Origin of the sequence: Janthinobacterium breve (assembly GCF_051380895.1) — a bacterium.
In the GTDB taxonomy this organism is placed as follows: domain Bacteria; phylum Pseudomonadota; class Gammaproteobacteria; order Burkholderiales; family Burkholderiaceae_D; genus Janthinobacterium.
In genome coordinates this window covers 1-55,844 of record NZ_JBNYXY010000006.1, presented here as the reverse complement: position 1 = coordinate 55,844, position 55,844 = coordinate 1, and the positions used below count along the sequence as shown (strand labels likewise).

General features: G+C 63.7%; 50 protein-coding genes and 1 pseudogene. 35 read left to right on the top strand and 16 right to left on the bottom strand.

The window, feature by feature from the left end:
- Nucleotides 1-115: 115 nt before the first annotated feature.
- Nucleotides 116-295, bottom strand: coding sequence for a hypothetical protein (locus ACQ4W0_RS12725; RefSeq protein WP_436577045.1), 180 nt, complete (start codon nucleotides 293-295; stop codon nucleotides 116-118).
- 165 nt (nucleotides 296-460) lie between these two features.
- Between ACQ4W0_RS12725 and ACQ4W0_RS12720 the strand changes: the two genes are divergently transcribed.
- Complete coding sequence (locus ACQ4W0_RS12720; protein ID WP_436577044.1) at nucleotides 461-1,189, top strand: hypothetical protein; 729 nt, start codon at nucleotides 461-463, stop codon at nucleotides 1,187-1,189.
- A 15-nt stretch (nucleotides 1,190-1,204) separates the two neighbouring features.
- Here ACQ4W0_RS12720 and ACQ4W0_RS12715 read toward each other — a convergent pair whose 3' ends face one another.
- Together ACQ4W0_RS12715 and ACQ4W0_RS12710 are read right to left on the bottom strand one after the other, a co-directional pair.
- Nucleotides 1,205-1,579, bottom strand: a complete 375-nt coding sequence (locus ACQ4W0_RS12715) for a DUF1294 domain-containing protein (protein WP_436577043.1) — start codon at nucleotides 1,577-1,579, stop codon at nucleotides 1,205-1,207.
- A gap of 59 nt (nucleotides 1,580-1,638) precedes the next feature.
- On the bottom strand, nucleotides 1,639-2,205 hold the full coding sequence (locus tag ACQ4W0_RS12710) for a methylated-DNA--[protein]-cysteine S-methyltransferase (RefSeq protein WP_436577042.1): 567 nt from the start codon (nucleotides 2,203-2,205) through the stop codon (nucleotides 1,639-1,641).
- A 106-nt stretch (nucleotides 2,206-2,311) separates the two neighbouring features.
- Between ACQ4W0_RS12710 and ACQ4W0_RS12705 the strand changes: the two genes are divergently transcribed.
- Nucleotides 2,312-3,061: a nucleotidyltransferase domain-containing protein gene (locus tag ACQ4W0_RS12705; RefSeq protein ID WP_436577041.1), complete on the top strand. Its 750-nt coding sequence runs from the start codon at nucleotides 2,312-2,314 to the stop codon at nucleotides 3,059-3,061.
- Nucleotides 3,062-3,219: 158 nt separating this feature from the next.
- Here ACQ4W0_RS12705 and ACQ4W0_RS12700 read toward each other — a convergent pair whose 3' ends face one another.
- The gene (locus ACQ4W0_RS12700) at nucleotides 3,220-5,454 is read right to left on the bottom strand and encodes a TonB-dependent siderophore receptor (RefSeq protein WP_436577040.1); all 2,235 of its coding nucleotides are present in this window, start codon (nucleotides 5,452-5,454) and stop codon (nucleotides 3,220-3,222) included.
- 325 nt (nucleotides 5,455-5,779) lie between these two features.
- Between ACQ4W0_RS12700 and ACQ4W0_RS12695 the strand changes: the two genes are divergently transcribed.
- Complete coding sequence (locus tag ACQ4W0_RS12695; protein WP_436577039.1) at nucleotides 5,780-6,634, top strand: hypothetical protein; 855 nt, start codon at nucleotides 5,780-5,782, stop codon at nucleotides 6,632-6,634.
- Between the two features lie 2 nt (nucleotides 6,635-6,636).
- On the opposite strand, the gene ACQ4W0_RS12690 is transcribed toward ACQ4W0_RS12695, so the two are convergent.
- The 4 genes from ACQ4W0_RS12690 to ACQ4W0_RS12675 all read right to left on the bottom strand — a co-directional run bounded on the left by ACQ4W0_RS12690 (nucleotide 6,637) and on the right by ACQ4W0_RS12675 (nucleotide 10,489).
- Entirely contained in the window at nucleotides 6,637-7,035 is a 399-nt protein-coding gene (locus tag ACQ4W0_RS12690; RefSeq protein WP_436577038.1) for a bacteriohemerythrin, read from the bottom strand.
- A 299-nt stretch (nucleotides 7,036-7,334) separates the two neighbouring features.
- Nucleotides 7,335-7,490, bottom strand: coding sequence for a hypothetical protein (locus ACQ4W0_RS12685; RefSeq protein WP_436577037.1), 156 nt, complete (start codon nucleotides 7,488-7,490; stop codon nucleotides 7,335-7,337).
- A 151-nt stretch (nucleotides 7,491-7,641) separates the two neighbouring features.
- The gene (locus ACQ4W0_RS12680) at nucleotides 7,642-7,827 is read right to left on the bottom strand and encodes a hypothetical protein (RefSeq protein WP_436509283.1); all 186 of its coding nucleotides are present in this window, start codon (nucleotides 7,825-7,827) and stop codon (nucleotides 7,642-7,644) included.
- A gap of 127 nt (nucleotides 7,828-7,954) precedes the next feature.
- A complete protein-coding gene (locus ACQ4W0_RS12675) occupies nucleotides 7,955-10,489 on the bottom strand; it encodes a PepSY domain-containing protein (protein WP_436577036.1) in 2,535 nt (844 codons plus the stop codon).
- 183 nt (nucleotides 10,490-10,672) lie between these two features.
- Here ACQ4W0_RS12675 and ACQ4W0_RS12670 point away from each other — a divergent pair, with 183 nt between their 5' ends.
- The 8 genes from ACQ4W0_RS12670 to ACQ4W0_RS12635 all read left to right on the top strand — a co-directional run bounded on the left by ACQ4W0_RS12670 (nucleotide 10,673) and on the right by ACQ4W0_RS12635 (nucleotide 21,386).
- Nucleotides 10,673-11,269: a sigma-70 family RNA polymerase sigma factor gene (locus tag ACQ4W0_RS12670; RefSeq protein ID WP_436577035.1), complete on the top strand. Its 597-nt coding sequence runs from the start codon at nucleotides 10,673-10,675 to the stop codon at nucleotides 11,267-11,269.
- Nucleotides 11,259-12,275 (top strand): FecR domain-containing protein, encoded by a 1,017-nt coding sequence (locus ACQ4W0_RS12665; protein ID WP_436577034.1) that lies wholly within the window; start codon nucleotides 11,259-11,261, stop codon nucleotides 12,273-12,275. The genes ACQ4W0_RS12670 and ACQ4W0_RS12665 overlap by 11 nt, the downstream gene beginning before the upstream one ends.
- A gap of 87 nt (nucleotides 12,276-12,362) precedes the next feature.
- Entirely contained in the window at nucleotides 12,363-14,780 is a 2,418-nt protein-coding gene (locus ACQ4W0_RS12660) for a TonB-dependent siderophore receptor (RefSeq protein ID WP_436577033.1), read from the top strand.
- A gap of 103 nt (nucleotides 14,781-14,883) precedes the next feature.
- Nucleotides 14,884-17,232: a TonB-dependent receptor gene (locus ACQ4W0_RS12655; RefSeq protein WP_436577032.1), complete on the top strand. Its 2,349-nt coding sequence runs from the start codon at nucleotides 14,884-14,886 to the stop codon at nucleotides 17,230-17,232.
- 130 nt (nucleotides 17,233-17,362) lie between these two features.
- The gene (locus tag ACQ4W0_RS12650; RefSeq protein WP_436577031.1) at nucleotides 17,363-17,860 is read left to right on the top strand and encodes a Fur family transcriptional regulator; all 498 of its coding nucleotides are present in this window, start codon (nucleotides 17,363-17,365) and stop codon (nucleotides 17,858-17,860) included.
- A 122-nt stretch (nucleotides 17,861-17,982) separates the two neighbouring features.
- A complete protein-coding gene (locus ACQ4W0_RS12645) occupies nucleotides 17,983-19,083 on the top strand; it encodes a branched-chain amino acid aminotransferase (RefSeq protein ID WP_436577030.1) in 1,101 nt (366 codons plus the stop codon).
- A 68-nt stretch (nucleotides 19,084-19,151) separates the two neighbouring features.
- Entirely contained in the window at nucleotides 19,152-19,868 is a 717-nt protein-coding gene (locus tag ACQ4W0_RS12640) for a ribonuclease T2 family protein (RefSeq protein ID WP_436577029.1), read from the top strand.
- 93 nt (nucleotides 19,869-19,961) lie between these two features.
- Nucleotides 19,962-21,386 carry an MFS transporter gene (locus ACQ4W0_RS12635; protein WP_436577028.1) on the top strand — a complete coding sequence of 475 codons (1,425 nt, stop codon included), beginning with the start codon at nucleotides 19,962-19,964 and terminating at the stop codon, nucleotides 21,384-21,386.
- Nucleotides 21,387-21,396: 10 nt separating this feature from the next.
- Here the strand turns inward: ACQ4W0_RS12635 and ACQ4W0_RS12630 are convergent, their stop codons facing one another.
- Nucleotides 21,397-23,031 carry an acyl-CoA synthetase gene (locus ACQ4W0_RS12630; protein WP_436577027.1) on the bottom strand — a complete coding sequence of 545 codons (1,635 nt, stop codon included), beginning with the start codon at nucleotides 23,029-23,031 and terminating at the stop codon, nucleotides 21,397-21,399.
- A gap of 127 nt (nucleotides 23,032-23,158) precedes the next feature.
- On the opposite strand from ACQ4W0_RS12630, the gene ACQ4W0_RS12625 reads away from it, so the two are divergent.
- The 12 genes from ACQ4W0_RS12625 (at nucleotide 23,159) to bla (ending at nucleotide 34,415) form a co-directional block, all read left to right on the top strand.
- Entirely contained in the window at nucleotides 23,159-23,860 is a 702-nt protein-coding gene (locus ACQ4W0_RS12625) for a Crp/Fnr family transcriptional regulator (RefSeq protein WP_436577026.1), read from the top strand.
- A 62-nt stretch (nucleotides 23,861-23,922) separates the two neighbouring features.
- Complete coding sequence (locus ACQ4W0_RS12620; protein ID WP_436577025.1) at nucleotides 23,923-24,546, top strand: helix-turn-helix domain-containing protein; 624 nt, start codon at nucleotides 23,923-23,925, stop codon at nucleotides 24,544-24,546.
- 41 nt (nucleotides 24,547-24,587) lie between these two features.
- Nucleotides 24,588-24,953 carry a DUF2946 domain-containing protein gene (locus ACQ4W0_RS12615; protein WP_436577024.1) on the top strand — a complete coding sequence of 122 codons (366 nt, stop codon included), beginning with the start codon at nucleotides 24,588-24,590 and terminating at the stop codon, nucleotides 24,951-24,953.
- 64 nt (nucleotides 24,954-25,017) lie between these two features.
- Nucleotides 25,018-25,614 carry an SCO family protein gene (locus ACQ4W0_RS12610; protein ID WP_101480747.1) on the top strand — a complete coding sequence of 199 codons (597 nt, stop codon included), beginning with the start codon at nucleotides 25,018-25,020 and terminating at the stop codon, nucleotides 25,612-25,614.
- A gap of 19 nt (nucleotides 25,615-25,633) precedes the next feature.
- The gene (locus ACQ4W0_RS12605; RefSeq protein ID WP_436577023.1) at nucleotides 25,634-26,110 is read left to right on the top strand and encodes a copper chaperone PCu(A)C; all 477 of its coding nucleotides are present in this window, start codon (nucleotides 25,634-25,636) and stop codon (nucleotides 26,108-26,110) included.
- Between the two features lie 122 nt (nucleotides 26,111-26,232).
- Nucleotides 26,233-26,904: a TetR/AcrR family transcriptional regulator gene (locus ACQ4W0_RS12600; RefSeq protein ID WP_436577022.1), complete on the top strand. Its 672-nt coding sequence runs from the start codon at nucleotides 26,233-26,235 to the stop codon at nucleotides 26,902-26,904.
- Entirely contained in the window at nucleotides 26,901-28,109 is a 1,209-nt protein-coding gene (locus tag ACQ4W0_RS12595; RefSeq protein WP_436577021.1) for a multidrug effflux MFS transporter, read from the top strand. Before ACQ4W0_RS12600 ends, ACQ4W0_RS12595 begins: the two co-directional genes overlap by 4 nt.
- 122 nt (nucleotides 28,110-28,231) lie before the next feature.
- Entirely contained in the window at nucleotides 28,232-29,578 is a 1,347-nt protein-coding gene (locus ACQ4W0_RS12590; RefSeq protein ID WP_436577020.1) for a DUF3422 family protein, read from the top strand.
- A gap of 103 nt (nucleotides 29,579-29,681) precedes the next feature.
- On the top strand, nucleotides 29,682-31,181 hold the full coding sequence (locus tag ACQ4W0_RS12585; RefSeq protein WP_436577019.1) for a hypothetical protein: 1,500 nt from the start codon (nucleotides 29,682-29,684) through the stop codon (nucleotides 31,179-31,181).
- A gap of 63 nt (nucleotides 31,182-31,244) precedes the next feature.
- On the top strand, nucleotides 31,245-31,637 hold the full coding sequence (locus tag ACQ4W0_RS12580; protein WP_436577018.1) for a BlaI/MecI/CopY family transcriptional regulator: 393 nt from the start codon (nucleotides 31,245-31,247) through the stop codon (nucleotides 31,635-31,637).
- Nucleotides 31,634-33,397, top strand: a complete 1,764-nt coding sequence (locus ACQ4W0_RS12575; protein WP_436577017.1) for a M56 family metallopeptidase — start codon at nucleotides 31,634-31,636, stop codon at nucleotides 33,395-33,397. Before ACQ4W0_RS12580 ends, ACQ4W0_RS12575 begins: the two co-directional genes overlap by 4 nt.
- 55 nt (nucleotides 33,398-33,452) lie before the next feature.
- Entirely contained in the window at nucleotides 33,453-34,415 is a 963-nt protein-coding gene (gene bla, locus ACQ4W0_RS12570; protein ID WP_436577016.1) for a subclass B3 metallo-beta-lactamase, read from the top strand.
- Between the two features lie 6 nt (nucleotides 34,416-34,421).
- Here bla and ACQ4W0_RS12565 read toward each other — a convergent pair whose 3' ends face one another.
- Both ACQ4W0_RS12565 and ACQ4W0_RS12560 read right to left on the bottom strand, forming a co-directional pair.
- Nucleotides 34,422-34,745: a tetratricopeptide repeat protein gene (locus ACQ4W0_RS12565; protein ID WP_436577015.1), complete on the bottom strand. Its 324-nt coding sequence runs from the start codon at nucleotides 34,743-34,745 to the stop codon at nucleotides 34,422-34,424.
- 73 nt (nucleotides 34,746-34,818) lie between these two features.
- Nucleotides 34,819-35,805: a zinc-dependent alcohol dehydrogenase family protein gene (locus tag ACQ4W0_RS12560; protein ID WP_436577014.1), complete on the bottom strand. Its 987-nt coding sequence runs from the start codon at nucleotides 35,803-35,805 to the stop codon at nucleotides 34,819-34,821.
- Between the two features lie 69 nt (nucleotides 35,806-35,874).
- On the opposite strand from ACQ4W0_RS12560, the pseudogene ACQ4W0_RS12555 reads away from it, so the two are divergent.
- From ACQ4W0_RS12555 to ACQ4W0_RS12545, 3 genes and pseudogenes are all read left to right on the top strand, one after another.
- Nucleotides 35,875-36,846 (top strand): annotated as a pseudogene (locus ACQ4W0_RS12555) (LysR family transcriptional regulator).
- A 55-nt stretch (nucleotides 36,847-36,901) separates the two neighbouring features.
- Nucleotides 36,902-38,992: a TonB-dependent siderophore receptor gene (locus ACQ4W0_RS12550; RefSeq protein ID WP_436577013.1), complete on the top strand. Its 2,091-nt coding sequence runs from the start codon at nucleotides 36,902-36,904 to the stop codon at nucleotides 38,990-38,992.
- A gap of 154 nt (nucleotides 38,993-39,146) precedes the next feature.
- A complete protein-coding gene (locus ACQ4W0_RS12545; RefSeq protein WP_436577012.1) occupies nucleotides 39,147-40,316 on the top strand; it encodes an acetyltransferase domain-containing protein in 1,170 nt (389 codons plus the stop codon).
- 23 nt (nucleotides 40,317-40,339) lie between these two features.
- Here the strand turns inward: ACQ4W0_RS12545 and ACQ4W0_RS12540 are convergent, their stop codons facing one another.
- Both ACQ4W0_RS12540 and ACQ4W0_RS12535 read right to left on the bottom strand, forming a co-directional pair.
- Nucleotides 40,340-40,870, bottom strand: coding sequence for an isochorismatase family protein (locus ACQ4W0_RS12540; protein ID WP_436577011.1), 531 nt, complete (start codon nucleotides 40,868-40,870; stop codon nucleotides 40,340-40,342).
- 51 nt (nucleotides 40,871-40,921) lie between these two features.
- Complete coding sequence (locus tag ACQ4W0_RS12535; protein ID WP_436577010.1) at nucleotides 40,922-41,839, bottom strand: LysR family transcriptional regulator; 918 nt, start codon at nucleotides 41,837-41,839, stop codon at nucleotides 40,922-40,924.
- Nucleotides 41,840-41,960: 121 nt separating this feature from the next.
- Between ACQ4W0_RS12535 and ACQ4W0_RS12530 the strand changes: the two genes are divergently transcribed.
- The 3 genes from ACQ4W0_RS12530 (at nucleotide 41,961) to mmsB (ending at nucleotide 45,709) form a co-directional block, all read left to right on the top strand.
- Entirely contained in the window at nucleotides 41,961-43,178 is a 1,218-nt protein-coding gene (locus ACQ4W0_RS12530; RefSeq protein ID WP_436577009.1) for an ABC transporter substrate-binding protein, read from the top strand.
- Nucleotides 43,179-43,285: 107 nt separating this feature from the next.
- Complete coding sequence (locus ACQ4W0_RS12525; RefSeq protein WP_436577008.1) at nucleotides 43,286-44,800, top strand: CoA-acylating methylmalonate-semialdehyde dehydrogenase; 1,515 nt, start codon at nucleotides 43,286-43,288, stop codon at nucleotides 44,798-44,800.
- 9 nt (nucleotides 44,801-44,809) lie between these two features.
- Nucleotides 44,810-45,709: a 3-hydroxyisobutyrate dehydrogenase gene (gene mmsB, locus ACQ4W0_RS12520; protein ID WP_436577007.1), complete on the top strand. Its 900-nt coding sequence runs from the start codon at nucleotides 44,810-44,812 to the stop codon at nucleotides 45,707-45,709.
- Here the strand turns inward: mmsB and ACQ4W0_RS12515 are convergent.
- Nucleotides 45,706-46,104: a DUF1090 family protein gene (locus ACQ4W0_RS12515; protein ID WP_436577006.1), complete on the bottom strand. Its 399-nt coding sequence runs from the start codon at nucleotides 46,102-46,104 to the stop codon at nucleotides 45,706-45,708. The genes mmsB and ACQ4W0_RS12515 overlap by 4 nt on opposite strands.
- 154 nt (nucleotides 46,105-46,258) lie before the next feature.
- Here ACQ4W0_RS12515 and ACQ4W0_RS12510 point away from each other — a divergent pair, with 154 nt between their 5' ends.
- From ACQ4W0_RS12510 to ACQ4W0_RS12490, 5 genes are all read left to right on the top strand, one after another.
- Nucleotides 46,259-47,083 carry a tetratricopeptide repeat protein gene (locus tag ACQ4W0_RS12510; RefSeq protein WP_436577005.1) on the top strand — a complete coding sequence of 275 codons (825 nt, stop codon included), beginning with the start codon at nucleotides 46,259-46,261 and terminating at the stop codon, nucleotides 47,081-47,083.
- Entirely contained in the window at nucleotides 47,080-48,072 is a 993-nt protein-coding gene (locus ACQ4W0_RS12505) for a tetratricopeptide repeat protein (protein WP_436577004.1), read from the top strand. The genes ACQ4W0_RS12510 and ACQ4W0_RS12505 overlap by 4 nt, the downstream gene beginning before the upstream one ends.
- A 77-nt stretch (nucleotides 48,073-48,149) precedes the next feature.
- On the top strand, nucleotides 48,150-49,364 hold the full coding sequence (locus tag ACQ4W0_RS12500) for an AGE family epimerase/isomerase (protein ID WP_436577003.1): 1,215 nt from the start codon (nucleotides 48,150-48,152) through the stop codon (nucleotides 49,362-49,364).
- Entirely contained in the window at nucleotides 49,361-50,284 is a 924-nt protein-coding gene (locus ACQ4W0_RS12495; RefSeq protein ID WP_436577002.1) for a carbohydrate kinase family protein, read from the top strand. The genes ACQ4W0_RS12500 and ACQ4W0_RS12495 overlap by 4 nt, the downstream gene beginning before the upstream one ends.
- Before the next feature lie 230 nt (nucleotides 50,285-50,514).
- Complete coding sequence (locus ACQ4W0_RS12490; RefSeq protein WP_436577001.1) at nucleotides 50,515-52,155, top strand: diguanylate cyclase domain-containing protein; 1,641 nt, start codon at nucleotides 50,515-50,517, stop codon at nucleotides 52,153-52,155.
- Between the two features lie 51 nt (nucleotides 52,156-52,206).
- On the opposite strand, the gene ACQ4W0_RS12485 is transcribed toward ACQ4W0_RS12490, so the two are convergent.
- Nucleotides 52,207-53,295, bottom strand: coding sequence for a LacI family DNA-binding transcriptional regulator (locus ACQ4W0_RS12485; protein ID WP_436577000.1), 1,089 nt, complete (start codon nucleotides 53,293-53,295; stop codon nucleotides 52,207-52,209).
- Nucleotides 53,279-55,192 carry a glucokinase gene (locus ACQ4W0_RS12480; RefSeq protein WP_436576999.1) on the bottom strand — a complete coding sequence of 638 codons (1,914 nt, stop codon included), beginning with the start codon at nucleotides 55,190-55,192 and terminating at the stop codon, nucleotides 53,279-53,281. Before ACQ4W0_RS12480 ends, ACQ4W0_RS12485 begins: the two co-directional genes overlap by 17 nt.
- Nucleotides 55,193-55,538: 346 nt before the next feature.
- Here ACQ4W0_RS12480 and ACQ4W0_RS12475 point away from each other — a divergent pair.
- The coding region (locus tag ACQ4W0_RS12475) for a carbohydrate porin (protein ID WP_436576998.1) at nucleotides 55,539-55,844 on the top strand (306 nt) is incomplete at its 3' end.

Genomic DNA, 55,844 nt, shown 5'->3' with positions numbered 1-55,844 from the left:
CTTTCCGCGTGGTAACTTCGTTTGCTCATGGCATAGCCATGTACGCGGGGGCGGGGCGTCTGGATTCAGGTCAGGCAAAAAAAGCCACCGCAAGGGTGGCTGGTGGGGCGTACCCTCAGGGGGAAGGCTTGGTGGCAGGTTTTGGAGTGGCAATGGCGATCGGGTCGCTGGCCGGAAAGCTTTCCTTCAGTGCTTCATCGAGCGCTTGTTCGGCATGGCTTTCATTGGCCGGCGTGGGCGAATCGCGCTCCGGTGGCGGGGTGGGCGTGGTGGCAGCGTTGGTGCTCGAATGCATGGTCATCCCCTTGCGGTGGTGCGCCAGGCGGCCGGAATGGCCGTAGCGCTTACTGATGCTTCCAGCCTAGCACATCGCGCAAAAAAAGCGCGCCCGCTGCGCCTGCCCACAGGGATGAGGGCGGCGTCTGCTACACTGCGCTCCACTTTTATCGACGGAACTGCCATGACTTCCCATCCTTTGCCGTACCGCGCCACCGCCACCCAAGCCTGCGCCTGGCTGGCGCAACAGACAGGCACGCCGTGGACCCTGGCGCGCCTGCTGGAGCAGGGCGGCTTGCCGTACGTCTGGCTCGATTACAGCGACGCCTGGGCCGAGCTCTTCCATGACGGCGTGACGCGCTATGCGGCGCCCGTCGTGTTCATCGGCGACAAGCAGCACCTGGCTACCGGCGCCGAAGATGTCTGGCTGCGTTTTACGCGCGATTCCAGTAATATTTCCATCGAACTCAAGGCACCGGGCTTGCGCGTGCCGGTGGACGGCTTGCACTTCCAGGAGCGCGATCTGTTGCGCTTGCTCAAGGAGTTGCAGCATCCGCAGCCGGCCGAGCCGGAAGCGGGCGCTGACAACGCAGCGCCGTTTGTCCTGCCCAGCGCCTTGAAGGGCTTGGGGCGCGAACAGATTTTGATTGCCTTTGCGGGTGTGGGCAAGGTCGATCTGGACAAAGGCATGGCCAGTGGCGTGGGCATCTTTGGCGACGATGGCGCGCGCGTGCGCAAGAATTCGCGGGGCGGCAAGAACAGCCACCTGTGGCATCCCGTCACACTGGCGTTCGGCTTGCACGATGTGCACCGCGTGCCGATGGCGCACTTGAAGAAGGCGTTCGCCACGCAGCCCTTGCTGCGCGAATGGAAGGCGGACTGGCTGGAGTCGCTGCGCCTGCTGGGCGAGTAAAGGGCAGGGACCGTCCTACAACTCGATGGGGGCCACTTCGGTGCCGATATCGGGCGCCGCGTAATGCATGCTGAAATACACGAAAGCGCCAATATTGAGGGCGACGGTGATCCAGAACAGCACGCGGAACGAACGCTTGCTGGACTTGTGGCGCAGCCATTGCTGGGCCAGCACGGCGCCCGGCCAGCCGCACAGCAATCCCAACAGCAGCAGGGTGCGTTCCGAGGTGCGCCAGCGGCCCCCTTTGGCGGCCGACTTGTCGATCGCATAGGCGACGAAACAGCTGAGGCTCAGCACGCCATACACGAGGGCGACCAGGGCGGGAATGTGGAAAAAGAACGTGGCCAGTAAATACAGGACGACAAAGAACAGGATGACAAGGTAGGGCATATGATGTGTAGACTTGAGTGGAGGGCGTGAGTATCCCACAAGGGGAGCGATACCGCCGCCTAAAACAAACAGCCTTGTGCCATATCGATTTGCACGGCGCGGCGGCGGGCGTGGCCCGTCTTCAGTGCTTCGCGGTCGCTGGACAGGGTGATGCCTTCCAGGGCCAATAACGTTACCTTGGCATGCAGGCCGCCCGCAAAACCCGTCAATTCGCCCGTGGCGCCGATGACGCGGTGGCAGGGGGCGATGATGGAGACGGGATTCTTGCCGTTGGCGGCACCCACGGCGCGCACGGCGGCGGGACGGCCGATCTGGCGCGCGATCTCGCCATAGCTGCGCGTCTGGCCGTACGGTATCGTCAGCAGCGCGCGCCAGACTTCCTGCTGGAATGGCGTGCCGGCAAAATCGAGCGGGACGTCGAATTGCTGGCGCGTGCCAGCGAAATACTCGCCCAGCTGGCGCGCCGTTTCCTGCAGCACGGCGCAATTGTCAGCGACGCGCATCTCGCCCAGGCGCACGCGGTTCGGCTTGTCGTTTTCCCACAGGATGGCGGCCAGCGCCGCCCCGCGTGCCACCAGGGTCAGCTCACCCACGGGCGAGGGCACCACGATGCAATCGTATTCCATGTTTCTTCCTTGATCAGATAGCGCCAGTTTAGCAGGATGGCGGCAGCGTGCATGTCGTGTGCAGGATCCCGTGTAGGATAGGGTTTTTCGGCACGGAGAACTGGCTTTGACGACGATCCCCACCTATGACGCCATCCGCGCGATTGCCGTGCGGCTGGTGCAGGAACACTATCCCACGGCCGTGGCGGCCATCATTGGCGGCTCGTTTGCCACGGGCCGGCAGACGCCCAGTTCCGATATCGACTTGCTGCTGCTGTTCGACCACGTCGATTGCGCTTGGCGCTCGACCATCGTGGCCGAAGGGCGTACGGTGGAACTGTTCGCGCACGACCTGGCCACGTTCACGTATTTTTGCAAGGAAATGGATGCACCGGGCGGCACGGTGCCGCTGGCGCGCATGGTGCTGGAAGGCAAAAATATCGCTGCCTCCGGCGAACATTACCCGCAATTGCTTGCGCTGGCGCAAGCCATCGCTGCAGCCGGGCCGCCCGTGCTCGACGTGGACAATCTGCAGCGGCGCCGTTACGCCATCACCACCGCGCTGGAAGACCTGGTCGACAGCCGGCACCCGGGCGAGGCGCTGGCCGTCGCTTGCCAGCTGTATCAAGCGCTGGCCGACCTGCACTTGCGCGCGGCTGGTGTATGGAGCGGCGGCGGCAAGCATCTGTTCCGCCGTCTGCAGGCATTTGACGCGGCCATCGCCAGCGAGCTGGACGGTGCCCTGCGCCTGGTCGCCAGCGACCTGGCGGCGGGCCAGCGCGCGTTCGAACACGTCACCGCCGCCGTGCTGGCGCCCGTGGGCGGGCCCTTGCTGCATGGCTTCTGCCTGCCGGCGCCCGCACACTGGCGCGCCTAGAGCCCTATCCCATTAGATGAATACATCCCCTGCTGGCGCCCCTCGGAAGTGGGGACTGCGTTGATCGTCGTCGCGTGGCTCGCCACGCGTCCTCCTCAGGCCTTGTCCGCGCTCCTGAGGAACTGCCAGCAGAAGACGCTCACTACCGCGATAGGCTCCTAAAACGCCGTGCGCACGGCCAGGCTGATGTTGCGCGGTTCGCCCCAGAACACGCCGTCGAAGAAGCCCACGTTGCGGTAGTACTTTTTATCGAGCAAGTTATTCACGTTCAACTGTACGCTGGCATGGCGGTTGATGGCATAGCTGGCCATGGCGTTGACCAGCGCATAGCCCGCTTGCGGGATGTTCGTCATCTTCCCCGATGGCGGGCGGCCGTACCACGATTCGCTGTAGGTGGCGCTTTGCGCCGTCATGCTGGCGCCCGCTTTCAACCCTGCCAGGCGGCCGTCGAAGCGGTAGCTGGTGGCCAGGCGCAGCAAATGGCGCGGCTGCGTGGTGGCGGCGCGGCGGCCATCGGCCTCGGCCGCGTGCAGATAGGTATAGCCGCCGCTCGCTTCCCAGGCTGGCGTGAGTTGACCGGAGACGTCGAACTCGATGCCCTTGGCCGTCACGCCGGCGCCATTGGCCACCATGGCCTGGCCGCCGTCGGGCAGCAAAAAGCCGGGCGGTACCGTGCGGTCCAGTTCCGCCAGATTCTTTTTCTTCGTGTGGAACAGGGCGGCCGACGCGTTCAGCTTGCCTTCATAAAATTCGCCCTTGATGCCCAGCTCGGCATTGTCGCCCGTTTCCGGCGCCAGGAACTGGTTGTTGCGGTCCTTGCTCGATTGCGGGTTGAACAGCTGCGTGAAGCTGGCGTAGGCCGAATACTGCTTGTTGATGTCGAACACGGCGCCCACGTACGGCGTGACTTCATTGCGCGTTTCCACGAAGTCGCCGCTGCCCGTGTACACGCCTTGCTTGTTGTAGTTGCGCGTGTCCGTGCGGTAAGTGCTGCTGCGCGCGCCGATGATCAGGTGCAGCGGGTCGGCCAGGCTCAAACGCGTGGCCACATAGCCGCCCCCCAGGCGCGTCACGGTTTCCGTGTGCGAGCCGTCCGGGGTGAACACGGGGCGGGGGATGTTGCCCGTCCAGCTGCGGTAATCGGAGATAAAATCCGGGTAATTGATTTCCGCTTTGCCGCCCAGTGAGCGGGAGCGCTGGTTGCCGCCATTCCAGCCGACGATGGCCGTATGCTTGCGTCCTAGCAAGGTGAACGGGCCGCTGGCGTAGAGGTCGAAGTTGTCGCTCGAGTTCTTGCCTGCGCCCCAGGCGCCCGTCCATAGGCGCATGCCTTCGCCGGTAGCCGGGTCGGGATGGCCCGCGCCCGCGTAGGCGACAGTGGTGCGGTTCGTGCTTTCCGTGCGCGCATAGCCCAGGTGCAGATTCCAGTTGCCGGGCAGGCGCTGGTCCAGCGAGGTGAACATCGTGTGCTGCTTGTTGGCCCAGGTGCTCCATGGCGTCGTCCAGCTGGTGTTGCGCGGCAAATTGGCCAGGCTGCCGTCCGCATTCCAATAGGGCACGGCGCCCCAGGTGGCGCCCGTGGGCTGGTTGTCCTGGAAGTCGACGCCGGCCGTCAGCAGGGTGCCGGGACGCAGGTCCGCCTCGACGATGAGCATGCCGACCGTCTTGCGTTCGTGATACATGTCCAGGTAGGAATCGCGTTTTTGCCACGCCAGGGCCGTGCGTGCGCGCACGCTGCCTTCCGCGTTCAGCGGCGTGGAAAGGTCGGCCTCGAAGCGCTGGTCATCCCAGCGGCCCATGATGAGACCTGCGCTGGCCTGGAAGGTTTTCGTCGGCCGCTTGCGTATCATGTTGATGGTGGCCGAGGGGTCGCCCGTGCCGCCCATCAAGCCGGTGGCGCCGCGCACCACTTCGATGCGGTCGTACAGGATGGTGTCTTGCAATGGCGCATTGCCGCCACGCGCCATGCCGTCGATCTGGATATTGTCGATGCCGAAGCCGCGCGCATAAAACCGCGTGCGTTCCGTGTCGTTCTGGCCCACCTGGATGCCCGTCGTCTGCGCCAGCGCCTGGTCCAGGCGCACGGCGCCCAGGTCGTCGAGCAGCTGGCGCGTGATGACGCTGACCGATTGCGGCGTCTCGCGCAGGGACAGGTCCATGCGCGTGGCACTGCGCGTTTCGCCTGCCGTGTACGATTGCGTGCCTTCCGTCGTCGCCGTCGACTGGCCTGTCACGGTCACGGCCGGTATGGTGACCTCGGCCGCAGCGGCATCGGCGGCCTGTGCCGGCAGGGCCACGCCGGCGGCAAGGCTGAGCAGGCTGATGTGTAATAAACGGGGGAGGGGGCGCAAGGCGGGCCGGCGCGAAGAGGGGAATACGGTAGTCGATTGCATCATTTTCCTGGAATATTTTTAGTCGTGTGTTTTCCTATCTCGTCTGGCGAGGTGCACAGTAGCTGGGGGGATGGCATGACGCTGGCCCGTGGTCTGGCTTGGATAGCAGTTCCACCGCAAGGCCCGGCGCGGTCGGGTAGTGGAAAAGAAGGGCGCGCGATTCCCATCACTTTAGTGAATAAGAATCATTATCAATATAGGTGAAATTTGCCAAATAATCAAGCGTGCGCACCAAAAAAGTGCGGCAGGCCCGGAGCGGCGTACCGGCTGGCCTTCTGCGATAATGCAGGGGCTGACAAAATATTTTCCTCATTGAAAGAACTGCATGCGTACATGGATCGCTTGTGCCGGATGGTTGTGTGTCGTGTCGCTGGGCCAGGCCCAGGAACACGCGCCGCCGCCGGCTGTTCCCGCGCCGCTGCAAAGCGCCAGCGTGCCACCCGCCGCCGCCGTCGTGTCGCCACCCCTTGTGCCGCCGCACGTTGCGCCTGCCATACCTGCTGCGCCAGCGGAGGACGCCTCGCCCTCGCAAACGGTGACGATCACGGCCAACAGCGACGCCAAGGCGCCGCGCATACGTTTCACGGCTTACCGCGAGAGTTATCTGACGGCCAGGAAAGTGTGGCAAGTGTCGAGCGGTAGCGTGGTCATGGCCCTGCGCCTGATTCCGGCCAAGCTGAGCGCGACCATCGACGATGTGCGCGTGGCCTTGCAAGGCAATGGCGCCCCCGTGCCGATCAAGGTGTCCGACGGCGGTGTGTTTGTCGTGCCGCTCAACGAGGACATCGCCGCGCAGGATGGCACGTTCCTGGTGAACAAGGGCAGGGGCGAGCTGACGGCAAATATCGTCCTTCAGCCATCCGTGGCGCGCGATGCCTGGAACGTCACGCGCGTGGGGCAAGTCTTGCACGACGCGCGGCGCGCCGTGCGGGCCATCACGCCGTGGTACAAGCGGCCGTTCGCCAACGATGTGCAATCGCTGGCCTTTTGCGCGACCGAGCGGGGCAGCGCCTTGCAGTTGATGGATGGCGAGCAACTGATCGCCACCTTGCCCATGAACGAGCCGGCCGTCAACGACATCAGCCAGCCCGTGTTTTGCAAGATTTTCGACGGCGAAGACAAATACCCGGGACACTACCGCGTGGTCTTGCCCGAGAAAGCCACGGTGCTGCTGCTGTAGGTCTAGCTGGGTTGGCGCTGCACCAGCTCCAGGGCCGCCGCCTGGGCCAGGTCCATGGTGGCCTGGTGAAAGATCAGCCATTGCGGCAACAGCGAGAGCGCATGGCGTCCCTGCTCCAGGTCGCCTTCATCGACGGCGGCCCAGGCATGGTGCAAGCCGCTGAGCACGCGTGCATGCTGTTCGCGGTGCTTGGCCAGCGAGGGAAAGGCGATTTCTTCCATCAAATCCTCTTCCTCGCGGAAATCGCGCTCGACGGCCGCAATCAGCTCGCGAAACGCCACGCTAAAATGCTGGTCGCTCAACTGTCCCAGCCGCGCAAGCTCCTGAAACAGTGCCTCATGCGCCTCGTCTATGGCGGGAACGCCCAGCGCCATCTCATCCTTCCAGTCCGATTTACCCATGCCGATGCTCCCGGTTAAGTCCGTCGCGATGCGAAGCGGACTGTTCCAGTGTGGGCGCAGCGACACTTCAAATCCATGACCTGGATCAAAAATATGGTGAAGAGGGGGCGAAGTGTAAAGTCACTGATAGAGAACAATGGAGAAAAAATCTCTACCCGCAACAAAGCGGTTTTCAACAATGCGACGTGTTACCGAGCGCCGCTGAAAAACGCCGCTGGCAAGGCGTCTTTGACGCAGACAGTACGCTAGTACGGCAAGTCAAAGCAACGCAGCCAGCGGTGTTTTCTCAGCCGCGCGTTTTAGTGCTTGGGCCAGTGGGCCCAGAGAGCCTGCGCATCCACGTTCGGTACCTGCAACTGCTGCACGGCCGACGTCTGCATCGCATCCCTCAACACCAGGGGGGCAAGCAGCAAGGCCGAAAGGGCAAGGCAGGCCAGCACTTTGAGCGTCAACATGGTCGTCTCCCGGTGTCCCGGTGGCGGCGCGGGGATGCGGCGCCTGCCGGTCACTTTATTACGTACTACCATGCTTGCAGTTTAGTTCATCTGGTTGAAACTTCAACTAATTGCTGTGATGCACTGCACCAGTTGCTGCTCGTGACTGTTCCTATTTCGCCTTGCGGTTGCGCCGCGGCTTGCCTGCCGCGGGCAGGAAGGAATCGAACCACACTTGCGTCAATTGGCGCGTATTTTTCGCCGCTTCGCGCTTGACGGCGGCCGTCGCGTGGCCGCGTGCCGTGTTGGCGATGCGGTTGGCGGCGCTCAGGTACATGCTCATCCAGGGGTTTTTCATGGGGTGCCTCGCAGACAGTGAGTGGGGCGGCGCTTGTGCCGCCATGTCCCCACTCTAGTCCGATGGCTGGCCCTGACTGTGCGCCTGCCCACATAGCCGGGCGGTGTCGGCGGCGGACTGATGCAGATCAATACACGTCGCGGCGGTAGCGTCCGGCCGCAAGCAGGGCATCGAGTCCCTCCTGCCCCAGCACTTCTTGCAGTACAGCATCGATTCCTGCCGCCATGCCATGCAGGCTGCCGCAGACGTAGACGATGGCGCCTTGCGCCAGCCAGTCGCGCAGTTCGTCGGCATGGTTGCGCAAGCGGTCCCGCACATATTCCCGTTTGCCACCATCGTTGCCATCGCGCGAAAAGACGCGGTCCAGGCGCGCCAGGTGGCCAGCGTAGAGCCAGCCTTGCAACTCTTCGCCACAGACGCTGTCAAAAGCTTGCTGGCGCTCGCCGAACAGCAGCCAGTTGCGTGCCAGCCCCGCCCGCCGACGCGCACGCAGGTGCGCGCGCAGGCCGGCCAGACCGGAGCCGTTGCCGATATAAATACAGGGCACGTCCACCAGGGCGGGCGCGAAGGCGGGATTGGCTTGCAGGCGCAAACGGATGCGGGCGTCCAGCGGCGCGAAGCGCGTGAGCCAGCCGGAGCAGATGCCATAGCCCAGGTTGTCGCCGCCCGCATGGCGCTCCTGGCGCACCAGCAACTGCACTTCGCCATCCGATGGCAGCGACGCGAGCGAGTAGCTGCGCGGCGCATGTTGCGCACCCTGCGCGTCGCCATCGCTGCCGTCCGCGTTGCACCCGATGATTTCCGCTAGCGCGCCCGCTTCCCAGGTGACGCCGGCCGGGCCCGTCAAGGTGATTTCATGCAGTTCGCCGCCCAGGCTGCCCGGGTTGAGCAACACGCGGCGCAGCAGACGCCATTCGGCATACGACGCTTCTTCCTGCACGCCGATGGCGTCGATGGCGCTGCCGCTGCAGCGGGCCAATGCTTGCGACCAGCCGGCCAGGGCGGCGGGGTCGTGCTTGTCCACTTCGATCAGGGGGAACAGGGGCGTGGCGCCCAGCGCGCGCAATTGGCGCTCCAGCGCATGGCCGTAGCCGCAGAAGTCACTGTAGTGGCGGTCGCCCAGGGCCAGCATGCCGAATTCCAGTCCGGCCAGCGGCGTGCCCGCCGTTTGCTGCAACAGGCGCGCGAAGCGGCGCGCGCCGTCCGGCGCCTCGCCTTCGCCAAAGGTGCTGGCAACGACCAGGGCTCGTTCATACTGGCGCAATTGCGCGGGATCAAACCGGTCCAGCGACTGCACATCGACGGCCACGCCCGCCTGCTGCAGGGCGCGCGCGCTTTCCAGGGCCAGGCGCTCGGCCTGTCCCGACTGGCTGGCGTAGGCCACCAGCGTGGGCAGGCCAGTAGCCATATCGCCGGGAGTGCCGGCCAGCAGGGCGCGCTGCGCCTGCACAGCTCGTTTTGCCTTGCGGCGGCCCAGGTACAGCATCCAGCCCGTGATGGCGAACAGGGGCAGGCCCAGGCTGGCCAGGGTGACGATGATGCGGCCCGGCAAGCCGAAATACGTGCCCATGTGCAGCGGATAAATGATGTTGACGAGGCGCGAACCCAGGCCTTGCTGGCGGTACGGCTCGTTTTCCGTGATCGCGCCGTCGGCCGGCAAAATGCTCATGCGGCTGCGCGCCCGCTCGTGCGGCGCATCGCTGGCCAGCCAGGTGAATTGCACGGCTTCGCCGGCGCGCGTGGGCAGGCGCACGCTGACCAGGGTCCAGCCGGGGGCGTGCTGCTGGAAGCTGCTCCAGGCCAGGCCGATGTCGACGGCGGGCGTTTCCTTTTTCTCCTTGCCGCCACGCGCGGGCGCCTGTGCCATCCTTGGCGGCTTGCCGGCCCAGGCGTCGATGTTGTCACGCACCACGTCATAGCTCCAGTAAATGCCCGTCAGGGTCAGCGCCACGTAGACGACCAGGCACCAGGTGCCGGCCACGGCGTGCAAATTCCACAGGAAGGAGCGGCCTTTCAGGGCCGGGTCGAAAGTCAGCCAGGTGCGCCAGTCCAGCGGACGGCGTGGCCAGCGCAGATACAGGCCCGACAATGCCAGGCCCAGCAGGCACAGGGCCAGCGCGCCCGCCACTTGCCGGCCCGGATCGCGGGGCAGCAGCAGCCAGCGGTGCAAGGATTCCGTCCACTCGAAAAATTCCGCCCCCGTCAGCGCGGGCTGGGTGGCGCCCGTGTATGGGTGCACATAAATTGACTCGCCGCGCCGCTGGCCGTTTTTCGGCGCGAAGAACAGGCGCGGCGCGGCGCCCGCCTGCGCGTACACGGTGATGGACGCCACGCGCTGGCCGTGTTCTGCTGCGGCAATGTTGCTCAGCTGGGCCGGCGTCAGTGGCGCGCGTGTTTCCAAGGGGACATGGCGCACGCCGGGGTTCATGACATCGAGCAATTCCTCCTTGAAGGCCAGGGTGGCGCCGCTCAGGCCGATGATCACCAGCACCGTGCCAGCCGTGATGCCGATGAACCAATGCAATTGAAACCAGACCTGTTTCCAGCTCCACTGCCAGCGACTTTGTTGCGGGGCGGCGGCAAGCTGGCGTTGTTGGCTGGTTTCCGGCGCATCGTCGGTGCTGGCGCGCAGCTGGGGTTGTGGAAGGGAGGAGGTCGTCATGGCCGCTTTCGATGGCGCTGCCAGGCCGGGCGTCAGGCATGGCAGGGAAGAAGGAAGGCTGACATAATAACGCAAACGAGAATCATTCGCAAATGATGGCGCGAGGGCATTGTTGCGAAAAATGCCCACGCCAGGCTGAGGTGATGGCTTTGATAATTTACATCGTCGTGAAATTGTGTGAAAATGAAAATCATTCTCATTCGTGATCATGATGCAGTGCTGACCCACTTGACCGGCAAGTTTGGCAGCCTCTTTGTTTGTTTGCCCGTGTCCACCATTTCTCCCTCTCACGATATCTTTAGCGACCTCTACACCAGCCACCATGGCTGGCTGTATAACTGGCTGTGGCGCAAGCTGGGCTGCCGCGATGGTGCGGCTGACCTGGCGCAGGACACCTTCGTGCGCATGCTGGCCACGCAACCGGCGGACAGCTTGCGTGAACCGCGCGCCTACCTGAGCACGGTGGCCAACGGCTTGCTGGTCAACCACTGGCGCCGTTTGACCCTGGAACGCACTTTTCTTGCCGCCCTGGCCAGCCGGCCCGAGCTGACGGCGCCATCGCCCGAGGAGCGGGCCCTCGTGGTCGAAGCGCTGTACCGCATCGATGCCATGCTCGATACGCTGTCGCCGCGTGCGCGCCAGGCCTTCCTGCTGGCGCAGCTCGACGGCCTGACGTATGCGCAGATCGCCGGTCAGCTGGAGGTGTCTGAACGCATGGTAAAAAAATACATGGCGCAAGCCATGCTGCAATGCATGCTGTGCATGGACGATGCCGCCTAAGCCGGGTCCCGCCATGCCGCCAGCCGACTATGCCATCCTGCAGGAAGCGGCCGAATGGTTCGCCATCTTGCGCGCAGACGATGCCGATCCTGCCGACCAGCAAGCCTGGGAACGCTGGCATGACTTGTCTGCCGGCCACCGCGCCGCCTGGCGCAGGGTGGAAGCCGTCAGCGCCGAATTTCAGGCCGTATCCGGAGAAGCTGCGCGTCAGGCACTCGACACTGCGGGCCCACGCCAGAGCGATGCCACGCGCCGCAGCATGGTCAAGGGCTTGCTGGCGCTGTGCCTGGCGAGCGGACTGGGTGGCGCTGCGCTGTTGCGCCGCGATACGCGCAGCTGGGTCGCCAGCCTGAATGCGGGCGAAAAAACAGCGGTCGGCGCCATCCGCCAGCTGGCACTGGCTGACGGCTCGCAGCTGTGGCTGAACACGGCTACCGCCCTCGACATCGATTTCAGCCCCGGCCTGCGCCGCATCGCCCTGCATGGCGGTGAAATTTACATCGCCTCGGCCCGTGACAGCCAGCAGCCGGCGCGGCCGTTGGTGGTCGACACCGTGCACGGCCGCCTGCGCGCGCTGGGCACGCGTTTCAGTGTGCAGCCGCAGGGCGACGCCACCTTGCTGGCCGTCTACGAGGGCAGCGTGGAAGTGGCGCCGCGCGATGGCGGCATGGCGCGCATCGTGCCGGCTGGTCAGCAAGTGCGCTTAGGCGATGGTTTCATCGGCGAACCGTTTGCCGCCGACCCGAACGGGGCCGCCTGGATCGAGTACCGTTTGCAGCCCGAGCAGATGCGGCTCGACGATTTCCTCGTGCAATTGTCGCGTTACCGGCGCGGCCACCTGAGCTGCGCGCCCGAAGTGGCCCACTTGCGCCTGGTGGGCAGCTATCCGCTGGCCGATACGGACCGCATCCTGGCGGCGCTGGAAGCGACCTTGCCCGTGAAAATACATCGGCTACATGAATGGTGGGTCACGGTGGAAGCTCAGCTGCCGCAGTCAAAACAGTAAATAAGAATATTTCTCAAGAACTGGTTCCCTTTTTGAAAAGTTGTTTGGCAAGGTAGAAGTACTTGCTCAACACCATAAAGGAAATCCGTGCCGCTGTTCCCGCCTTGCTTGCCGTTCGTCCGCCGCCTGCTGCCATTGTCCCTGGCTGCAGCGCTGCTGGCTGCGCCTGCCATGTATGCTATGGCAGCGGCGGCCGAGGACGCGCCGCGCAGCTTCCGCATCGCTGCCGCGCCCCTGGGCCAAGCCTTGCGCCAGTTCGCGGGCCAGGCGGGAATCTTGCTGTCGGCCGAGGGCAGTTTGACGCAGGGCAAACGCAGCGGCGGCTTGCGTGCCAGTTTGCCCATTTCCCAGGGCTTGCAGCAATTGCTGGCGGGCACGGGCCTGGTGGCCGTGCAATTGCCGGATGGTAGCTCTGTCGGCACCTACGTTGTGCGCCTGGCGCCAGCGCCCCTGCGGGCCGACTTGGACGGGGAGGGCGCGGGCTTGCAGGTGCTGGCGCCGGTCACCGTGCTGGCTAGCGACGACGATGGCTACCGCCGCGCCAGTTCTTCCGCTGCCAGCCGCAGCGAGACGGCCTTGCGCGATACGCCGCAAGCCGTCAGCATGGTGAGCAGTAAATTGATACGCGACCAGGACATGCGCACCATGGCCGACGCCATGCGCTACATGCCCGGCGTGGGCACGGCTGCGGGCGAGGGCAACCGCGATACGGCGGTGATGCGCGGCAATAGTTCCACGTCGGATTTCTACCTGGACGGTATGCGCGACGACGTGCAGTACTACCGCGATTTCTACAATATCGAGCGGGTCGAAGCCATCAAGGGACCGAATGCCCTGGTCTTCGGCCATGGCGGCGGCGGTGGCGTGATCAACCGGGCAAGCAAGCAGCCGCAGTGGACGAACGACAAGGAAGCAACGCTGAGCCTGGGCGCCTGGCGCAACCGGCGCACTGCACTTGATCTGCAACAAGTCCTTGGCGTGGATGTGGCCGTGCGGATCAATGCCATGGCGGAAAACAGCGATTCCTTTCGCCAGGGCGTCAACGTGCGCCGCAGCGCCGTCAATCCCGTCGCCGCCTGGCGCCTGGGTCCGCGCACCAGCGTCGTGGCCAGCTATGAACATTTCCGCGATGACAGGGTGACAGACCGGGGCGTGCCATCGTACCGGGGGCGGCCCATCGAGACGGACCCGTCCACGTTCTTCGGCATCGCCGGCAGCAGCCCGTCATGGGCCTACATCGATGCGCTGGGCCTGACAGTCGAACACGAGCTCAGCGGCGGCGCGACCATGCGCAACCGCACGCGCCTGGCCGATTATGACAAGCTGTACCAGAATGCCTTTCCCGGCCCCGTCAGCGCGGACGGGGCCAGCGTGACGGTGCTGGCCTATAACAGCGCCACCACGCGGCGCAACCTGTTCAACCAGACGGACGTGGAGTGGGTGGTGATGGCTGGCACCGTGCAGCACCGCTTGACGGCGGGCGGGGAGCTGGGCCGCCAGACGACGGACAATCTGCGCAACACGGGCTATTTCACCACCTTGGGCGACAACGTCACGCACATCAGCCTGCCTACATCGCACCCCGTGACGGACTTGCCCGTCACTTTCCGTCCCAGCGCCACGGATGCCGACAACCATGGCGTGGCCGATACGGCCGCCCTGTATCTGCAGGACCAGGTCCGCTTCAGCCCGCATTGGCAGGCGATTGCCGGCCTGCGCTACGAGCGCTTCGCCGTCAATTTTCTGAATCGCCGCAATGGCGTGCGCATTGCCCGCACGGATGCGCCGTGGTCGCCGCGGGCGGCCCTCATCTATCAACCGCTACCCGTGCTGTCGCTGTATGCCAGCGTCAGCCAATCGTTCCTGCCGCGCGCGGGCGAACAACTGGCGTCATTGACGCCCAGCAACGCCGTGTTCGAGCCGGAGCGCTTTCGCAATGTGGAGCTGGGCGCCAAGTGGGATGCGACGCCGGACCTGTCGGCCAGTGCGGCCCTGTACCGGCTTGAGCGCAGCAATGTCGCCGTCACCGACCCGAACGACACGACGCGCGCCATGCTGGTCGATGGCCAGCGCAGCGAGGGACTGGAACTGGATGTCAATGGCAAGGTCCAAGCCGGCTGGAGCATCGCTGGCGGCTATGCCTGGCAGCGCGCCGTGCTGACGGCCACGCAATCGGCCACGGCCCTGGAAGGAGCGCGCGTGGCGCATGTACCCCGGCATAGCCTGTCGCTGTGGAATCGCTACGATTTCACGCCAGTCTGGGGGGCCGCGCTGGGCATCATTGCCCGCAGCGCCGTATTTGCCTCCGTGTCGAACACGGTGGCGCTGCCCGGTTTTACCCGTGTCGATGGCGCCCTGTATTTCAAGCCGCAGCCCCATTTTCAATGGCAGCTGAATGTGGAAAACCTGTTGAACAAGAAATATTACGCCTCCGCCCATAGCAACGACAACATCGCGCCCGGTTCGCCCCGGGCGCTGCGCATGACGGCGCTGTGGCGATTCTAGTGTTGTCGTCTCCACGTAGTTCCCAAGTAAGCACCGAGCCAGCCAGGCGCCACAGCGTAGTAGCCAGCCAGATTGATTCCATCCGATAGATTGAAAGATAGCAATGACATTGAAAGACACAGCGGGCGCCGCCAAGCCGGCCGCCATCATCCGCAGCCGCAAGCACCACATCGCCGCCGCGCCACGCATGCATGGCACGGCCCTGGCCGCGTTCGCCACCCTGGCCATGCCGCTGGCGCTGCATGCGCAAACGGTGGACAAGCCACAGCAGTTGCAGGAAGTCAAGGTCGTGGGCACGGCTGACCGCCTGATCCAGGCACCGGTCAAATCGGCCAACGACAAGCTGACGGCGCCGCTGCTGGACACGCCAAAATCCGTGACGGTGATTCCCGCCGAAATCATTTCGCAAACGGGCGCCGTCTCGCTGACGGATGCGCTGCGCACCGTGCCGGGCATCACCATCGGCGCGGGCGAGGGCGGCAACCCCGTGGGCGACAATCTGTTCATCCGCGGCTACAACGCGCAAACGGATACGTATATTGACGGCATCCGCGACACGGGTTCGCAATCGCGGGAAATCTTTGCGCTGGAACAAATCGAAGTCGTCAAGGGCCCGAACTCGGCCTATGGTGGTCGCTCGTCCGCAGGCGGCGGCGTCAACCTGATCAGCAAGACGCCGAAAGTCGACAACTTTACCAACGCCACCGTGGGCCTGGGCAGCGCCAAGTACCGCCGCGCCACGGCGGACGTCAACCGCGTCATCAGCGACGACGTGGCCGTGCGTCTGAACGTGATGGCGCATGACGCCCACGTTGCCGGCCGCGACTACATCAACGGTGACCGCTGGGGCATCGCGCCTTCCGTCACGTTCGGCCTGAAATCAGCCACTCAGGCGACCCTCAGCTACTACCACATGCAGTCGAGCGAATTGCCGGATACAGGCTTGCCGTTCAATAACCCGTTCTCGTCGGGCGCCAACGTGGCGAAAAACGGCAACGGCACGCCCGTCAACGTGCCACGCGACACCTTTTATGGCCTGGTCAACCGCGATTTCCGCGACACGCAGAGCGATATCGGCACCATCGACGTGCGCCATGACTTCGGCAACAAGTTGATTTTGCGCAACGTCACCCGTTACGGCAAGACCAGCAACGACTATGTCTGGACCCAGCCCGACGATTCCAAGGGCAACACCATGCTGTACGGTACTGTCTGGCGCCGCGCCAACACGCGCACGACCGATACGGACGCGCTGGCCAATGCGACCAGCCTGGGCGGTGAATTCCTGGCCGGCGGCGTGAAGCACACTTACACGCTCGGCCTGGAAATCAGCCGCGAAGAAACGGACCGCAGCTCGTACATCTTCAAACCGGGCACGAATAACCTGATCGACAACAGCACGGTGTGCAAGACCTCGGGCGTCGCCACCGGCTACAACTGCGCACCGTTGCTCAACCCGAACGCCAACGACCCGTGGGTCTACACGCGCTCGGTGTCGCCGGCCCGCACGAACATCGTCACCAACACGCGTTCCGTGTACGGTTTCGACACCATTGAGTTCACGCCGCAATGGCTGCTGAACGTGGGCATCCGCTGGGATGACTACAAGAGTTCGCTGAACGTGCCGCAATACACGCTCGATGGCAAGATCACTGCCGCCAGCAGCGCCAAAGTGCACGCCACGTTCGCCAGCTATCAGGCGGGCCTGGTGTACAAGCCTTCGACCAACAGCAGCGTGTATGTTTCCTACGGCACCTCGTCCACGCCACCGGGCAATGATGGCGGCGACGGCATCGATGGCCTGTCGGCGGCGATCCAGAACCTGAAGCCGCAAGAAAGCAAGAGCTTCGAGCTGGGCACGAAATGGGAAGTGCTGCCTGGCGGTCGTTTGTCCCTGAGCGGCGCCTACTTCCAGAGCGACATGAGCAATGCGCGCGTGACGGCGCCGGACGGCAGCACGCAAAACGTGGGCGACAAGCAAGTCAAGGGTATCGAACTGGGCGTGAGCGGCAATATCACGAAGGAATGGTCGGTCTTCGGCGGCTACACGCATTTGAACGCCATCGTGGAAAACAATGGTTACGTGACGAATGGCGTCATCAACGGCGTCACTCAATACGTGCCGTCGCCATACAATGGCAACCAGTTCCCGACGACGCCGAAAAACAGTGCTTCGCTGTGGACCTCGTACCTGGTCACGCCCGCCATTACCGTGGGCGGCGGCGTGAACTACGTCGATAAGGTCTACGCGAACGTGGCCAACAACAAGGTTGCCCCGGCCTACACGCGCTTCGACGCCATGGCCAGCTATGTCGTCAGCCGCAACGTGACCCTGCAGCTGAATATCCAGAACCTGACGAACAAGCTGTACTTCGACAAGGTTTCGTCGCCGCACTACGCCGGCGTGGCCCCGGGCCGCTCGGCAACCCTGACGGCCAGCATGAAGTTCTGATGTTCGCCCGTTTGATGTAGCGCAAGGCGCCGTTCCAGATGCTGGAACGGCGCTTTTTTCATTGCCGGTTCCCTTTTTGTGTTCTCGCTTGGCAAGGTAGGAAGAGCTGAACGCAGAAGCGGAGAATCCCATGCAAGACATTCACATCCAGGGCGATGGCCGCGTGTTCGACAGCCTGCGCGCCGTGCGCCTGCGCCCGACCAGCGCGCGCATCTGCATCCTGCAAGTGCTGGCGGCTACCCATCGGCAAGCCATGAATGCGGAAGGCATTTATCAGCAACTGTTGCGGATCGGCATTGCCGTCAGCCTGGGCACGATTTACCGCGTGCTCAAGGAACTGGAGCAGGCGGGCTTGCTGCTGCGCGAGCGTGAAGCGAGTGCCAGCGGCAACAAGGCGCGCTACCTGATCAAGCCCGAGCGGGTGGCGGCGGACAGTTGCTACCTGGTGTGCCGCGTCTGCGAACGCAGCGTGCTGGTGCAGGATGCGCCGCTGCTGGAACAATTGCGCCAGACAGCGGCCCTGCACGGCATGGAAATCGGCGCCAACGTGCTGTCCGTGCAGATGCGCTGCAGCCAGTGCGCCGGGGAAGCACAGGCAGGGCGGGGCAGGCTGGCGCGGGCTGGCTGACACCGGATGGCTGTTTGATTGATGCGGCGCAACAAGGGTGGCTGGCCCATCCTGCTCCTCGCCGGCCGTATTAGGCGCTACAATAGGAAACCTCTTTACTCTCTTACTCGTCTCCTGCTGCCATGACCACTTCCACACCGAATCTCGTCGTCACCCCGTCCGCCCACCCCTTGTCCGACGCCGAGCGCGCCGCACGCATGGTCAATCCCGCCTTCGGCCGTATCTTCACGGACCACATGGTGGTGATTCCTTACCGCGACGGCAAATGGCAGCAGGGCGAGCTGAAGGCGTACGGCCCGCTGATGCTGGACCCGTCCGCTTCGTCGTTGCACTACGGCCAGGCCATCTTCGAAGGCTATAAAGCGTTCGCCCAGCCCGATGGCAGCATCAAGACTTTCCGCCCGGAACAGAATGCCCAGCGTTTCAACCGCAGCGCCGCGCGCCTGGCCATGCCGGCCATCCCGGTCGAGCTGTTCCTGGAAGCGGGCGATGCGCTGATTGCGCAAGACCGCAACTGGGTGCCGAAGAACACGGGCGAGAGCCTGTACATGCGTCCGTTGATGATCGCCACCGACCCTTACCTGGGCGTGCGTCCGTCGGAAGAATACCTGTTCGTGCTGTTCGCCTCGCCTGCCGGCGCCTATTTCCCGAAAGGCGTGAAGCCCGTCACCGTGTGGATCAGCGAAGACTTCGTGCGCGCCGCGCCGGGCGGCACCGGTGAAGCCAAGTGCGCGGGCAACTACGCGGCCAGCCTGATGGCCCAGTCGCAAGCACAGGAAAAGGGCTGCGACCAGGTCGTCTGGCTCGATGCCGTGCACCGCGAATTCATCGAAGAAATGGGCGGCATGAACTTGTTCTTCGTCTACAAGGATGGCGAGAAAATCACCGTGATGACGCCGGAACTGACGGGCACTTTGCTGCCAGGCATCACCCGCCGCAGCCTGCTGGAAATGGCCAAAGACCTCGGTTATGCCACGGAAGAGCGTAAATTGTCCGTCCAGCAATGGCGCGACGATATCGCCTCGGGCCGCATGACCGAAGTGTTCGCCTGCGGCACGGCCGCCGTCATCACGCCCGTGGGCGTGGCCAAGGCCAACGGCTTTGAAATGACCATCAACAACAATGAAAACGGCGCCGTCACCCTGGCCCTGCGCGAAGCGCTGCTGGGCTTGCAGCATGGCACGGCACCGGATACGCACGGCTGGATGCATAAAGTTTGCTGATGCACTTGCTTGATTGATACCCCGCCGGCACTTTGTTGCCGGCGTTTTTATATCTTGAAGGAAATACGATGAAAATTCGCTCTGTCTTGCCCGCGCTGGCCGCCGTTTTCTTCAGCCTGTCCGCTGGCGCCGTCCATGCGGCCGACGCCACCTGCTCCATTCCCCGCAACGTCAGTTACGTCGATTACGACGTCAAGCCGTCGGATGAGAAAAACACCTGCTACAAGCAAAGCACCAACGTGCCCACCGATTACTTCATGCTGGCGCTGTCGTGGTCGCCCGGTTTTTGCGACAGCCAGCGCCGCCGTGGCGAAGTGTCGAAAAAAGCCGCTTTCCAGTGCGCCGAGAGCAACCACTTCGGCTGGATCGTGCATGGCTTGTGGGCACAATCGAACAATCCGGCTAACTGCGAGGATATTTCCGTGACGCCGCCGCGCAGGACGGAGCTGCATCCGCGCTACTGCAAGGGCAATCTGCCGAAGCTGGCGCCGTCCGAGATCTTGCCCTACATGTGCATGCAGCCGGGCGAAGCCTTGCTGCAGGGCGAGTGGGAAAAGCATGGCGCCTGCGATTTCGGCACGGCCAGGGAGTATTTCGACAAGGAACGCGAACTGTTCCAGGCCTTGAAATTGCCGGACAGCACTATGCCGAAAAACGCGCTGTTCCAGTGGATGAAGCAGCACAACCCGCAACTGAAGGGGCGCTGGCTCGGCTATGAAAAGCACTCGGGCGAGTTGCGCATCTGTTATTCGAAAGATTTCAAGGTCATCGACTGCCAGAAGTGACTAGCATGGCTTGCCCGGCAGAGTCCGTCCATCCATGCTAGTGTCTTGCCTGCGGCGAGTTGCCGCGCTCGCTAGGCTAGACGAACAGGCAACATGATGAAGCAGCAAAACAGGGTGCAAGCCAGGGCGCAGCCCTTTCTCTTGGGCGAGGACGGCTTGCCGCCCGGCGCCCGTTTATGGGCCATGCTGGCGCTGGCCATCGGCGTGGGCATGGCTTCGCTCGATACGGCGATCGCCAACACGGCCTTGCCGGCCATCGCCAGCGAACTGCACACGACGCCGGCCGCCTCCGTCTGGATCGTCAACGTGTACCAGCTGGCCATGGTGGCGACCCTGCTGCCGTTTTCCGCCCTCGGTGAAATCGCCGGCTACCGGCGCGTGTTTATCTCCGGCATGTTTTTATTTACTGTGGCGTCGCTTGCTTGCGCACTGGCGTGGTCCTTGCCGTCGCTGGTGGTGGCCAGGCTGTTTCAAGGCGTGGGCGCCAGCGCCATGATGAGCGTCAACACGGCGCTGCTGCGCGCCCTGTATCCGAAACACTTGCTGGGCCGCGCGTTTGGCAATAATGCGCTGGTGGTGGCCGTCGCCTTCGCCATCGGGCCCACGGCCGCTTCGCTGATCCTGGCGACGGCCTCGTGGCCGTGGCTGTTCGCCATCAATGTGCCGCTGGGCGTGCTCGGCTTTTTCCTCGCCAGCCGCATGTTGCCAGCCACCAGGCTGTCCGGGCACACCTTGGATGCGCGCACGGCGCTGTACAACGTGGGCGCCTTCGGCTTGCTGATTTTGCTGTTCGGCGACGCGGCCCATCACGCGTCCAGCGCCGTCCTGCTGCCGGAACTGGTGGCCGTAGCCGTGTTCTTTGTCTTGCTGCTGCGCCGCCAGGCGGGGCACGTGGCGCCCATGCTGCCCATCGACCTGTTTCGCCGTCCGCTGTTTTTGCTGTCGTCGCTGACGGCCATCTGCACGTTTGCCGCGCAAGGGCTGGCGTTCGTCTCGCTGCCATTCTATTTTGAAGTGACACTGGGCCGTTCGCCCGTCGAGACGGGATTCCTGATGACGCCGTGGGCCGCGCTGGTGGCCATGATGGCGCCCGTGGCCGGGCGTTTGAGCGACCGTTATTCACCGGGCGTGCTGGGCGGTATCGGCCTGGCGGCGCTGGCTGGCGGCTTGCTGACATTGATCTGGATACCGGCGCACCCCAGCGCCTTCGATATCGGCTGGCGCATGGCCTTGTGCGGCATCGGTTTCGGTTTTTTCCAGGCGCCCAACCTGAAAGCCATCATGGGCAGCGCGCCGCCCGAGCGGGCTGGCGGCGCCAGCGGCGTGGTGGCCACTTCGCGCCTGATCGGACAAGCGACGGGTGCTGCGCTCGTCGCCTATTGCTTCACCGTTTCCGCCGCCAAAGGCACGACGTATGCGCTGTGCCTGGCGGCAGGGTTTGCCGCCGTGGCCAGCATCGCCAGCTTTTCGCGCCTGGTGGTGGCGCAGCCGGCGTGGCTGGCGGGCAAGCGCGACTGACTGGTATCGCTTAAACGTCGATGGCCTTGTCCGACTGCATGCGCTTGCGCAATTCGAACTTCTGGATCTTGCCTGTCGACGTGCGGGGCAGGGGGCCGAAATAAATGGCTTTCGGCACCTTGAAGCCGGCCAGGTTGTTCTTGCAGAAGGCCATCAGTTCTTCCGCCGTCACGGTGGCCCCTTCGCGCAGTTCGACGAAGGCGCACGGCGTCTCGCCCCATTTTTCGTCCGGCTGGGCGATGACGGCGGCGGCCAGCACTTGCGGATGGTGGTACAGCGCATCCTCCACTTCCACGCTGGAAATATTCTCGCCACCGGAAATGATGATGTCCTTGCTGCGGTCCTTCAGCTTGATATAGCCGTCCGGATACATCACACCCAGGTCGCCCGTGTGGAACCAGCCGCCGGCGAACGCTTCCTGTGTCGCCCTTTCATTCTTCAGGTAACCCTTCATGCAGATGTTGCCTCGGAACATGATCTCGCCGATCTGTTCTCCATCGGCCGCCACATGCTGCATGGTTTCCGGATCGATCACGGCGACGGCGCTTTGCAAATGGTAGCGCACGCCCTGGCGCGATTTCAACACGGCCCGTTCTTCCTGCGTCAACGCTGCCCACTCATCCTGCTCGGCGCAGATGGCGGCCGGGCCGTACACTTCCGTCAAGCCATACGAGTGGATCAAGTCAAAGCCCATGGCTTCGATCTTTGCCACCATGGCCGCGGGCGGCGGCGCGCCGGCCACCATGCCGCGTACGGTCCAGTCGATGCCGTCGCGCCAGTTGGCGGGCGCGTTGGCCAGGGCCGCATGCACGATGGGCGCCGCGCAATAGTGGGTGATGCGCAATTCGCGCATCAGGTCGAACACCAGTTTCGGCTCGAACTTGCGCAGGCACACGTTGACGCCGGCGCGCGCGGCGATGGTCCACGGAAAGCACCAGCCATTGCAGTGGAACATGGGCAAGGTCCACAGGTAGACGGCATGCTTGGGCATGTCCCACTCTAATATGTTTGACAGGGCATTCAGGGCCGCGCCCCGGTGGTGGTAGACCACGCCTTTCGGGTCGCCCGTGGTGCCGGACGTGTAGTTGAGGGCGATGGCATCCCATTCGTCGGCAGGCGGCTGCCAGTCATAATCGGGGTCGCCGCTGGCCAGCAAGCTTTCATAGTCGAGGTCGGAAAAAGCCTCCACTTCCGGTCCCAGCACATCGTTGACCTGGACCACGCGCAAGCCGGGAATCTGCGCTGCCATCTGGCGCGCCAGTTCGGCAAATTCCGTGTCGGCCAGCAGTACCTTGGCGTGGCCATGGCGCAGCATGAAAGTCAAGGAGGCCAGGTCGAGGCGGATGTTCAGGGCGTTGAGGACGGCGCCGGCCATGGGCACGCCAAAGCTCGCTTCCACCATGGCGGGGGTGTTCGGCAGCATCACTGCCACCGTGTCGCCCGTGCTCACGCCCAGTTTGATCAAGCCGGAGGCCAGGCGGCGCGTGCGCGCATAGGTTTCTTGCCACGTCTGCCGCACGGCGCCATGTGCAATTGCCAGGCGATTGCCATATACTGCGGCAGCCCTGGCGATATAGTCGAGCGGGGTGAGGGCGGCGTAGTTGGCGCTGTTTTTGCCGAGGCCGGTGTTGAAATCAGGTGTCATGCTTGTCTCCTGGTAAATAATATTGGTGCTGGAATTCTGTAGCTCCCTGTTTCGGGATTGATACCGGCTAGCATAGCACCGGCGCTTGAAAATCACTGTCATCTTAGTGACAGGTCTGAAGGATGGAATGGATAGCAACGATAGTGTAGACCGTGCGATGCCCGAACTCGATAGCCACGACTGGTTCACCGCCCTCGATGCCCGACATCAGGCCCTGTTGCGCGCCGGCAGCGTGCTCCGGCATTACGAGGCGGGCGCCTTCATCACGCGACGCGGCGAGCCGTCGGCGCACTGGATCGGCGTGCACACGGGCTTGATCAAGCTGGCCGTCTATAACGCCGATGGGCGCGGCGCCACGTTTTCCGGCGTGCCGGCGGGCGGCTGGTGCGGCGAGGGTAGCGTGCTCAAGCGGGAACTGCGCCGCTACGACGTGGTGGCTGTGCGCGCCGCGAACATCATCCTCGTGCCGGTGGACCTGTTTCATTTGTTGCTGGCCGAGAGCCTCTCCTTCAATGCCTTCGTCATCCGCCAATTGAACGAGCGCATGGGGCAATTCATCGCCACCATCCAGAACCAGCGCCTGCTGGCCGTCGATGCGCAAGTGGCGCAAGCGATTGCGCAGCTATTTCATCCCATGTTATATCCGCGCACCTCCAGCGTGCTTGATCTGTCGCAGGAAGAAATCGGCTTGCTGACCGGCATTTCGCGCCAGCGGGTGAACCTGGCCCTGGGCCGCCTGGCGGAGCTAAAGTTGATCAGCATCGCCTACCAGTCCATCCGCGTGGTGGACCTGGACGGCTTGCGCCACTATGGCGTGGCGTCGCTGTGATGACAGACTGCTTGCGCGATGTGTGGCATGCTGACGGCTCGTTCAGCACATTGACCTGACGCATGGCCCTCGTTTCCGATCATCCTTTGCACTTGCTGGGCTTACGCTTTCCGCTCAGGTTGCGCGTCACCGTGCGCCAGGGTTTTGTGACTTTGCATAATGAAATCACCACCAAGAAACTGGGCAGCGGCGACAGTTTTGTCGTGCCCGCTTTTTTGCGCTTCGCCTGCGACGTGATGCCGGGGCGGGGCAAGCCGGCCGTGTTCACCCTGGCGTTGGAAGACGATGACGCGCAGGCAGGCCATGGCGGTGGCAAGCGCTGGAGCCAGGCGCTGGCGCAGCACATCTTTGATACGCCGCAAGGCAAATGGACGGCGGCGCGCCTGGCGACCCTGTGGCAAGTGACGCCGCACAAGGCCCGGGCGCGCCTGTTTGCCGAGGGCGAGGCATTGCTCAGCCTGGTGCGCGAACAGCGTTTGGCGCATGCGCTGCACACGGCGGCGCAAGCGGGCGCCGATGGGGACGACGGCGAGCGCGACCTGGCGCAAGTGGCGGCCGGCTCCGGCTTTGCCTCGATCCCAGCATTTTGCGACGCCTGCGTGGACGTGGCCGGCGTACGCCCCAGCCTGTTCCTGCGCGGCCAGGCGGGTGCGCTTGCGCAACGCGAAAGCCATACTCCGCTATAATCGGCGGCATGGGATCTTTCTTCAATCGCAAACAGTGGCATATGTGGTTCGCCTGCCTGGCGATACTGCTCAATGCGCTGTCGCCATCCCTGTCGTATGCGTTTGCCTCGCTGCACGCGAACGCGAACGGCGCGGCCGTCGAAATTTGCTCGGCCAGCGGCGCCGTCTACACGCAAGCGGACCTGGCGCCGGCCGTCAAATCCACCACCGATTCCGTACTGCACCACATCGAACATTGCCCGTTCTGCATGAGCCACGCGGGCAGCGTGGGCTTGCCGCCATCGTCATCCTCGCCGCTGGCCGTCATCACGGGCCACGACCACTATCCGCCATTGTTTTACCAGGCGCCCCGGCCCCAGTTCGCGTGGCTGGGCGCCAGCCCGCGCGGTCCCCCTTTGGCTGCCTGAACGCACCAGTCACGCCTTCTACGTCCTAAATTGTATCAACTACGCCCATCGGGCTGGAATTACCATGAAACGTCGTCTTTTCCTTCTCGCCGGCACGGCGGGATTGCTCACGCTTGCCGCTTGCGAGCAAGCACCGAAACCCCATTACAACGGTCTGGACTTGACGGGGGGCGATTACAAGCCCGACTTCAAATTGAGCGGCCCCGACGGCAAGGTCTACACCCTGGCCGATTTCAAGGGCAAGTATGTGATGGTCTTCTTTGGCTTCACGCAATGCCCGGACGTCTGCCCGACAGCCCTGTCGCGCGCGCTGGAAATCCGCCAGAAACTGGGTGCCGATGGGGATAAACTGCAAGTGATCTTCATCAGCATCGATCCCGAGCGTGACACGCCCGAGTTGCTGGGCGAATACATGCGCGCCTTCGACCCCAGTTTCCTGGGTTTGCGCACGGATCCTCAGGCGACGGCGCAGACGGCCTTCAACTACAAGGTCTTCTACCGCCGCGTGCCGAGCGGCAGCTCCTACACGATGGACCACACGGCCATCAGCTATGTGCTCGATACCGAGGGGCGCATGCGCCTGGGCTTGAAACACCAGTTGACGGGCGATGAGTGCGTGCAAGACATCAAGACCCTGATGAAATCGAAATACACCTTATAACGACACCGAGGAAATAATCATGACCCACTTGAAAATCCTGCTGGCCACGGCCCTGACCGTGCTGTCCTTTTCCGCCATCGCACAAAGCAGCGTGCAGATTACCGATCCGTGGGTGCGCGCCACCGTGCCCCAGCAAAAAGCCACGGGCGCCTTCATGCAGATCACGGCGCCGAAAGCCATGCGCCTGCTGGAAGTGCGCTCGCCCGTGGCGGGCGTGGCGGAAATCCATGAAATGAGCATGGCGGACAATATGATGCGCATGCGCCAGGTCAAGGAAATCGCCTTGCCAGCCGGCAAAGCCGTCGAGCTGAAGCCGGGCGGCTACCACGTGATGCTGCTGGACCTGAAAGGGCAAGTAAAGGCGGGCGACAAGATTCCGCTGACCCTGGTGCTGGAAGGCGAGGACAAGCACCGCGAAACCATCGAAGTCAATGCAGTGGCCCGTCCGCTGGGTGCCACCTCGACTTCAACCGCGATGCCGGCGATGAAGCACTGAGCGCCGTCTTTCTGGCCAAAAGCCCGGTCCGCCGGGCTTTTTTTACGCCCGTTTGAAAGTTAAACAGCTGTTTGATACAATGCTGAAGAATATTAAACAGCTGTTTAAATGATGGGAATGGCATGACAGAAGAAGTTGAAACGGCGCGCACGCGCATCCTGCAAGTGGCGGCTGATCTGTTCGCCGAGGAGGGCTACAAGGGCACCTCTGTGCGCAAGATATGCGAGGCTGCCAGGGTCAACGTGGCGATGGTCAATTACTATTTTCATAGCAAGGAAGAGCTGCACCTGGCTGCCTTCGACCATGCGCGCGCGCTGGCGCGTGCCTCGGCCGCGGACGTGGCTGCAGCCAGTGCGCAGGCACAGCTGCCGCCGATGGAACAGTTGCGCCTGGCCATCGAGGCGCTGGTGTCCGATATGCTGCGCTCGGGACCGGCATCGTTGTTCAGCCGCCTGGTGGCGCGCGAACTGATCGAACCGACGGCCGCCATCCACAAGCTGGCCGAGCGCAATGTGCGCCCTCAGCATGCCCTGTTCACGGGCTTAATCCGTGGCGTGGTGGGGGCGACCATGCCGGCGGAGGTGGTGCAGAAATGCGTGTTCAGCGTGATCGGCCAGGCCGTGTTCTATGCCCGTTCGCGCATCGTGCATGAACTGGTGGCGCCGGAACTCACGTATGACGAGGCGGGCATCGCCAGCATCGCGCGCCATGTGTCGCAATTCTCGCTGGCGGCCCTGGCTGGCTTGCGCCGCCACTATGACGCGCAGGACAAGCAAGCGCAGGTGCGTGCATGAAGGCGCGTAAGCTGACCCTGGTGCTGGCCGGACTGGCCATGCTGGGCCCGTTCGCCACCGATACCTTTCTGCCATCGTTTCCCGCGATCGGCATGCATTTCGACGTCAGCAGCGTGCTGGTGCAGCAGACCCTGAGCGTCTACCTGGCCGCCTACGCCTTCATGACCTTGTTCTACGGCACCTTGTCCGACTCGTTTGGCCGCCGTCCCGTGATTCTCGCCTCCCTGTTCATCTTTGCCGTGGGCTCCATCGGCGCCGCCTTCGCGCCCAGCTTTGGCTGGCTGCTGTTCTTCCGCGGCATGCAGGGCGCCTCGGCGGGAACGGGCAGGGTGATCGGGCAAGCCATCGTGCGCGACACCCTGTCGGGCGCGGCCGCGCAAAAGATGTTGGCCAATATCATGATGGTGTTCGGCATCGCGCCCGCCATCGCCCCCATCATCGGCGGCTGGCTGCATGTGGCCTATGGCTGGCAATCGACATTCGTGTTCACGTTTTCCGTCACCGTGCTGCTGGCGCTGGCTTGCCTGAAAGGCTTGCCGGAAAGTTTATCTGTCGAGCAACGCCAGCCTTTTCACCCAGGCAACATTGCGCGCAATTACTGGCTGGCGCTGCGCCACCGGGCATTCCTTTTGCGTTCGCTGGCCGTGGCCTTCGCCTTTGGCGGCTTCGCCCTGTACATCGCGTCGGCCCCGCATTTCATTCTGGAATTGCTGCGCCTGCCGGAAACGGCGTTTGGCTGGATGTTCATCCCCATGGTGGCCGGTTTGGTGCTGGGCTCGGCGCTGTCGGGCAAGCTGGCCCATGCGGTGAAAAGCACCGTGCTGGTGCGCTGGGGCTTGCTGACCATGGCGGCCACGGGCGCGCTCAACATCGTCTACAACCACTGGTTCGTGGCCAGAATCCCGTTCGCCGTCGTGCCCGTGATGCTGTACGCCTTCGGCATGTCGCTGGCCTTGCCGGGCATGACCATGTCCACGCTCGACATTTTCCCGCAGATGCGGGGCCTGGCCGCGTCCTTGCAAAACTTCGTGCAAATGCTGGTGTTTGCGCTGGTGTCCGGATTTGTCGCACCCTTGCTGTTCGACAGTGCATTCAAATTGGCGCTGGGGCAAGCGTCGGCCGTGGCGCTGGCCGCCGTGTTCTGGTGGCTGGGCAGCCGCCAAGGGGCGGGGCAGGGCGCGACCAGGATTATCAAAACAATATGACAGGCCTTGGAAAAGAGTGGCATGCTTTCTGCTTTGTTACACTGTGACAATCAGACCCGTGCGGCGGGCGACACAGTACGCGCGCGGGTCTAAGCAGTTTTGCAACTTTACCTTTGGCTATCATGCACTTGATTAACTCCAGTTTGAACCACGCCTTGCGCGTGCCGCTGGCTGCGGAAATCCACTCGCGGCCGTTTTTGCAGCTCGATGCCCCCGAGCTGATTACCCATCTGGCCGTCTACAAGGATGACAGCGCGGCGCCCGGTGCGTCGAATATGGCGGCCCAGCACGCCACTTTGGCGGCCCTGTGCACGCATTTCGGCGTCACGCCGCCCGCTGCCGAAGCCAAGTATTTTTATTACGACTTTGGCCGCTTCCGCCTGAAATGGGAATGCCACACGGAATTTGCCACGTTTACCTTCGCCGAGCATCCGGGGCAAGCCTTGCCACTGGAACAGGCGTTCGAGCGCATGCCCTTGGAGCAGTTGCCGCAGCAATGGCTGGCGGGCTTGAAGGGCAAGCTGATGGTGGCCGCGCATGTGGTGCTGGAGCAGGCGACCGAACCGGCCGAGATCTTCATGCAGGGCTTGTCGCGCGTGTTCGAGGGCAATACCCTGGCCGGCAGCAAGGTGTTGCAGGGCGGCGAATTGTGGACGGATTTCACCATCCAGTCTGACGGCTTCAGCCGTTTCGTCATCCGCGATGCGGGCATGCGCTCGCAGCAGTCGGGCCGCCTGGTGCAGCGCGTGCTGGAAATCGAAACCTACCGCATGATGGCCTTGCTGGGCTTGCCCTACGCCATGCAGGCGGCGCCGTCGCTCAACGCCATCGAGAATGAATTGGCGACCCTGGCCGCCGCCATGGTCGATACGGATGATGCGCCGGGCCTGGCCAAGGCCGACGAGGGCGTTGCCGAGCAAGCGTTGCTTGACCGCATCACGCGCCTGGCGGCCCGCATTGAAAAGCTGTCACTCGACAATAGCTACCGTTTTTCCGCCTCGAAAGCCTACATGGGCCTGGTCAAGGCGCGCATCGAGGAGTTGCGCGAAGTGCGTATCGAGGGCATACCCACGGTCGAGGAATTCATGGATCGCCGTTTGACGCCCGCCATGAATACCTGCGAAGCGATGGCCAGCCGCCAGGAAGCGATGGCGCAGCGCATCGCCAACACGAATGACTTGCTGCGCACGCGCGTGGGCATCGTGCAGGAATTGCAGAACCGGCAAATCCTGCAATCGATGAACGCCCGCGCGGCGCAGCAGCTGCGCTTGCAACAGGCGGTGGAAGGACTTTCCGTGGCGGCCATTTCGTATTACGTGATCGGCCTGTTCAGCTACACGGGCAAGGCAGCCAAGGTGCTGGGCTTGCCCGTGAACCCGGAAATCCTCGTCGGCGCGCTGGTGCCCTTCGTGGCGGCCGGCGTGTGGCTGGGGCTGCGTCGCATGCATCACAAGCTGCACACGGACTGAGCAGGACGACACTGCGCCATCATTTTTGCTATCTTTCAACATTCGACCGTCAGGTGTTTTGAGAGGAAGTTGCGTGCTAGCGAATGTTGGAGATGTTTACAGTGTGTTTTCGTCCGAGCTGCAGCAGTATGTGGCTTGCCAGGTCACCCGCATCAAGGATGCGTCCTCGTCCAGGCCGGTAGCTGCCGTGCTGGAGCTGGACTGGACCGGTGACGCCTTGCCCGATGCGGCGGCCGTGCAAGCCATGCGGCCGCTGCTGTGCGATTATTTCTTCTGGAACATGCGCCACGATCACTGCTATGCCACGGCGAATGTGCCACCTGGACATACTCTGGTTGGCAATATCGCGCCGCTGGTGGATGTGGAGGTCAACAGCTACCGCAGCGGCTGGAACGTGGGCGATAGCGTGCTGCGTCAGCGGAACTGGGAGCGCATCGATCCGGTGCGGCGCCAGCAGTTCAAGGCCGCGTCGGACGAGCGTGAAGTGACGCTCGGCGGCCAGGTCTTCCGGCAGGACGCGACGAAAATCAATGACAGCGTCTTGCAGGCGCTGGGTGACCTGTCCGAGCTGGAGCAACTGCCTTGTTTGATGTCCATCGAGACCAGCCACGGCACGCAGGCATTGATGGAGTTTATCCAGGGCAATCCCTTCATCAATGAGTTGCACTGGCAATCATCGACCGTCCATGCGCTCGATTTCAGCGGCAGCGGCTTGAGCCGCCTGATCCTGCAGCCCGATGGCGTCAGCAGCCTGGTCTTGAACGAAGGCTTGAGCCTTCTCGCGCTGCGTAGCGCGCCATCGCCGGCGCTGCGCATCAAGGATGGCGCGGACGGCCGCCATCTGACACTCCAGTGTACGCACACGCTGCCGCCGTTCCACGGTCTCGACCGGCTGGGCGGCTTGTCGCTGGTGAGCATGAAAGAAGTCGATCTGGCGCAAGTGGCGCGGCGCTTGCCCCAACTGACGGCCTTGCGCATCTGGGGCAAGCCGGGGCTGGCGTCGCATATGACCAGCCTTGCGCAGCTGACCCAGCTGCGGATGTTCACCGCCTATGATCTGTTCGGTTTCACGGCGGAGGAGTTTCCATCGGCCACGCAATTGCCGATGCTGTCGGCCCTGTGGCTGACCAGCTTGCCCGCCGATGCCGCCAAGGCCATCAAGGCCGGCTACAAGAAAGCGGCGGCGCTGGGACTGGACTTGTCGGTGACCAAGGCGCGCAAGCCGGAATGGCTGGCTGAAAACCTGCTCAACCCCTTCCGCGACTGGGACGGCCGCGAGCATATTTCCCCCGCGTATGCGAAAAAGGCGGCGCTGGCTTACAAGAAGATGCTGGCCGTGACGCGCAGCATCGATGCCGCCATGGAGGCGACGGCGGCCGCCACCGCGCTGGAGGCGATGGTCACCGCCTATGTGGACGAATTCAACAAGGTCGAGCGGCGTGCGAGCATCATCGAGACGGTCGAGCGCGAGGAAATCTACACGGTGCTGGCGGAACTGCTGGCACAGCTAAAGCAGCAACTGCAGCAACTGGGTGGGCAGGGGGCGGTACTCGTCGATGAGGCGGCCTTGCTGGAGCTGTTCGACCGCTTGCGCGAATTTTAGCCGCTTCCACACTCTAGAAAAAAAGTTCTAGACATGCGGTTCTAGAATGGGTATTCTAGCGGCATGTTAAAAAATACTTCCACTCCCCATCCCACGGCCGCCGAACTGGACTTGCTGCGCATCCTGTGGCAGCGCGGTCCGTCCGACGCCCGGGCCGTGTACGACGCCCTGGCCGAAGAGCGTGCCGACGCCAGTTACGCCACCGTGCTGCGCCAGTTGCAACTGATGCATGGCAAGGGCTTGCTGAGCCGCGATGAAAGCCAGCGGCCGCAGCTGTATGCGGCCGTTGACGCGCAGGAAAAGTTGCAGACGAGTTTGCTCAAGGATTTGATCGGCAAGGTGTTTTCCGGTTCCGGCAAGGCGCTGGTGCTGACGGCGCTGCGCGAGCACGTGAGCGACGCGGAACGCCTGGAAATTGAAAAAATCCTGCGCAGCAAGGATGGCGGCGCGCCATGAACCTGGACATGTGCCTGGGCATCGAGTTGGGCAACTTCGTCCCGGCGCTGGGCTGGGTCTTGCTGTATTTTGTCTGGCAAGGCGTGATCGTGGGCGCCGTCTCCGCAGTACTGCTCTGGCTGTTGCGCCACTCCAGCGCGCGCTGGCGCTATGCCGTTTGCGCGCTGGCACTGCTGCTGTGCCTGTGTATTCCCGCCGTCCATCTGCTGTCGCTGCTGTCGGATGCGGGCGCCTCGCCGGCCCGGCTGGCGATGGCCGCGCCGCCCGCCTGGCGCGCCGCGCTGCAAGCGTGGATGCCGGCCCTGGTGCTGGCCTGGAGCGCCGGCGTTGGCCTGATGAGCTTACGCCTGTGCCTGGGCCTGGCCTGGGTCGGCAAGCTGCGCCGCCAGGCAGTCAACGCGCCGGCCATCTGGCAGGCGCGTCTCGATGCGCTGGCGTTGCGCATGGGCTTGCACCGGCGGCCGCCGCTGAAGCTGCATGCGGGACTGGCCAGCCCCGTCACCGTGGGTTTCTGGCGTCCCGTCATCCTGCTGCCGGCCGCCTTGCTGAGTGGCATGCCCGTTGCCTTGCTGGAAGCGCTGCTGGCGCATGAACTGGCGCACGTGCGGCGCTGGGATTACCTGGTCAATCTCTTGCAAAGCGTGGTCGAGGCGCTGCTGTTCTTCCACCCCATCATCTGGTGGCTGTCGGCGCGCATGCGGGCCGAACGGGAACAGGTGGCCGACGCGCTGGCTGCGCAAGCGCTGCAGGACCCGCAGCAGCTGGCCACGGCGCTGCATGCGCTGTCCCTGCATGCGACCACGCCGTGCCAGTCCGGCTTGCTGATGTCGGCCCGGGGCGGGGCATTGCTGACGCGCATAGAACGCCTGATGGCGCCGGGCCACGACACGCCCGGCTGGAAACTGGCCGTGCCCGCCTTGCTGCTGGCCTGCACCACCCTGTTGCTGCAGATGCAGGGCAAGCCTGTGGTCAACGGAGCAACCTTGGCCGAAGCCGCCGCCGGCATGCTGGCATTGCCCGTCAGCGCGAAACACATGCTGGTCTTTGACGACAGCACGGGCCAGGTGCTGATGGCGAAGGATGCCGACGCCGTGGTGCCGATTGCCTCGATTACCAAGCTGATGACGGCCATGGTAGTGCTAGACGCGGGCCTCGATCCCGATGAAAAGCTGCGCATCGTGCGCGCCGATGGCGACTCGTCGCGGCAACGCCACAGCCTGCTGGCCGACGGCGTGGCCGTGTCGCGCGGCGTGCTGTTGCAACTGGCGCTGCTGCCGTCCGAAAACCGCGCCGCCGCCGCGCTGGCGCGTACCTATCCGGGTGGCAACGCGGCCTTTGCGCAAGCGCTGCAAGCGAAGATCCGTCACCTTGGCCTGGTGCGCACCACCCTGACGGAGCCGGTCGGCAGTTCGCCGGCGAATACCTCCACGGCAAGCGAGGTGGCGAAGATCGTGGCGGCCGCCGCGCGTTATCCGGACATTGCCCGCATCACCAGCCACCCGCAGGCCAGCGTGGCCGTGAATGGCAAGGTCCGTACCCTGCACAACACCAACCCGCTGGTAGGCGGCAAGGGTTGGGACATTTTGCTGTCGAAGACGGGCAGCAGCCACGAGGCGGGCAGCTGCCTGACCATGCGCATGCGCAGCGGCGGCAAGCACGTCACCGTGGTGCTGCTGGACGCCGATGGCGCGCAGCGGCGCTCGCTCGACGCCGGCCACATTCGCGACACACTGGCCGACAGGACTGGCCGCATGCATTGATACCCCCCCGGGCGCGCCGCTGAGGGCGCCCTTTTTTTACACTCTGGAGATGAAGATGACACTATTGGCGAAGTTGATGCTGGCTACGGTTGCGACCATGGCGGCAGGCACGGTGCAGGCAAAAACGCTGGCACCGATGCAAAATAATCCTGTGAATTGCGACAATTGCAAGGAATGGAATGCGCCCGTCAAGCCATTCAATATCCATGGCAATAGCTGGTATGTGGGCACGGCCGGCCTGTCCGCCGTGCTGGTGACGAGTCCGCAGGGCCATATCCTGCTCGACGGTGCGCTGCCGCAATCGGCGCCCCTGATCATCGCCAGCATCAAGGCGCTGGGCTTTCGCATCGAGGATGTGAAATATATTCTCAATTCGCACGCCCATTGGGACCATGCGGGCGGCATTGCCGCGCTGCAACGGGCCAGTGGCGCCACAGTGGTGGCCAGCGCCTCGGGCGCCCTGGGGCTGCAAAGTGGCACGAATGGCAAGGATGATCCGCAGTACCAGGCCGATCCTGTCGTGCATGTGGCGAAAGTCGCCAAGGTCAAGGTGGTGGGCGAGGGCGATACCGTCAAGGTGGGTCCTTTGGTGCTGACCGCCCACATGACGCCGGGCCACACGCCTGGCGGCACGACGTGGACCTGGACCTCATGCGAAGGCGAGCGCTGCCTGGACGTCGTGTATGCGGATAGCTTGAACCCGTATGCCAGCGGCGATTTCCGCTATACGGGCAAAGGCGCGGGCAAGGGTGGCTCGCCTGACGTTTCGGCCTCGTTCGAAGCGAGCATCGCCAAGGTGGCTGCCTTGCCATGCGACATCATCATCCCCGTGCATCCGGGCACGACTGACGTGCTGGGCAAGGCCGCCAAGCGCAGCGGCACGGACAATCCCCTGATCGACGCCAACGCCTGCCGCGCCTATGCGGCGGAAGCGGGCGGCTTGCTGGCCAAGCGCCTGGCGAAAGAACGGGGCGTTGCGTTACCAGCCGAAGCCAAAGACGCCGCGCACGCGCACTAAACGGTTTTACTCTGCCGCCTGCTGCTGTTTTTGCAGGCGTTTCAGGAACACCGTCATTTCCTTGACGGCTTGCAGGTCGCCTTGCTGCTGGGCCACGGTCATGCCGGTGGTCCAGGCAGCCTGCGCTTCGTCCAGCCGGCCCAGCTGGTGCAAGGCCTTGCCCAACAGTTTCCAGGCGGCGGAATAGCCTGGTTGCTGTTGCGTCGCCTGCGCCAGGTGCAGGGCGGCTTGTTCTGCGTCATTGTCTTTCAGGCAGGCGTCGCCCAATCCGAAGCGCAGCAGGGCGCTGTCGCGTCCCTGCGCCAGCAGTTTTTCCAGTCTTTCACGCATGCCCGGCCTCATCTCGATATGCAAGTTTATTCTTGCATATTAACGCTTGCGCCTGCAAGTAACAAGCCGGCGCTCAGTCGGCCACATCCACCACCAGCTTGCCACGCGCGCTGCCGTCCATTTGCGCCGCATGCGCGTCGTGTGCCGTGTGCAAGCTGAAGCGGCGCGCATCGAGCCGTACGTGCAGCTTGCCAGCCTCGATCAGCTTGTTGGCTTCGCGCAAGATCGCGCCATGGCGCGCATGGCCCTGGCCGCTCAACAGGGGCAATAAGGTAAACACGCCCGAATAGCTGGCCGCGCGCGCCGTCAGCGGGCTCAGGGCGAACGTGCCCCAGCCCAGGCAACTGACGACATGGCCGCCATAGATTTTTGCCGCCTGGAAACTGGCGTCCAGGGTGGCGCCGCCCACCGTATCGTAGACGATGTCGAAGCCGGCGCCGCCCGTATGCTCGGCTACATAGTCATTCACCGTGCTGGTGCGGTAATCGATGAAGCGTGCGCCCAGCGCCTCTATGGCATCGCGGCTGGCGGCGCTGCCCGTGGCATAGACGGTCGCGCCCAAGCTTGCTGCAAGCTGCACGGCCATGTGGCCTACGCCACCCGCGCCGCCATGCACCAGCACGGTGTCGCCCGCCTTCACGTGGGCGCGGTCGACCAGCCCTTCCCAGGCCGTGATGAAGACGAGGGGCAGGGCGGCCGCCTCGCGCAGGCTCAGTCCTGGCGGCACGGGCGCCAGCAGGGCCGCGTCGAAGACGCCGTACTCGGCCAGCGAGCCCTGGATGCCGGCTATGCCGCCCGCCATGCCGTAGACTGTTGCGCCGATGTGAAAAGTCGTCACGCCATCGCCCACGGCCGCCACCGTGCCGGCCAGGTCGATGCCGAGGATGGCAGGCAGGCGGGGCCGGGCGTGCGGGGCGGCGCCGGCGGCGACTTTCGTATCGAGCGGATTGACGCCGCTGGCAGCGATGCGCACGAGGACTTGCCCGGGGCCGGGCTGCGGCATGGGCAGGTTCGCTATGCTCATGGGGGCGGCAAAGCTGGTGAGGACGAGGGCTTGCATGGTGTTCTCCATTGGGTTGATGCGCCAGTCTAGGCGGGGGCGGCACAAAGAAAAACGGGGTGCGGCCCGATGCACTATTTCAGTATCATGGATAATTGCCGGCATCAAGGCGTTCACAGGGAGACAGGCATGGACAGGCTGGCAGCAATGCAGGTATTTTGCGCGGTGGTGGAAACGGGCGGTTTCAGCAAGGCGGCGCAGCGCCTGGGCATTTCCACGTCTTCCGTGACGAACCAGGTGGCGGCGCTGGAAAAACATTTCGGCGTACGGCTCTTGCAGCGCACCACGCGCAGCATGTCGCTCACGGCCGAAGGCATGCAGTGCCATGCGCAGGCGCGTCAGGTACTGGCCGACATGGCCGCGCTGGAGACGAGCTTGCTGCAAGCGGCCGAGCGGCCATCGGGCAGCCTGCGCGTGGATATGCCCAGCAGCATCAGCCGCAACCTGGTGGCGCCCGCTTTGCCCCGCTTTATCGCCGCCTATCCCGACATCGCCCTACGCCTGACGGTCAGCGACCGCCTGGTCGACATGGTGGAAGAGGGCATCGACGTCATGCTGCGCATCGGCGCGCCGCAGGATTCGTCGCTGGTGGCGCGCAGCCTGCTGGGCATGGATTAGCTGTGCTGCGCCTCGCCCGCCTTTGTCGCCCGTCATGGCATGCCGCAGTCGCCGCAGGAACTGGATCAATTTTCCTGCCTGCATTTCCTGTACCCGAAATCGCGTCAGGTGCGGCCCTGGCTGTTCCAGGACGGGGGCACCGGCGAGCCGTATGCGCACACGCCGCCAGCCGCGCTGGCTTTCGACCATATCGAATCGATGATCGCCGCCGCCCAGGCCGGCTGCGGCATCGTGCAGGCGCTGTCCGTCTCCGTGTTGCAGCCTTTGCGCGAGGGCAGCCTGGTGCCCGTGCTGCAGCCATTTCGCACGGCCGGCCCAGACGTGTGGGCGCTGTTCCATCCGCGCCACTTGCGCGCGGCCAAGGTACAGGTGTTCGTGGATTTTCTGACACAGATTTTCGGGCAAGGCTTTAATGAGAATTGATTATCAATTATAATGCAAGCCTATTGCATTGATTTGCGCCCTCGTCAGGAATTCCATGTCTGTGTTTTCACGCTGCCCCGCTGCGCTCCTGCTGGCTGCCGCCAGTCCCTGGTCATTGGCGTTTGAACCCGCGCAAGCCGATGATGTCGTCACCGTCAAGGCCGAGCGCCAGCATTACCGCAGCCTGTCGGCCACGGGTGCCACCAAGACGGACGCCTTGCTGATGGACTTGCCGCAAAGCGTGCGCGTGCTGACCGGCGACCTGCTGCGCGACGCTGGCGTGACGACCCTGGCCGGCGCGCTGGACCTGGCCAGCGGCATTGCCAGGCAAAGTCCGCTGGGCGGCCTGTGGGACAGCTACGCCATGCGCGGTTTTACGGGCGACCCGAATTTCGGTTCCGACTACCTGGTCAACGGTTTCAGTTCCAGCCGCGGCTACAACGGCATGCGCGATGGCGGCAATACGCAGGCGGTCGAAGTATTGAAAGGCCCCGCCTCGGCCCTGTACGGCCGGGGCGAGCCGGGCGGCACGGTCAACATCAGCACCAAGAAGCCGAAGTTCGCGCCGGAGTACGGCGCCGATGTTTCGCTGGGCAGCTTCCGCACGCGCCGCGCCGCCGTCGACCTGACGGGGCCACTGAGCGACACCGTCGCCTACCGGCTGAACGCCGCGCATGAAGAAGGGCACAGCTTCCGCGATACGCTGAAAGTCGAACGCAGCCTGTTTTCTCCCTCGTTCCTCTGGCTGGCGGGCGAGCACACGACCGTGTCCTATGAAATCGAAGCGGTGCGGCAGCGCGCGCCGTTCGACCGGGGCGTGGTCGCCGTGAACGGCAAGCTGGGGACTGTGCCTGTGTCGCGCTTCCTGGGTGAACCGGGCGACGGCCCCATGACGGTCAAGTCGGTGGGGCAGCAGCTGTTTATCCACCACGCGCTGTCGGACGACTGGACGCTGCAGGCGGGCGCTTCCTACCGCGACAGCGCATTGACAGGCTATTCGACCGAGGCGAACAAGCTGCTGGCCGATGGCCGCACCCTGAACCGCCAGCGCCGCCACCGCGATTTCTCGGCCACCGACGTGTCGGCACGGGTCGAACTGTTGGGCAAGTTAAAAACGGGCGCGCTGGCGCACGAAGTGCTGGCCGGTGTCGACGCCTATCACTTTGACGACCACCGGGTACAACTGCGCCGTAATCCCAGCGCCGCGAATGCGTATGCCATCGATATTTTTGCGCCCGTGTATGGCGGCAAGGCCGATCCCCTGGCCCTGTCCATCGACACGCAGGAAGGGCAACAGGCGCGGGGCCTGTATGTGCAAGATCAACTGGACCTGGGCGCGCAATGGAAGGCCCTGGTCGGCGTGCGCCACGATACGTACACGCAGGACGTAAGGAACAATCGCCTCAACACGAACAACCGCCAGTCGCTGTCGGCCACCAGCCCCCGCGCGGGCCTCGTCTACCAGCCGTCGAAAATGTGGTCGCTATATGCGAGCGCGGCCAAGGGTTTCCGGCCCAACAGCGGCATCAGCATCGCCAACCAGGCTTTCCCGGCCGAGCGCAGCCGCTCGTATGAGCTGGGCGCCAAGCTGGAAACGGGCAAGCTGACGGGCACTCTGGCCGCGTACGACATCCGCAAGAGCAATGTGCTGACGACCAATCCCGCCAACACGGACTTCGCCATCGCCGCAGGCGAGGTGGGCAGCCGGGGCCTGGAACTGGACGTGTCGGGCGAAGTGGCGCGCGGCTTGCGCGTCTTGGGCGCCTATGCGTACACCAACGCCACCGTCACGCGCGGCGACAATACGATAGTGACGGGCAGCCGCTTCGCCAACGTGCCGCGCCACAGCGCCAACCTGCTGGCGACGCAGCAATTTGCGCTGGCCTCGGGCACGGCCAGCGTGGGGGGCGGTGTGCAGTACGTGGGCGAGCGCCTTGGCGACGTGGCCGTCAGCAGCCAGTTTGCCTTGCCTGCCTACACGACGGCCAGATTGCTGGCGTCGTATTCGCCAAACGCCAAATTGCGCCTGGCTTTGAGCGTGGAAAACCTGTTCAACCGCAGCTACTATGCCAGTTCCTACAGCCAGTTGTGGGTGGCGCCGGGGGCCGAGCGCACGGTGACCTTGAATGCGCATTACAGGTTTTGATTTGCTAAATGCCGGGGCATTGTTTAGAACCAGAAGCATAAAGCTGGGGTCAGACCCGACGGGTCTGACCCCGGATTTTTGCCTGTGCGGCAAGTGACGCCTACGACACTCCAATCACCAACGCACCAACGCACCAATATATAGACATAAACTAATGACTGTTTCCACATCCCTAAATTCCCCCGCCACCCTGCGCACCCGCATCGCCGTTATCGACGTACTGCGCGGCCTCGTCATGCTGATCATGCTGTTCGATCATGTGCGTGAAACCGTCTTTTTACATCATCAGGTCAGCGACCCCATGGATGCGGCCGGCGTCGATCCGGCGCTGTTCTTCACGCGTCTGGCCGCCCACGTGTGCGCGCCCATGTTCGTTTTCCTGACGGGACTCTCGGCCTGGCTGTATGCGCATCCGGCCGCCGGTCCCCGCAGCGCTACCGGCTTTTTGTTCAAGCGTGGCTTGCTGCTGGTCGTGCTGGAACTGGTGTTCGTCAATTTCGCCTGGAGCGGGGCGTTTCCGCCGCCCGTGCTCTATCTGCAGGTGATCTGGGTCATCGGCCTGGCCATGATGGCGCTGGCCGTGCTGCACAAGCTGCCTTTGAAAGTGCTGGCGCTGCTGGGCGTGGCGATTATCGCGGGCCAGCATTTGTTCACAGGACTGCGCGCGGAAGAGGGGAGCCTTGGCTACTATCTGCTGACGGTGCTGCTGCAACGCGGTTACCTGGTGGCCGATGGCGCCATGAAAATCAAGGTCAGCTATCCGCTGCTGCCGTGGATAGGCGTGATCGTGCTTGGCTACGCGGCAGGTCCCCTGTATGCGCGCACCTTCAGCGCCGAGGCCAGGCGGCGCCGGCTGCTGGCGCTGGGCGGCGGCAGCTTGCTGCTGCTGGCCGTCTTGCGCGGCTTCAATATTTATGGTGAAACCCTGCCGTGGGTGGCGGGCGAGACCACCTTGCGCACGGCCATGAGCGTACTGAACTTCACCAAGTATCCGCCGTCGCTGGACTTTTTACTGTTCACCCTGGGCCTGGGCTTGCTGGGCCTGGCCTGGCTGGAAAGCATCGATAACTGGTTTACTCGGGCCTGCGCCACCTTTGGCGGCGCGCCCATGTTTTACTATCTGCTGCATTTAAATCTGCTGCTGGCCATCGGCCTCATCCTGACGGCCGTGTTGGGCGCCAACCACGGTACACGCCATGGCGTCGAGCACATCTGGCAAGTGTGGCTGATCGCGTTTGCCCTGATGCCCGTGCTGTACTTTCCTTGCCGTGCGTTTGCCCACTACAAGCGCACGTCGAAGCAGGCGTGGGTGCGCTATTTCTAGGCCAGTCTATTGCGCGAGAATGGCTATTTGATCAGCGTCAGTACGTCGCGGAAACGTGGATGCTTACAGTCGCGCAACCATTCAAACGCCAGCATTTCCACCGTCACCAGATGGGCGCCCAGCTTGCCCAGACGGGCCAGCGCGGCGTCGCGGCTGGCGGCCTGGCGCGAGCCGACGGCGTCGATGGCGATGATGACTTCATACCCCAGCTGCAGCAGGCCGATGGCTGTCTGCAACATGCACACATGGGCTTCGCAACCCGTGACGACGATCTGCCTGCGCCCCGCGGGCAGGATGGCCTGCAAGCCATCGGCACAGGCGCCGAAATGCGTCTTGTGCAAGGTCTGTTCGCACAGGACGGCGATTTCTTCCACGTTCGGCCCCAGTCCCTGGCGGTTCTGTTCCGTGCCTAGCACGGGCACGTCGAGCAGGCGGGCGATCTTGGCCAGGCGCAGGTTTTGCGCCAGCACCAGGCCGGCGTCGTGGATGGCCGGCATCAAACGGCCTTGCAGGTCGACAATGACCAGTACGGCCTGGCTTGCATCCATCAACATGGCATTCTCCCTTATTAATATGTGGCGACAGTGTAGCGCGCTGCGGCTTGCTTAAGCGGGCCAGCTGGGCGTGGCTGTTTCGCCCATCAGGTAGGCGTGATTCAGGTCGATGGCGGTGCGCAGGTAGTTCCACAGGGCGCTGACCCGCGCGATGTTGCGCCGCTCGCTCGGCGAAATCATCCAGAAGGCGCGCAGCAGGTCGATCTCGCCGTCGAGCACGGGTACCAGTTCGTTCGACTGCTGGGCCACGAAGCAGGGCAGAATCGCCAGCGCCTGGCCCGCGCGCGCCGCGTGGTACTGGGCGATCACGCTGGTGCTGCGAAACGCGCGCAGCGAATCGGGCGCCACATTGTCCATGTAGCGCAACTCGGCGCTGAAGACCAGGTCGTCCACATAGCCGATGATGGGATGCTGCGCCAGTTGCGCCACGCTGGTGATCGGGGCGTGGCGCGCCAGGTAGCTTGGTGTGGCGTACAGTTTCAACCGGTAGTCGGACAATTTCGTCACCACGTAGGGGCCGGACAGGGGGCGCTCGATGGAAATGGCCACGTCAGCCTCGCGCTTGGACAGGCTGACGAAACGGGGCACGGCGATCAGGTCCACGCTGATGTGCGGGTAACGCCCGCAAAACTGCGCCAGGTGGGGCGCCAGCACGATGGCGCCGAAGCCTTCGGTCGCGCCCAGGCGCACCTGCCCCGACAGCAATCGGTTGTGTTCGCCCAGTTCCTCGGTGGCGGCAAACACCGTGCTTTCCATGTTTTCCGCGTATTCCATCAGGCGGTGGCCCTCGGGCGTCAGCTGGTAGCCCACGTAATTGCGGTCGAACAGCTGCGTGCCCACCTGTTCCTCGAACTTGCGCATGCGGCGCGACACGGTGGAATGGTCGATGCCCAGCTTTTTCGCCGCATCGACGAGGCCGGCGCTACGCGTCAGTTCCAGGAAGACCCGTACATTGTCCCAATCGAGCATGGCAACCTCTCCTTGTGCATTTTTGCAAAGGAATTATGCATTAATTTCACTTGAGTGCATATTTTTACACATGCAGAATGCATCTAAACATATAAGAAAACCCATCCACCTGGAGACACGCATGAAAAAAACCCTTCTGGCCATGGGCGCGCTGGCGCTCACCCTTTCCTTTGGCGGCGCGCAGGCGCAGATTTCCGATGGCGTCGTCAAGGTCGGCATCTTGACCGACATGTCCGGCCCCTATTCGGCCATGGGCGGACGCGGTTCCGTCATCGCCAGCCAGATGGCCGTCGAGGATTGCCTGAAAGCCGAATGCAAGGGCATGAAGATCGAGATTCTCTCGGCCGACCACTTGAACAAGGCGGACATCGCCGCCTCCAAGGCGCGCGAATGGATAGACCGCGACAAGGTCGATGCCATCGCCGACCTGACCAACTCCTCGGTGGCCCTGTCCGTGCAAAAGCTGATGAAAGAGAAGGGCGGCATCGCCATGTTCAGCGGCCCCGCAACCGGGCGCCTGACGAACGAGGATTGCTCGCCGAACGGCTTCCACTGGATGTTCGACACCTATTCGCAGGCGGCCGGCACGGCGGCGGCATTGACCAAGCTGGGGCAGAAATCGTGGTACTTCGTCACCGTCGATTATGCGTTCGGCCATTCGCTGGAAAAGGATGCCAGCGAAGTCGTCAAGCGCAATGGCGGGACGGTGCTGGGCGCCGTGCGCCATCCGCTGAACGCCTCCGATTTCTCGTCCTTCCTGGTGCAGGCGCAAGGCTCGAAAGCGCAGGTAATCGGCCTGGCCAACGGCGGCGCCGACGTGGTCTCCGCCATCAAGCAGGCACGCGAATTTCGCATCGGCAGCGGCAAGGACCAGCGCCTGGCCGCCTTGCTGGTGTTCCTCTCCGACGTGCATGCGCTGGGACTGGAAACGGCCCAGGGCCTGGTCTACGCTGACGGGTTTTACTGGGATTTCGATGACCGCAGCCGCGCCTTCGCCAAGCGTTTCGAGGCGCTCAACAAAGGTGCCAAGCCAACCATGGTGCAGGCTGGCGTGTATTCCAGTGTTTACCACTACCTGAAATCGGTGGCGGCCGCGAAGAGCGACGACTCGAAAATCGTCGCCCAGAAAATGCGCGAGCTGCCCATCAAGGACGCCGTCATGAACAATGCCTCCATCCGCCCCGATGGCCGCGTGATTCACGACATGTACCTGGTGCAGGTGAAGACCCCGGCCGAATCGAAGGGACCGTGGGATTACCTGAAAGTGCTGTCCACCATCCCCGCCGACCAGGCCTTCAAGCCGATGGATGCGGCCGCGTGCAACCTGGTCAAAAAATAATTGTGGCGGAGCAGCAGAGTGCCGGGGTCAGACCCGTCGGGTCTGACCCCAGATTTCTGCTGCTGTGACGCGACTTTCGCATATCGAATTCACGGAGCATAAACAAAATGAACCAAGCCCTCACCCAAATTCCCGCCATCCCCCTGCACATCGGCGGCAAGCACCACGCTTCAATCAGCACCGAGTGGCGCGACGTCGTCAACCCGGCCACGCAGGAACTCGTCGCCAAGGTACCGTTTTCCACGCCGGACGAAGTCAAGCTCGCCGTCGCCACGGCCAAGGAAGCATTCAAGACGTGGCGGCATACCCCGCTGGCCGCGCGCATGCGCATCATGCTCAAGTACCAGCACCTGATCCGCGAAAATATCGCTACCCTGGCTGAGCTGATCACGCGCGAACATGGCAAGACACTGCCGGACGCGGAAGGAGAGGTGATGCGCGGCCTGGAAGTGGTGGAGCACGCGTGCTCGATCGCCACCCTGCAGCTGGGAGAAATTGCGGAAAACGCGGCCACGGGCGTCGATGTCTACAATATCTACCAGCCGCTGGGCGTGGGCGCCGGCATCACGGCCTTCAATTTTCCCGTCATGCTGCCGTGCTTCATGTTCCCCATCGCTATCGCCTGCGGCAATACCTTCGTGCTGAAGCCGTCGGAGCAGGACCCGTCGTCGACCATGTATCTGGTCGAACTGATGTACCAGGCGGGCTTGCCGGCCGGCGTATTGAACGTCGTGCATGGCGGCGCGGACGTCGTCAACATGCTGTGCGACCACCCCGACATCAAGGCCGTGTCCTTCATCGGCTCCACCCACGTGGGCACGCATGTGTACCGCCGTGCCAGCGAGTCTGGCAAGCGCGCGCAATCGATGATGGGCGCGAAAAACCATTGCGTGGTGCTGGCTGACGCCAACAAGGAGCAAGCGATCAATAACCTGATTGGCGCGGCCTTCGGCGCGGCCGGCCAGCGCTGCATGGCCAATTCCGTCGTGGTGCTGGTGGGCGAGGCGCGTTCCTGGCTGCCGGAAATTGTCGCCCGCTCGCAGGCGCTGAAAGTGGGGCCGGGCAGCGACCGCACGGCCGATCTGGGGCCGATGGTGTCCAGGGCCGCCATGCAGCGCGCGGAAAAGCTGATACAGGCGGGCGTGGACGAAGGCGCGCAGCTGCTGCTCGATGGCCGTGGCCACAAGGTGGCCGGCTACGAGGGCGGCAACTTCATGGGGCCGACGATTTTCTCGAAGGTGGCAGCGTCGAATTCCGTCTATACGCAAGAGATTTTCGGCCCCGCCATGTGCGTGGTCGAGACGGACACCCTGGACCAGGCCATCGCCTTCATCAACGCCAACCCGAACGGCAACGGCACCTCGATCTTCACCTCATCCGGCTGGGCGGGGCGCAAATTCCAGAACGAGATCGACGTGGGGCAGGTGGGCATCAACGTGGCCATACCCGTGCCCGTCGCCTATTTCAGTTTTACGGGATCGCGTGCGTCGAAACTGGGCGACCTGGGCCCGAACGGCAAGCAGGCCTTGTACTTCTGGACGCAGACCAAGACCGTCACGGCGCGCTGGTTCGCTCCGGACGATGGCGGCAGCGGCGTCAATACCACCATTTCGATGAAATAAGGGGCAGGGATGAGCGTGAGCACAAACATCGTTTTTATCGGCCTGGGGAACATGGGCTTGCCCATGGCGCAAAACCTGGTGCGCGCCGGCCATGCCGTGACGGGCTTTGATTTGCTGCCGGCCAGCGTGCGGCAGTTTGCCGATGGCGGCGGCCTGGTCTCCGATGACCAGGCGGCAGCGGTCCAGGCGGCCGACATCGTCATCACCATGCTGCCGGCCAGCCGCCACGTGCTGGGGGCCTACCTTGGCGAAGCGGGCATCCTGGCGCAGGCGCGGCCCGGTACCTTGCTGATCGACTGTTCGACGATTTCCACCGAGGCGGCGCGCCAGGTGGGCCGCGCGGCGCAGGAGAAGGGCTTGCCCATGCTGGATGCGCCCGTCTCGGGCGGCACGGCGGGCGCCACCAACGGCACCCTGACTTTCATGGTGGGCGGTGAAGAGGCGGCGCTGGCGGCGGCGCGGCCTTACCTGGAGATCATGGGCAAGGCGATTTTTCACGCGGGCGGCTCGGGTTGCGGCCAGACGGTCAAGATCTGCAACAACATGTTGCTGGGCATACTCATGATCGGCACCAGCGAAGCGATACGCCTGGGCGTGGCCAATGGCCTGGACCCGAAGGTGGTGTCGGACGTGATGGCGAAAAGTTCGGGCCGCAACTGGACCCTGGACGTGTACAACCCGTGCCCGGGCGTGGCCGAAAACGTGCCCGCGTCGCGCGGCTACGTGGGCGGCTTTGGCGTCGACCTGATGCTGAAAGACCTGGGGCTGGCCGTGGAAAGCGCGCTGGCCAGCGGCGCCTCGGTGCCGCTGGGCGCCCTGTCGCGCAATTTATATGGTTTGCACAGCAAGGCGGGAGCGGGCGCGCTGGATTTTTCCAGCATTTATCAACTGCTGGGGGAGAAAACTTAAGGCTGCTGCGCCTGCAGGGCGGCCAGTTCCGCCTTGGCCTTTTCCAGCTTGCCTTCCAGCTTGGCGATTTTCTTCGGCTCTTTATTCGCTTCCTGGGCCAGGCGCAGCGAACGCTCCGTCTGGTTTACCTTCGCCTGCGCCTTCAGCACCTTCTTGTTGTGACGCTCGACCAGCACGTTGTCGCGGCAGTGGGCGTTGACTTCGTCGAGTGCGCGCGTGAGGCCCGCGACCTTGTCGGACAGGCCCTGTTCCTGCGCCTGGCGCAATTCGCTGCGGATGCTTTCGCGCTTGGCGGCGCAGCCCGTCAGCTGGGTGTCGGCGGCGCTGGCAGTGGTGCTGGCGCTGGCGGCGAGGGCGACGAGCAAGGTCAAGGCGGTTTTCGATAAGCGATTCATGGCGTTCCTGGGCAGGTTGGTTTAGTTGATGCAATGTAAGCCCGCTGGCCTGCCCTGTCAAACTTCCCGTGCAGTGCGCGCCTCCCTTGTGGGGCATCGGCTACCATGCGTGTTTTCATCTTCCCGACACCGTCGCATGCCCAAGAAATTACTTTTGCTGATACCTTTCCTACTGCCGCCGTCCGTCCTGGCGCAAACCTCGCCTACCTTGCTCGATCTGCAGCTGATCGCCATCGAGGCCAGGGTGGATGCGCGGGCCAGCAGCCCGGAAAGTATCGCCGAGTTTGCCGAGGTGCAGCGTGCAGCGCAAGCGGGCGACGTGGAGGCGCAACTGGCGCTGGCCCGCATGCTGCAGCTGGGCGTCGGCGCGGCGCAAAGCACGGCGCAGTCGATGGCCTGGATACGCAAGTCGGCCGAAGGCGGCTATGCGCCGGCGCAATCGGCTTTGGGGCTGGCCTATACCGTGGGCGGCAAGGTGCCCATCGACCGCGTACAGGGCGAATACTGGCTGCGCAAGGGCGTGGCGCAAGGCGATGCACTGGCGCAAACCATTTTGGCGCTGGAATTCATCAACGGCGACAGCAGTGCCGAAGAACAGGCGCTGGCGTTGACATGGTTGAAGGTGGCGGCGCTCGAGCAGCACTTTGTCCCTGCCTATAACGCGCTGGGCGAGCACCTGATGCGGGTGGCCAAGGACGATGAACAGCGCAGCGAGGCCTACACCTGGTATCAAAGATCGGCGCGTGAAAAGGAGCCGGCCGGCATGCGCAACCTCGCCCATGCCTATGAGCTGGGCCTGGGCGTGAAACAGTCGGACAAGTGGGCCCTGATCTGGTACGAGCGGGCCGGATGGAGCGGCGACCTGCCCGCCATGCGGCGCATGCTTGACGTGTATGTCAAAGGAGAACTGGGACAAGGGGCGAATGCCGACAACGCGGCCGAATGGCGCGGCAAGCTGGCTGAAAAGGAAAAGAAATGAAGACCATCCTGCTCATCTTGAACCTGGCCTTGGCGCAGCCCGTGCTGGCGCAGCCAGCCGCCGCACCTGCGCCGCGCCAGCATCCGGCGCTGGTCGAATTCGATATGACAGCCCAGGGCGACATGCGCGCGCGCGTGCAAGCCGTGATCAACCGCCCGGCCGACCTGTCGCCGGACAAGGTCGCCGCCTTTGAGAAGGCGCGTAGCGCTGCCGAAGGGGGCGATACGGTCGCCCAGCTGGACCTGGCGCAGATGCTGCACGGTGGCGAGGGCACGCCGCGTGAGGTCGGCGCCGGCCTGGCGTGGATGCAGAAATCGGCCGAAGGCGGCTATGGTCCGGCGCAGGCTTTCCTGGGCGTGGCCTATACGCTGGGCCAGGGCATGGCAGTCGACCGCAAGCTTGGCGAATACTGGTCGCGCAAGGGTGCCGCGCAAGGCGTGGAACTGGCCAACTTCACGGTGGCCATGCACTTTGAGAATATCCACAGCAGCGCGGAAGAACAGGCGCACGCGCTGCACTGGCTGAAGTTTTATGCGGAAAACGGCTTTATTTACGCCTACAATGAAATCGGCTACCGGCTGATGATGACGGCGCACGCTGACGCGCAGCGCAAGGAAGCATTTGGCTGGTACATGAGGGCGGCCAAGGCGCTCGACCCGCCCGGCTTGAACAATGTGGCTTACTCGTACGAGGTGGGACAGGGCGTGCAGCAGAGCGACGAGGCGGCCCTGGGCTGGTATGAAATGGCGGCCATCGCGAAAAGCCCGCCGGGGCAGACGGGCTTCGCGCGCCTGCTGGAGCAGGGTCGTGGCGGGCCCACCCGGCAAGGGCCGGCGCCAGCGCCGTTTTCGCTCTACCTGCTGGCGGCGAAGCAGGGCGACGTGGAAGCCATCGAGCGGCTGGTCAAGGTGTACGATAATGGCGAACTGGGACAGGCGCCCAACCCCGCGCAAGCGGCACTGTGGCGTGAAAAGCTCAGGCTGGACTAGACTCCCTGACCGGGCATGACGGCGTGGAGACGACATGCTATCATCATTGTTATCGATAACAATATCATGAGAGACCCATGAATCCCGATTTCCGCTCCAGGGAAATGCTCGAAAAGCATATCCTGCACACGATGCACTTTTATCACCCGCGCGCCATCGATGCGAGCGGCGGCTTTTATCACTTCTTCCGCGATGACGGCAGCGTCTACGACGCCAGCACGCGCCATCTGGTCAGCAGCACGCGCTTCATCTTCAATTACGCCATGGCTTACCGCCACTTTGGCGACGACGATTACCAGGCGGCCCTGCGCCACGGCGTGGCCTTTTTGCGCGACGCGCATCGCGACCCGGCCACGGGCGGCTACGCCTGGCAATTGAAGTGGCAAGACGGCGTCAAGACGGTGGAAGACGGTGCCAACCACTGCTATGGCCTGGCCTTCGTGCTGCTCGCCTATGCGCATGCCTTGCAGGCCGGGATGGCGGAAGCGCGCGCGTATCTGGACGAGACCTTCGAATTGATGGAGCAGCGCTTCTGGCTGCCCGAACACGGCTTGTATGCGGACGTAGCCAGCGCCGACTGGGCGACGCTTGACGGCTACCGGGGCCAGAACGCCAACATGCACGCCTGCGAAGCCATGCTGGCGGCGTTCGAGGCGACCGGCGAGGCGCGCTATCTACACCGCGCCGAGACACTGGCGCACAACATCACCGTGCGCCAGGCGGGCCTGGCGAACGGCATGATCTGGGAACACTACAAACCCGACTGGTCGATCGACTGGGACTACAACCTGCACGACAAGAGCAATATTTTCCGCCCGTGGGGCTACCAGCCCGGCCACTTCACGGAATGGGCCAAGCTGCTGCTGATCATGGAGCGCCACGCCCGGTTCATGGCCGGCCCGTCCGACTGGCTGCTGCCCCGCGCGCGCGCACTGTATGACACGGCGCTGGCCAAGGCCTGGGATGGCGCGCATGGCGGCATCCATTACGGTTTCGGCCCGCAGGACGAGATTTGCGATGGCGACAAATACTTCTGGGTGCAGGCGGAAAGCTTTGCGGCGGCCGCAGTGCTGGCCGCGCGCACGGGCGACGACGCTTACTGGCGCAGCTACGACAAGATATGGGATTACAGCTGGCGGCATTTTGTCGACCACGAGCACGGCGCCTGGTACCGTATTTTGACGCCCGAGAACGGCAAGATCAGCGACGAGAAAAGCCCGGCCGGCAAGGTCGATTACCACACCATGGGCGCCTGCTATGAAGTGCTGAACGTGCTTGGCGGTGCCGCATGAACGCCGCCAATTTCCCCCGCTTTGTTTCGGCCGGCGAAGCGCTGACGGACATGTTGCGCACGGGCGCGGACTCCTGGAGCAGCCAGGTGGGCGGCTCGACCTGGAACGTGGCGCGCGTGATGGCGCGCCTGGGCGTGCCCAGCGCCTTTGCGGGAGCCGTCAGCCTCGACGTCTTCGGCGACGCGCTGGCAGCAGCCACCGAGGTAGCGGGCCTGGACATGCGTTTCTTGCAGCGCCGTGCGAAGTCGCCGTTGCTGGCCATCGTGCATGAACTGCATCCGCCCACCTATTACTTCATCGGCGACGACAGCGCCGACCTGCATTTTGACGCGGCGCAGCTGCCCGGCGGCTGGATGCACGGGGCGCAATGGGTGCATTTCGGCGGCATCAGCCTTGCGCGCGAACCGCTGGCGGGCAAGCTGGTGGCGCTGGCGCAGCAATTGAAAGCGGCCGGCGTGAAGATCAGCTACGATCCGAATTTCCGCATCATGATGGATGAGCGCTACGATGCCACCCTGCGCCGCATGACGGAACTGGCCGACGTGGTCAAAGTGTCGGACGAAGACCTGGCGGGCCTGTTCCGTCATGACGACATCGATGGCGCGTTTGCCATGCTGCGCGGCTGGAATCGGCACGCCACGTATTTGTATACGCGTGGGGCGCAGGGCGCGGCCCTGTACCAGGGCGAGCAAACATGGCAGGCGGCGCCGCCCGCCATCGAGGTGGTCGACTCGGTTGGGGCGGGCGACGCCAGCATCGGCGGCTTGCTGTACAGCCTGATGTACCAGCCCGATGCCGACGGCGGCCAGCACTTGCGCTTTGCCGTCGCGGCCGGCGCGGGCGCCTGCCTGGCGGCCGGTGGTTCGCCGCCCTCAGTGCAATTGGTGGAATCGTTGCTTGAGCGCACTATATTGGGATGATGTGGGTAAGGTATGTGTATTAAGGGGCGCCAGGGCGCCCTTTTTGCAATAATAGGCGTAAGATTTGCTCTCTCGCCATGTCAAGAGCCTATCCTGGGACTGTATCCATCTGCGGGGATCGGCTCCAAGTCATCCGCTGAAAAGATGCCGCTCCACCCAGTGCCATGCATGGCGCCACCTGGCCGGATCTGTGCGCATGACAGAGCATGGGCGCTGAGAAGGAAGTCCGCATGCATAAGATCTGGAAATTTTTCAATCCCAGGAGCTTCAAATTCAAGATGACTGTGCTCGTGGGCGTGTTGGTGCTGTGCGCGACCGGCTCTGTCGCGCTCGCATCGCTGTCTGTCGCGCAAGGACAGATGGTATCCGTCATCGGTAATCAGCAATATGCCTTGCTGACCAGTGCGGCGGCATATATCGACGACGACTTGAACGCGAAGAAAGCACTGCTCAGGGTGCTGGCGGAAGGGCTACCCGCGGACGTGTATGACCATCCGCAGCGGATGCAGGCATTTATTGAAAATCATCCCACCCTGCGCGAGGAATTTTTCAATCTCGTCGCCTTTGATGCTACGGGGAAATTAATTGCCAGCATGAATGACCGACGCGTGGTCGGCAAGCTCAATGTCGCCACGCGGGAATACTTTATCGATACCGTGAAATTCAGGGAAGGCGTGATATCGCGTCCATTCAAGAGCCAGCTGTCGGGCAAGCCCATTGTGCTGGTAACCGAACCGATCTATGACGAAGCCGGCAAATTGCTGTATGTGATCGCTGGCGGTATCGATTTGCAAAGCCCGACATTTTTCGGCCAGTGGGAGCAGCTCAAGCCGGGCAAGAGCGGTTATCTGTTCATGTTGACCGATGACGGCACGATACTCCACCATCAGGATGCGGCGCGCATCCTGACGCGCGAGACTGATGAAAAGGGCGGCGCGATGCCTTCCACACTGGCCGCATTGCGTGGATTCGACGGCTGGACGCAGGGTAAAAGCAAGCCGGGCGTGCAGGCGATTATCACGTACAAGCATTTGCATGCGGCCGATTGGATCATCGGCGCCGTTTACCCTGAAAGCGAGGCATTCACGCCGATCACCGATATTTATGCCAAAGTCATCATTGCTTCGTCAGGCGTCGCCTTCCTGGCTAGTGGTGCCGGCTGGCTCGCGGTGATGCTGCTCTTGCGTCCCTTGGGCGATTTGGGCCGGCATGTGGCGAGCATACGCTCTGGCAATGCCGATATTGAGGTGTTTGATATCGCCCGCAAAGACGAGTTCGGAAAACTGAGCCGCGCATTTTATGCGCTGTCGCTGCAGAGGGAAGCTGCGGAGAGCAACCTCGCTGCTCTGGCGCGCACTGACATGCTGACGGGCCTGCACAACAGGCGCATGTTTGACGAGGCGCTGGCCGCGGCATTGACGCGCGCCCGGCGCGCTGGCACGGGCCTGGCGCTGGCCTATCTGGATATCGATTATTTTAAAAAAATAAATGATACATACGGGCATGGCATCGGCGACTTGGTATTGATTGAATTTGCCAAACGGCTCAAAGCTTGCGTCCGGGCTTCGGATACGGTAGCGCGCCTTGCAGGCGACGAGTTTGTCATCATTTTTGAACAACTGACGGATCAGTCCGAGCTCGCGATACTGGGCAAGAAAATCGTGCAAGAGATGGTCGTGCACTTTGATTGCGGCGGCATCGGTCTGCATGTCGCCACCAGTGTCGGCTTGGCGTTCAGTGCCCAGGGCGATACGACGGCAGGGGCATTGTTGACGGCGGCCGATACGGCGCTCTACAAGGCAAAAAGCGCTGGCCGCAACGGTTATGTCATCACTTCCATCGGCAGCCCCGCCTTGACCGAGGCCGTATAAGGCCTGGCGCGCCGGCAAGGCGAGTGGCGGGCATCGCCTGTTCTGGCAGCGTCAAGGTTTGCGTTGGCCCTTTGCCGCCGGCGGCGCATACCTGCCCGACGATGCCCGCTCGACCAGGGTAAATTCCATCAGGCGATGCGTGGCTGGCGCGGGTTCTCCCGCGCGGCGCTGGCGTATCTCGTCGATGACGAGATTGACGGCGGCGCGCGCCATGTCGGCGATGGGCTGGTGGATGGTGGTCAGCTCCGGCCAGACGGTGGTGGCCACGGGCGTATCGTCGAAACCGCACACGCTCACGTCTTGCGGCACTTGCAAGCCCATGCCGTGCGCCACGGCCAGGGTGGCGGCAGCCATGTCGTCGTTGCTGGCGAAGATGGCGCTCGGCGGCGGTTGTTGCGCCAGCAGCTGGCGCGCCGCGTCCAGCCCCGAACGATACGTAAAGTAGCCTTGCGCCACCCTGTGCGGCGGTACCGGCAAGCCCGCGTCCCGCATGGCGTCCTCGAAGGCCTGGCGGCGCAGCAGGGCGGGCGTGTGCGCCGGATCGCCTTCGATGAAGCCGATGTCGCGGTGGCCCAGCGCGAGCAGGTGGCGCGTCATGGCCAGCGCGCCTTCGTAGTCGTCGATGCGCACGGCCGACACATCGGGCGAGGGGCGCGCCGTGGCCACGGCGATGGCGGGGATGCCCATCTGATTCAGCTGCGCCAGCACTTCGGGCGAATCGCACAGGGGCGGCGGTACCAGGATGCCGTCCACGCCGGCCGCCACCAGGCAGGCGATGCCGGCGCGCTGGCTATCGAGGTCTTCGCAGCGTTCGAGCAGCAGCTGGCCGCCGCCCTGGCGGCATTGATCCATGGCGCCGACCAGGAATTCGCTGAGAAAGGCCGCGCTGGGGTTGCTGTACAGTAAGCCGATGCGCAGGGTGCCCGTGCGGGCTGCGCGGGCCGCCAGGTTGGGCTGATAGTGCAGGCTGGCGATCGCCGCCTCGACCTTGTCGCGCGTGGCCGTGCTGACGCTGGCGCGCCCGTTGATCACGCGCGATACCGTCATGGCCGACACGCCTGCCACGCGCGCCACGTCATGCACGGTGGCGCCGTTGGTCGTATCGGGGGCGGCGTGCGCCGCCTTATTCGAGGTGGCCACCGAATTTCAGCTTGCCGCTGATGCGCATGCCGTGCAATTGACCCTCTTCCAGTTCGGCGGCGCTGGTGCGCTGCGCCGTGTCGCGCCGCGCCAGCCCCACGGACAGGATATCGAGCATCATCAGCTGCAGCAGTCGCACGATCATGGGCACGAAATTGAGATTGCCTTCCGGGTGGTTCAATGTCAGCAGCACGTCGGCCAGCTTGGCCAGTGGCGAACCGCTGGCCGTAATGGCCAGCACGCGCGCGCCGCAGCCCTGCGCCACCTTGACGGTGCGCAGCAGCTCGGGCAGGGCGCCGGAGCGGGAAATGACCAGCGCCACGTCGCCCGGTTTCAGCATGGCGGCGCTCATTTCCTGCGCCTGCGGATCGGCAAAGAAGCTGCTGACGATGCCCAGGTTGAGCAGCTTTTGCTGCATGTCGTCGGCCACCACGCGGGCGCTGCCCATGGCCAGCAATTCCACGCGCTGCGCGCCGCGCAGCAGTTCGATGGCCGCCGTCAGCGCCTTCACGTCGAGCATGTCGCGCAGTGCCAGCGCGGCCGAGGCGTTATTGCCCAGCACCTTGCGCGCCAGTTCGGCGTCGGAGTCCGAAATCTCCACGTGGCAGTGGGACACCGTGATGGCGCCGCCCGTCAGGCCGGAAGCGAGTTTCAGTTTGAAATCGGCCAGGCCCTGCACGCCGATCGAGCGGCAAAAGCGCATCACGGTCGGCTGGCTGACGCCGACCCTTTGGGCGATTTCGGCGATCGGCAGGGTCAGCATGGCGTTCGGCTCCTTCAGCACCCAGTCGGCCACCTTGCATTCCGAGGGGCTCATGCGCCCGCGCGCCTGGCGCACCGATTCGAGCACGGGTGCGCCGGAATGGGCGCGCTTGAGCTTTTGCGCCAGGATGGCGGCGATGCCCAGGAATGTGGGCAGTTCGGCCGTGATCAGGAAGGTGGGGATCTGCGCCAGGTAGTCGTTCAGGCGGCCCTTTTGCTCGAAGCGGGCGCGGAACTGCGACTGTTCGAACAGGGGACCCAGGCGGGGCACGATGCCGCCGCCTATATAGATGCCGCCCAGTGCACCGAGGGTCATGGCCACGTTGCCGGCGATGGAGCCGAGGATGGCGCAAAAGCAGTCCACCGCCTCCAGGCATACATCGCATTCATTGTTCAGGGCGCGGCTGGTGATGTCGGCCGCCAGCAGCGGCGGCACGTCATGCAGGCCAGCCCGGTCGGACAGGGCGCGGTAGATCAGTTCCAGCCCGCGCCCGGAAGCGAGGCGCTCGGCCGAGACGTGCGACAGTTCGCGCCAGGCGAAGGACAGCACGTCCATCTCGCGCTGGTCGCAGGGGGCGAAGCTGACGTGGCCGCCTTCGCTGCCCAGCGCGATCCAGCGGTCTTCGGCGGGGATCATGCCCGACACGCCCAGGCCCGTGCCCGAACCGAGCAGGCCGATGACGCTGTCGGCGCGCGCCATGCCGCCGCCGATCTGCAGGCGCTGGTCGGGCCGCAGATAGGGCAAGGCCATGGCCAGCGCCGTGAAGTCGTTCACCACCAGCAGCGTGTCGAGGCCCAGTGCGGCGCGCATCGCCTCGATCGAGAAGAACCAGTGATGGTTCATCATGCGGATATTGTCGTCGTCGATGGGATTGGCGATGGCGATGGCTGCATGGCGCACGCGCGCCGAACCGGCGGCGCGCGCCTCGCTGCTATCGATGTACGCGGTGATGGCGTCGAGCAGCGAAGCGTAGTCGTCGCAGGGCAGCACGGCCACCGCTTCCAGGTGACCCTGGCGCGTTTCCAGCACGAAGCGGGCATTGGTGCCGCCGATGTCTGCCAGCAAACGCGGCCCTTCACTGAAACGCTCCGCCGGATCGCTGCCTGCTACTTCCATTTTTTCATCAATTTTCATGGCGGTGCTTAGTCTCGTTTGCGTGCGCGGTCGTGGCGGCGCACTGTCGTTATGGGCAAAAACCAAGGATTTTAATTCGTATACGTGCCGCGTGCCGAAAAATGCAGGGTGCTTGCGCAAATGCTTGTCCACAGTGCCGGAAACGCTGGCGCCAGCGGAAAAAACAGGGCAGTCAACTCGCACATCAGTACGCAAATAAAGTGTCGCAGAGTAGTCGTAGGATTACAACATAATATGTTGATATTTGTTCGTAGTATAGTTACTATGTCTCTGCTGGAAAGAATTCTGGCCAGTACATTCGGCCACGAATGACTAGATAAAAAATAAATTACTGAGGAGACTTACCATGCTGCATCGCACCATGTTGACGGCCGTGTTGAAAACGCTGCCAGCTGCCATCGTCTTAGCCATCGCCAGCGCTTCCGCTGCCGCCGGCCCCATGTACCCAGGTGATGCCGAAGGCTTCCACGGCTACCTGCGCGCTGGCGCCGGCAGCACCACCGCCGACGGCGGCGGCCCGCAAAGCTGCTATGGCCTGGGCGGCAATACCATGAAATATCGTCTGGGCAATGAGTGCGACGCCTACACGGAATTCGGCTACACCAAGTCCGTCGCCAAGTCCGGCGACGTGAACTACCTGGCCACCATCTGG

What these genes read in the sequence shown, in the direction of transcription:
- ACQ4W0_RS12655 (WP_436577032.1), top strand. Translation starts at nt 14,884, where the DNA reads ATGACATTGAAAGACACAGCGGGCGCCGCCAAGCCGGCCGCCATCATC.
- ACQ4W0_RS12595 (WP_436577021.1), top strand. Translation starts at nt 26,901, where the DNA reads ATGAAGGCGCGTAAGCTGACCCTGGTGCTGGCCGGACTGGCCATGCTG.
- ACQ4W0_RS12610 (WP_101480747.1), top strand. Translation starts at nt 25,018, where the DNA reads ATGAAACGTCGTCTTTTCCTTCTCGCCGGCACGGCGGGATTGCTCACG.
- ACQ4W0_RS12615 (WP_436577024.1), top strand. Translation starts at nt 24,588, where the DNA reads ATGTGGTTCGCCTGCCTGGCGATACTGCTCAATGCGCTGTCGCCATCC.
- ACQ4W0_RS12575 (WP_436577017.1), top strand. Translation starts at nt 31,634, where the DNA reads ATGAACCTGGACATGTGCCTGGGCATCGAGTTGGGCAACTTCGTCCCG.
- ACQ4W0_RS12600 (WP_436577022.1), top strand. Translation starts at nt 26,233, where the DNA reads ATGACAGAAGAAGTTGAAACGGCGCGCACGCGCATCCTGCAAGTGGCG.
- ACQ4W0_RS12680 (WP_436509283.1), bottom strand. Translation starts at nt 7,827, where the DNA reads ATGAAAAACCCCTGGATGAGCATGTACCTGAGCGCCGCCAACCGCATC.
- ACQ4W0_RS12715 (WP_436577043.1), bottom strand. Translation starts at nt 1,579, where the DNA reads ATGCCCTACCTTGTCATCCTGTTCTTTGTCGTCCTGTATTTACTGGCC.
- ACQ4W0_RS12675 (WP_436577036.1), bottom strand. Translation starts at nt 10,489, where the DNA reads ATGACGACCTCCTCCCTTCCACAACCCCAGCTGCGCGCCAGCACCGAC.
- ACQ4W0_RS12605 (WP_436577023.1), top strand. Translation starts at nt 25,634, where the DNA reads ATGACCCACTTGAAAATCCTGCTGGCCACGGCCCTGACCGTGCTGTCC.
- ACQ4W0_RS12630 (WP_436577027.1), bottom strand. Translation starts at nt 23,031, where the DNA reads ATGACACCTGATTTCAACACCGGCCTCGGCAAAAACAGCGCCAACTAC.
- ACQ4W0_RS12500 (WP_436577003.1), top strand. Translation starts at nt 48,150, where the DNA reads ATGAATCCCGATTTCCGCTCCAGGGAAATGCTCGAAAAGCATATCCTG.
- ACQ4W0_RS12720 (WP_436577044.1), top strand. Translation starts at nt 461, where the DNA reads ATGACTTCCCATCCTTTGCCGTACCGCGCCACCGCCACCCAAGCCTGC.
- ACQ4W0_RS12495 (WP_436577002.1), top strand. Translation starts at nt 49,361, where the DNA reads ATGAACGCCGCCAATTTCCCCCGCTTTGTTTCGGCCGGCGAAGCGCTG.
- ACQ4W0_RS12710 (WP_436577042.1), bottom strand. Translation starts at nt 2,205, where the DNA reads ATGGAATACGATTGCATCGTGGTGCCCTCGCCCGTGGGTGAGCTGACC.
- ACQ4W0_RS12665 (WP_436577034.1), top strand. Translation starts at nt 11,259, where the DNA reads ATGCCGCCTAAGCCGGGTCCCGCCATGCCGCCAGCCGACTATGCCATC.
- ACQ4W0_RS12670 (WP_436577035.1), top strand. Translation starts at nt 10,673, where the DNA reads ATGAAAATCATTCTCATTCGTGATCATGATGCAGTGCTGACCCACTTG.
- ACQ4W0_RS12505 (WP_436577004.1), top strand. Translation starts at nt 47,080, where the DNA reads ATGAAGACCATCCTGCTCATCTTGAACCTGGCCTTGGCGCAGCCCGTG.
- ACQ4W0_RS12535 (WP_436577010.1), bottom strand. Translation starts at nt 41,839, where the DNA reads ATGCTCGATTGGGACAATGTACGGGTCTTCCTGGAACTGACGCGTAGC.
- ACQ4W0_RS12700 (WP_436577040.1), bottom strand. Translation starts at nt 5,454, where the DNA reads ATGCAATCGACTACCGTATTCCCCTCTTCGCGCCGGCCCGCCTTGCGC.
- bla (WP_436577016.1), top strand. Translation starts at nt 33,453, where the DNA reads ATGACACTATTGGCGAAGTTGATGCTGGCTACGGTTGCGACCATGGCG.
- ACQ4W0_RS12640 (WP_436577029.1), top strand. Translation starts at nt 19,152, where the DNA reads ATGAAAATTCGCTCTGTCTTGCCCGCGCTGGCCGCCGTTTTCTTCAGC.
- ACQ4W0_RS12515 (WP_436577006.1), bottom strand. Translation starts at nt 46,104, where the DNA reads ATGAATCGCTTATCGAAAACCGCCTTGACCTTGCTCGTCGCCCTCGCC.
- ACQ4W0_RS12540 (WP_436577011.1), bottom strand. Translation starts at nt 40,870, where the DNA reads ATGTTGATGGATGCAAGCCAGGCCGTACTGGTCATTGTCGACCTGCAA.
- ACQ4W0_RS12635 (WP_436577028.1), top strand. Translation starts at nt 19,962, where the DNA reads ATGATGAAGCAGCAAAACAGGGTGCAAGCCAGGGCGCAGCCCTTTCTC.
- ACQ4W0_RS12685 (WP_436577037.1), bottom strand. Translation starts at nt 7,490, where the DNA reads ATGTTGACGCTCAAAGTGCTGGCCTGCCTTGCCCTTTCGGCCTTGCTG.
- ACQ4W0_RS12620 (WP_436577025.1), top strand. Translation starts at nt 23,923, where the DNA reads ATGGCCCTCGTTTCCGATCATCCTTTGCACTTGCTGGGCTTACGCTTT.
- ACQ4W0_RS12565 (WP_436577015.1), bottom strand. Translation starts at nt 34,745, where the DNA reads ATGCGTGAAAGACTGGAAAAACTGCTGGCGCAGGGACGCGACAGCGCC.
- ACQ4W0_RS12695 (WP_436577039.1), top strand. Translation starts at nt 5,780, where the DNA reads ATGCGTACATGGATCGCTTGTGCCGGATGGTTGTGTGTCGTGTCGCTG.
- ACQ4W0_RS12650 (WP_436577031.1), top strand. Translation starts at nt 17,363, where the DNA reads ATGCAAGACATTCACATCCAGGGCGATGGCCGCGTGTTCGACAGCCTG.
- ACQ4W0_RS12490 (WP_436577001.1), top strand. Translation starts at nt 50,515, where the DNA reads ATGCATAAGATCTGGAAATTTTTCAATCCCAGGAGCTTCAAATTCAAG.
- ACQ4W0_RS12525 (WP_436577008.1), top strand. Translation starts at nt 43,286, where the DNA reads ATGAACCAAGCCCTCACCCAAATTCCCGCCATCCCCCTGCACATCGGC.
- ACQ4W0_RS12590 (WP_436577020.1), top strand. Translation starts at nt 28,232, where the DNA reads ATGCACTTGATTAACTCCAGTTTGAACCACGCCTTGCGCGTGCCGCTG.
- ACQ4W0_RS12690 (WP_436577038.1), bottom strand. Translation starts at nt 7,035, where the DNA reads ATGGGTAAATCGGACTGGAAGGATGAGATGGCGCTGGGCGTTCCCGCC.
- ACQ4W0_RS12645 (WP_436577030.1), top strand. Translation starts at nt 17,983, where the DNA reads ATGACCACTTCCACACCGAATCTCGTCGTCACCCCGTCCGCCCACCCC.
- ACQ4W0_RS12530 (WP_436577009.1), top strand. Translation starts at nt 41,961, where the DNA reads ATGAAAAAAACCCTTCTGGCCATGGGCGCGCTGGCGCTCACCCTTTCC.
- mmsB (WP_436577007.1), top strand. Translation starts at nt 44,810, where the DNA reads ATGAGCGTGAGCACAAACATCGTTTTTATCGGCCTGGGGAACATGGGC.
- ACQ4W0_RS12550 (WP_436577013.1), top strand. Translation starts at nt 36,902, where the DNA reads ATGTCTGTGTTTTCACGCTGCCCCGCTGCGCTCCTGCTGGCTGCCGCC.
- ACQ4W0_RS12480 (WP_436576999.1), bottom strand. Translation starts at nt 55,192, where the DNA reads ATGAAAATTGATGAAAAAATGGAAGTAGCAGGCAGCGATCCGGCGGAG.
- ACQ4W0_RS12545 (WP_436577012.1), top strand. Translation starts at nt 39,147, where the DNA reads ATGACTGTTTCCACATCCCTAAATTCCCCCGCCACCCTGCGCACCCGC.
- ACQ4W0_RS12725 (WP_436577045.1), bottom strand. Translation starts at nt 295, where the DNA reads ATGCATTCGAGCACCAACGCTGCCACCACGCCCACCCCGCCACCGGAG.
- ACQ4W0_RS12560 (WP_436577014.1), bottom strand. Translation starts at nt 35,805, where the DNA reads ATGCAAGCCCTCGTCCTCACCAGCTTTGCCGCCCCCATGAGCATAGCG.
- ACQ4W0_RS12580 (WP_436577018.1), top strand. Translation starts at nt 31,245, where the DNA reads ATGTTAAAAAATACTTCCACTCCCCATCCCACGGCCGCCGAACTGGAC.
- ACQ4W0_RS12625 (WP_436577026.1), top strand. Translation starts at nt 23,159, where the DNA reads ATGGATAGCAACGATAGTGTAGACCGTGCGATGCCCGAACTCGATAGC.